We start from the raw sequence: 51,737 nt of genomic DNA, 5'->3' as shown, positions 1-51,737 counted from the left end.
GCTCAAACGCCGCGCGGGCTGGATTCATCCAGCCTCGCCGGCGTTTGAGGCGCGGGGTCCGGGGGCGGAGCCCCCGATCTTTGACGGGTCCGGGCGGAGCCCGGTTTCGGGAAGGGGCGGGGAGGGGAACGGCTCCGCGCAGCGGGACCCGGCGGGCGGGGCAGGGCCCGGCGGTGGGGCCTGAGAGGATGGGGCGGTACGCAGAGACCAACCTGAGGGGCCCACGCCAGTGACCCGCGCTTCCCTGGACAAGCAGCCGCACGAAGTCGCCTCCATGTTCGACGGCGTGGCGGCGAACTACGACCTCACCAACGACGTGCTCTCCCTCGGCCAGGCCCGCCTGTGGCGCAAGGAGGTCGCGAAGGCGGTCGCCGCCCGCCCGGGGCACAAGGTGCTGGACCTGGCCGCGGGGACCGCGACCTCCTCGCTGCCGTTCGCCGCGACGGGCGCGTACGTCGTGCCGTGCGACTTCTCCCTCGGCATGCTCCGCGAGGGCAAGAAGCGGCACGCCTGGCTCCCCCTGACCGCCGGCGACGCGACGAGGCTGCCGTTCAAGGACGACGTCTTCGACACCGTGACGATCTCCTTCGGCCTGCGCAACGTGCAGGACACCGACGCCGCGCTGCGCGAGCTGTACCGGGTGACCAAGCCCGGCGGCCAAGTCGTCATCTGCGAGTTCTCGCAGCCCACGTGGGGCCCGTTCCGGACGGTGTACATGGAGTACCTGATGCGCGCCCTGCCGCCGGTGGCCCGCGCGGTGTCCTCCAACCCGGAGGCGTACGTGTACCTCGCCGAGTCGATCCGGGAGTGGCCCGAGCAGCCGGCGCTGGCGGCGCTGCTGCAGAAGGCCGGCTGGTCGAAGGTCGCCTGGCGCAACCTCAGCGGCGGGATCGTCGCGCTGCACCGCGGCGTCAAGGCCTGACCCGCCGTGGCGGTGCACACCGGGCCGCTCGTCCACGCGGGGCTGCTGGAGCGGATCGCGGCGGACGTGGCCCCGCTGGTCGGCAGCGGTACGCCCGCCGAGTACATCCCGGCCCTGGCGACGGTGGACCCGCGCCGGTTCGGGATGGCGGTGGCCGACCTCGACGGGAACGTCTTCGGCGTCGGGGACTGGCAGGTGCCGTTCTCGGCGCAGTCCATCACCAAGGTCTTCGCGCTGGCGCTGGCGCTCGCCGAGGGCGGTGACAGCCTGTGGGAGCGGGTGGGCCGCGAGCCGTCGGGCAACCCGTTCAACTCGCTGGTGCAGCTGGAGTACGAGAACGGCATCCCGCGCAATCCGTTCATCAACGCGGGCGCCCTCGTCGTCACCGACCGGCTGCAGACGCTGACCGGCGACGCGAGCAGCGAGCTGCTGGAGTTCCTGCGCAAGGAGAGCGGCAACCCGGACATCGGCTTCGACGCCGAGGTCGCCGCCTCCGAGCACGAGCACGGCGACCGCAACGCGGCCCTGGCCCACTTCATGGCCTCGTACGGGAACATGGACAACCCGGTGCCTGCCCTGCTCGACCACTACTTCTGGCAGTGCTCGATCGAGATGAGCTGCGCCGACCTGGCCCGCGCCGGGCTGTTCCTGGCCCGGCACGGGCTGCGCGCCGACGGCTCGCGGCTGCTGACGCGCAGCGAGGCCAAGCAGATCAACGCGGTGATGATGACCTGCGGGACGTACGACGCGGCGGGCGAGTTCGCCTACCGCGTCGGCCTGCCCGGCAAGAGCGGGGTCGGCGGCGGCATCGTCGCCGTCGTCCCGGGCCTGTGCTCCCTCGCGGTGTGGAGCCCGGGGCTGGACAGCCGCGGCAACTCCGTGGCGGGCGTGGCGGCGCTGGACCGGTTCACGACCCTGACGGGTCTGTCGGTCTTCTGACCGCGGCCCGCCCCCTTACGCGTCCTCCAGGGAGAGCTCGTAGCGGCGGCCCGGGTTGCCGCCCGGCGAGGTGAACTCCTCCGCCAGGTGCATCCCGAGCCGCTCGGCGACCGCCAGCGACCGGGTGTTGCGGGCGTCGATCATCGCCACCACCTTCGGGACACCGGCCGCCCGCACCTGTTCGAGGGTGGCCAGCGCCGCTGCGTACGCATAGCCCTTGCCCCAGGCCGTACGGGCGAGCCGCCAGCCGATCTCGATCTCGCCGACGGGGCCCCACGCCTTCTCGGCGGGCCACGGCTGCGCGCCGGTGAAGCCGAGGACCTCGCCGCCGTCGTCCAGCAGCGTCCACAGGCAGTAGCCGAGCTGGGCGTCGTGCATCCGCTGGCGCGCCGTGAACTCCTCGTACGCGGACAGCTCGGCCGGCCCGCCGAGGAACTCCATCACGGCGGGGTCGGCGAAGACGCGGTGCCAGGCGTGCGCGTCCTCGTCGGTGGGCACCCGCAGCTGCACCGCGGGGAGCGGCCGGGTCGACGACGTCGGCGAGGTTGTCATCAGGTAACCCTTCGGATTCGCGATCTCTCTTGCTGCATAGACTGCACATGTCCTGTGCCGCCCGGCACCCTTATTCGAGCCTTCGGGAGACCCCGCAGTGACCGAGCACCTCTCCGAACACTCCGCGGACGTGATCGTCGTCGGGGCCGGGCCCGCCGGCTCGACCACCGCCTACTACCTCGCCAAGGCCGGACTGGACGTCCTGCTGCTGGAGAAGACGGCGTTCCCGCGCGAGAAGGTCTGCGGTGACGGCCTGACGCCGCGGGCGACGAAGCAGCTGGTGGCGATGGGCATCGACATCTCCGAAGAGGCCGGCTGGCTGCGCAACAAGGGCCTGCGGATCATCGGCGGCGGGCAGCGGCTGCAGCTGGACTGGCCGGAACTCGCCTCCTTCCCGGACTACGGACTCGTGCGCAAGCGCGACGACTTCGACGAGACGCTGGCCCGGCAGGCGCAGAAGGCGGGCGCCCGGCTGTACGAGCGGTGCAACGTGGGCGAGCCGGTGCGCGACGCCCGGACCGGGCACATCACCGGCGTCCACGCCAAGCTGGGCGAGGAGAAGACCCCGGTCACCTTCCACGCCCCGCTGGTCGTCGCGGCCGACGGCAACTCCTCGCGCCTGTCGCTGGCGATGGGCCTGCACCGGCGCGAGGACCGGCCGATGGGCGTCGCGGTGCGTACGTACTTCACCTCGCCGCGGCACGACGACGACTACCTGGAGTCCTGGCTGGAGCTGTGGGACCGGCGCGGCCCGCAGGACCGGCTGCTGCCCGGCTACGGCTGGATCTTCGGCATGGGCGACGGCACGTCGAACGTCGGCCTCGGCATCCTGAACTCCTCCTCCGCCTTCCGGGAGCTGGACTGGCGCGAGGTGCTCAAGGCGTGGTGCGCGTCCATGCCGGAGGACTGGGGCTACACCCCGGAGAACATGACGCAGCCGATCCGCGGTGCGGCGCTGCCGATGGCGTTCAACCGGCAGCCGCACTACACCAAGGGGCTGCTGCTCGTCGGTGACGCGGGCGGGCTCGTCAACCCGTTCAACGGCGAGGGCATCGCCTACGCGATGGAGTCCGGGAAGATCGCGGCCGACGTGATCGTGCAGGCCGTGGCCCGGGCGACGCCGGCGCAGCGGGAGCTGGCGCTGCACAACTACCCGAAGGTGCTCAAGGAGACCTACGGCGGCTACTACTCGCTGGGCCGCGCCTTCGTGAAGCTGATCGGGAACCCGAAGGTCATGAAGGTCGCCACGCAGCGCGGCCTGACGCACCCGGTGCTGATGCGGTTCACGCTGAAGATGCTGGCCAACCTGACCGATCCGGCGGGCGGCGACGCGATGGACCGCATCATCAACGGCCTGTCGAAGGTGGCCCCGAGGGCCTGACCCCGGGCCGCGCTGCCCCGGCCCGCTGCCGCTGCTCCGCGCAGCGGCGGTCAGGCGGGCCGGGTCGGGAAATCCCCGGGGCGGGGCGGCTCGTCCAGTGCGGCGGGGTCCTGCGGCGGGGCGGTGGGACCGTGGGTCGCGCGGATGGAGCGGGTGAGGAGGGTCGCGCCCCACAGGAGCATGGCCAGGGCCACGGTCCAGGTGAGGCCGAGCAGGGCCGGGTGGCCCGGCTTGTGCCAGGGGCGGGTGGTGTTCAGCAGCAAGCCGCCGGCGGCGAGGAGGAAGAGGCCGGCCGCGGCGGGGGCCGCGGTGGGGTCGCCCCCGGGAGCGGCGCTGCCGTGGTCCTCGTACGGTCCGGTGTCCACGGGACCACCACCTCCACGGATCCGTACGCTCGACTGCACCCGGCTATCTTCGCAGGGCCTCGGCCGGTTCGACACGGGCCGCCCGCAACGCGGGGTGAACACCGGCGAGCAGGCCGGTGAGCAGTCCGGCGAGCGGGGCGGCGGCGACCGTCAGCGGGTGGATCACGGGGGTCCAGGCGCGGGCCAAGGACACGGCGACCACGGTGAGTTCGCCCAGCGAGGTGCCGACCAGCCCGCCCAGCGCGCCCAAGGTGGCCGATTCGAGGAGGAATTGCGCCGATATGTGGCGGCCGCGGGCCCCCAGCGCCCGCCGCAGCCCGATCTCCCCGGTCCGCTCCAGCACGGCGACGAGCGTGGTGTTCGCGATCCCGACCGCGCCGATGACCAGGCAGATCCCGGCGAGCAGCAGGAACAGCGCGCTGAGGTCGGAGGTCACGGCCGAGCGCAGCATCCGCGGGTCGGGCGGCGGTACGGCCTTCAGGTGCTCGGGGTGGTCCGGGCGCAGGGCGAGCGGGGCGAGCTCGGCGACCTGCCGGGCGGCGCCGAGCTCGGTGTCGATGAGCAGGGTCGCCTGCGCGGGCCCCGGCGGGCCCCACAGCTCCTCGGCGGTGGCCCGGGGCACCAGGACCGACATCAGGTGCTCCGGCTTGCGGCCGACGTCGGCCAGGATGCCCGCCACGGTGAAAGGCTCCTGGCCGACGTACACGACGGGCCGGGTGGCCAGGGTGGTGATGCCGAGGCGGTCGGCGACGCCGCTGCCGATGACGGCGACGCGCTGGCGGGTCCGCTCGGCGAAGTCGTCGTAGAGCCGGCCTTGGCCGAGGACCGGGGCGAGGGCGGCGACGGCCCCCGGGGAGGCGGCCACGACCGACATCCCGCCGGTGCCGGTTGCGGTGCCTGCGGCGGGGCCCGCGGACGGCGGCAGGGCCGCGATCGGGGTCTTCGCGTCCAGGCGTACGGTCCACAGCACCCCGGCGTGCGCGATGCCCGCCACCTGCCGCAGGCGGCCCTCGGCGTCCGCGGGGAAGGCGGGGGCCGCGAACTCGTCGTGCTGCCCGGCCACGTCCTCGACGGTGACCTCCGTGGCGGTCAGGACGGTGAACCGGCCGTCTATCTGGGAGGAGATGGTGGCGGTCAGGCCGAGCACCGCCACGAAGCTGCCGACGCCGAGGACGGTGCCGAGGGCGGTCAGCACCGCCCGGCCGGGGCGGCGCAGCATGCCGGCGACGGCCTCGGACACCGCGTCGCGGACCGAAAGCCGGGTCAGGGGGACGGCGCTGCCCGACGGCGCGGGCGGCGTACGGGCCCTCATCCGGACACCCGCCCGTCGCGGATGGCCAGGGTGCGGCGGCCGCGGGCGGCGACCGCCGGATCGTGGGTGATGACCAGGACGGTCATGCCGGCGGCGTGCAGTTCGTCCAGCAGGGCCAGGACCGAGCCGGCGTTGGCCGAGTCGAGGTTGCCGGTGGGCTCGTCGCACAGCAGCAGCGAGGGCTCGGAGACCAGGGCGCGGGCGATGGCCACGCGCTGGCGCTCACCGCCGGACAGCCGGCCCGGGACGGCGTCCGCGCGGTGGCCGAGCCCGACCCGGTCGAGGGCGTCGCGGGCCCGTACGAGGCGTTCGGCGCGGGGCACTTCGGTGTACAGCATGGCGAGGGTGACGTTCTCCAGGGCCGAGCGGTGGGGCAGCAGGTGGAAGGACTGGAAGACGAACCCGATCCGCCGCCCGCGCAGGGCGGTGCGCTCCCGGTCGGGCAGGGCGGCGGTGTCGATCCCGTCGAGGAGGTAGCGGCCGGCGGTGGGCGCGTCGAGCAGCCCGGCGACGTTGAGGAAGGTGGACTTCCCGGAGCCGGAGGGTCCGACGACGGTGATGAACTCCCCTCGCTCCACCGTCAGCTCGCACGGCTGCAGCGCCGCCACGGGGGGCGTCCCGGGGTAGGTGAGCCCGACCCCCCGGAACTCGATCACGGGCGGCCGCGTCACCGGCGGGCATCCTTGCGGGGGCCCGCGGCGGTCCCGACGATCACCCGGGTGCCGGGGGTGAGGGCGCCCTGCCGGGTCGGGGTCACCGAGACGAAGCCGTCGCCCGTGGTGCCGGTGCGGACCTCCACCCGGTGCCGCGCGCTGCCGTCGGGGGCGACGGCGGTGACGACGGTGCGGCCGTCGGCCCCCGCGGAGACGGCGGTGACCGGCACCACCAGGGCCGCGCCGTCGGTGGCGGCGGACTCCACGGTCAGCCGTACGTCCTGCCCGGCCAGGGCCGCCGGCAGCGCCCCCTCGGCGCGGACGACCATCCGGTGGCCGAGGTCCGCCGCGCCGCTCCCGCCGCCGGGACCGGCTCCGCCGCCCTTGGCGTCCTGGCCGCCGCCCTGGCCCTGCTGCGCGCCCCCGGGCCGGCCGGAGGAGCGCTCGGCGGCCACCAGGGCCACCTTGCCCCGGAGGTCGGTGCCGACGGCCTCGGAGGAGATCACCACCGGCATCCCGGCGCGCAGCAGCTGCTTCTTGTCGTCCTTCAGGTACGCCTCCACCACCAGCTCCCCGGCCGACACGGTCAGGACCGCCCCGGTCGCCGGGGCGCCGATCTGCGCCCCGATCGAGTCGACGCGGGCGGGGAAGCCCGAGAGGAACACCGCCTCGGAGGCGGGCAGCATCGGCCCGTCGGCGGCCTCCGCGGCCCGGAGCGCGGCCCGGGCCTCGACGAGGGCCTGGCGGGCCCGGGCCAGGTCCCTCGCGCCTGCGCCCGCCGGCGCCTTGGAGCCGGCCGCGGCCTCGGCGGTGGGGGCGGCAGTGGCCGTCGGCGCCGCCGTGGCCCCGGCGGCCGGCTTGCCGGTGGCGGTCCCGGTGGCTGCGCCGTCGCCCTGGGCCCCGCCGCCCCGGCCCTCGGCGTCCTCCACGGCCCATTCAGCCGAGCGGACCGCCTCGCGCGCCGCCTTGAGCGCCGCCCCGCCGTCGGCGACCGCGGGCAGCGGCTCGTAGCCGATGGCCTTGTACTGGGCCGCCAGCGCCGCCTTCGTACCCGGCCCGAAGACGCCCTTGGCGTCCCCGCCCGGGTCGTGGCCGAGGGAGCGCAGCGCCTTCTGCAGCTGTGCGACGTCGTCGCCGGTGGCCCCCGGCCGCAGGTCCCGGTACATCGGCAGGCCGCCGTGCAGGGCGAACACCGGCCGCCCGGACACCTCGGCGAGCAGCTGCCCGGCCGTGACGGCGTCCCCGGCCTTCAGCGGCAGCTTGGTCACCACGGCCGCTCCCGCGCCCTCGCCGGAGCGCATGCCCTGCGGGGAGACGGCGACGCTCTGGTCGGCGGTGACGGTGCCGCGCATGACGACCCTGGTGGCGAGGACGCGCTGCTCGACCTCGGCGGTCAGCGGGCGCTGTACGGGCGGCCCGGTCTCGGCGGCGACCTGCGCGGGTGATTTCACCAGCGTGGTGGCCACCAGCCCGCCGACGGCCATCAGCGCGGCCGCGCCGACCACCGCGAGAACGGCCCGGCGCCCCCGGTCGAGTGCGCTCACCTGGCCGGACGGCACTTCGCCAGGGCCGCGGTGTGCTGGGTCTTGAGGGCGGCCCACTGCTCGGGGGTGGCCTTGGTCTGGTCGATCTCGCCGGTGGCCGGGTCGGGGTCCGGGTACCAGGTGACACCCTCGGCGCGCAGGCATTCCGACTGCTTGCGGGCGGCGGCCAGTTCCTCCGCGGTGGGCGGGGCCGGCGTCTTCGGTGCCGGGTTCAGCGCGGCGCAGGCGGTGTGCGCGGCTTCGTTCCAGGGTTTGGTCTTGTCCTCGCGCGGGACCCCGGAATCGGTGTGGACGACGGCGACGCCCTGCTTTTCCAGGCAGTCGAAGTAGGCGATTTCCGCGGCGCTCGGCGCCGGGCTGTCACTCGCCTTCGGTTCTTTGTCTCCGCTGCATGCAGTCAGGGAAAAAGTCAGCAGGAGCAGGGCGGCGGCGATATTGCGTGCGTGCACGACGGTGATTCCCCAGACCGAGAGAGATGAGAAAGTGCGCGACCGCGTCCGGAGGATGCCCGGCGGCGTGCGTCGGCCGATAGTAGGGACTTGTCCTGATCAGCACAAGTTACCGATCAGGCAACAGAAATGACTGTCCATCAGGTGAGAAACGCTCTTTCCTGATGCAGGTTTCGCCTGTTGAATCCCTGGCCGGGCACGCACCGTCATGAATCCGTTGCGGCCCGCCATCAACAGCACCGAGGAATGAGGAGCGAAAAATGGACAAGGGAATGCGGAGAATCACCGTCGGCTGCGCGGCCGTCCTTTCGGCCTGCGCGACCGTTCTGGCCGTCGCGGGCCCGTCGGCCGCCTACGGAAAGGACGGGAACCTGGAGGTCAATGAGTTCGGCCTGTTCTGGACGACGTACCAGAGCGGCTGCGTTTTCGACCTGTACGGCGAGGACCTCAACTTCAGCGACAACTACTTCAAGTCCGGCTGCTCCGGCGCCGGCCAGAACGTGAACGACAACACCGAGTCCTACTGGAACCGGGACGTGTACGCCTGGAAGGTCGGCACCGACGCGGGCCTCGACGGCAACGTCGGCGAGATCCCCAGCAACTACAAGGGCAACGCATCCAGCACCTTCAAGAACGAGATCAGCTCCGCCACCTACACCCTCCACGCCTGATCCGGGCGGAGGAACCCGATCCGATGCGCACTGTCCACCGTCCCCGCCCTTCCCGCCGGCCCCGTGCCGGCCGACCGGGCCCGCGCGTGCGCCGACCCCTCGCACCGACCGCCGTCCTGCTGGCGGCCGCCCTCCTGGCCGGCTGCTCCGGCGGGGACGGCGGCGGGGCGCAGGGCGAGCCCGAGCTCGGTCCCGTCGCCGTGTCCCCGGCCACCGCCTCGATCGCGTTGCCGATGGACGCGTACACGGACACCGAGGCCGAGTCGGCCCGCATGGGCCGGGTCCAGGAGGGGTTCGTCGCGCGGTGCATGGCCCGCTACGGGTTCACCTACGAGGGGGTCACGGCCGCCGCGCCGACCGGCGGCGGCACCCCCGAGGACCGGCACCGCTACCTCTACGGCCTGGCCGATCCGGAGTACGCGGCGGCCCACGGGTACGACAAGACCGCGGGCGCCGGGCGTCCGGCCAAGCCGCCGCCGCCGCAGCTGAGCGACGCCGCGTACACGGTGCTGCACGGCGAGGCCCCGGGCGGTGCGCAGGGCGCGAAGGCCCCCGATGCCAAGAGCGAGGAGGAGGCCGCCGCGGTGGACAGCGGGATCGAGGTCGGCGGGATCAAGGTCCCGGCCGGCGGCTGCGGCCGGGAGGGCTACCGCAAGCTGTACGCGCCGACGAAGGACAGCGTGGACCTGCTGTTCGCGTTCGGCCTGGCCTCGGAGGCGCACGAACGCGCCAAGGGGGACTCCCGGGTCGCGGAAGTCCTCGCCAAGTGGTCGGCCTGTATGGGTTCGTCCGGATACGGCGGTATCCCGACGCCCTACGAGGTCGTGGAGAAGCTCGGGCTGGAGGACGAGCTCTCCGGGCCGAAGGCCGTAGCGGCGGCCAAGGCCGACGTGGCGTGCAAGCGCGAGGTGAACCTGGTCGGCATCTGGGCCGCGGTCGAGAAGGCCTACCAGGAGCGGCTCGTGGAGCAGCACGCCGAGACGCTCGCGCTGTACGAGCGGCAGCGCGAGGCCCGCTTCAAGCTGGCGGCGCAGCTCGGCTGAGCCGCCGCTGAGCCGCCGCGGGCCACCGGCTCGGTTGAGCCGCCGCGGGGCCGCAGCACGGCGAAGGGCCGGTACTCCACCCCCGAGCGGGGGAGTACCGGCCCTTCGCCGTGTGCCGTGCCGTGGTGCCCCGCCGGAGCGGGCTCAGAGGGCTCAGAGGGCTCAGAGGATGCGGACGGCGCCCGTCGGACGGTCGTAGCTCAGGTTGCGCTCGACGATGCCCGTGCTGGGGTTCTGCGCGCCGACGAACTTGCCGCCGCCGACGTAGATGGCGACGTGGTAGGCGCTGCCGCGGGAGCCCCAGTACAGGACGTCGCCCGGCTGCAGGGCGCTCAGGGAGACCGAGGTGCCCTCCGCGGACTGGTCCTGGGAGACGCGCGGCAGGGAGATGCCGGCCTTGCGGTAGGCGGCCTGGACGAGGCCGGAGCAGTCGTACGCGGAGGGGCCGGTGGCGCCGCTGATGTAGGCCTTGCCGACCTGCGCGCGGACGAAGTTCACGATGGCGGCGGCGGAGCCGGTCGCCGGGGCGGTCACGGTGCCTTCGCCCATCTCGCCCGAGGCGGAGGCGTTCTGCAGCGTGGTGCGGGCGGCGTTGCGGGTGGCGCGCTCGGCCTCGGCCTTGCGGTCCGCCTCCTCCTTCGCCTTCTTCTCGGCCGCTTCCTTGGCCTGCTTCGCCTCGGCGGCGGCGCCGGTGCGGGCGCTCTCCTCCTCGGCCTGCAGCTCCCCGTTGACGGCGGCCGCACGGGTGTTGTCGGCGGCGGTGGTGACGGCGGAGGACACCTCGGCGGCCAGGTCCAGGTTGAGGACCGGCATCTCGAGCGTCTCGGTCACGGGCTCGGCGGGGGACGCGCTCGCCGTGCCGGCCATCGCCAGGGTGCTGAGGACGCCACCGGCAACTCCGGCGCGCACCGCGAGCTTCGAGGCGCTGCGACGGGGCTTCCGGTGGCTGGGTATGTGAGCGGTGTGGGACATGAGAACAACCGCTATCAGGGGGCCTGGGTTCCCTTCAAGAAACGTGGTCTGCGCCACAGTTGCGCGCCAGGCGGCGCGAACCGGACACCCGGCGCGTCTTATTGACGCCGTAACGGACGTATCGGACACCCCTTCACAAGGCTGTGATCATGGGGTTTCAGTAATAAGTCCGAATTGACCCGGGGCCTACCATCCCGGCGCACTGTTGGCCAAGCCCGCTTTCGGAGTCACGGATTCGGTGTGGTGCAGGTCACAGGAGAGTCTCGCCGTGCGGGCCCTGTGGCCCGCTCGTGATCTCGTCGTGAGCATGCCGTGAGCGTGAGGGGTCCGGAGGACGCCTCGGAGGGGTTGCGGGGGCGGGGTCGGCCCGCCCGGAAGATCGTTCCGGCACCGGCCGGAGATCGTGAACGGATGCACGCGTCCACTCCCGTCCCCGGGGCCTCCCCCGACCGGGCGACGCGGATCCCTTTACAGCCATTGGCGCGATCTTGCAAATTTGCCTGCCACCCACATCGTTTGATAGGGCAGGGCTCCTTCTACCTGGGGTAACGGGCTCGGATGTCACCTTTGGTGATCACATGGATGCTTCGCGTGCGTAGATCACCACTCATCGGACTTCATGATCGTTCGTCAGGTGGTGGAGATCACAAACTCGGTGTTGTCACCCGTGTCGCAGATCACAGATCGGCGGGCATAGGATGCGCAGCAGTCCGGCTTGTGAACTGCCTCACATGTACGTGATCTTCCACCGGCCGGCGCAGCGGTCCAACGGTCAAGGACGACTGGAAGGAGCGAGGAGCGTGAATGCCTACGCGCCCATCCTCGTGCTCGGCGCCCTCGGCGCAGGGTTTGCGATCTTCTCCGTGGTCATGGCCACGCTGATCGGTCCCAAACGGTACAACCGGGCGAAGCTCGAGGCGTACGAATGCGGTATCGAGCCCACGCCCACACCGGCCGGCGGCGGTCGCTTCCCGATCAAGTACTACCTGACGGCGATGCTCTTCATCGTCTTCGACATCGAAGTTGTCTTCCTCTACCCCTGGGCGGTCACCTTCGACTCCCTGGGGATCTTCGGGCTCGTCGAGATGCTGCTCTTCGTGCTCACGGTCTTCGTCGCCTACGCCTACGTCTGGCGTCGCGGCGGCCTGGAATGGGACTGAGGGGCTGAATTCCCATGGGACTGGAAGAAAAGCTGCCGAGCGGCTTCCTGCTGACCACCGTCGAACAGGCCGCGGGCTGGGTGCGCAAGGCGTCCGTCTTCCCCGCGACCTTCGGCCTGGCCTGCTGCGCGATCGAGATGATGACCACCGGGGCGGGCCGGTACGACCTGGCCCGCTTCGGCATGGAGGTCTTCCGCGGCTCGCCGCGCCAGGCCGATCTGATGATCGTGGCCGGCCGGGTCAGCCAGAAGATGGCGCCGGTGCTGCGGCAGGTGTACGACCAGATGCCCGCTCCCAAATGGGTCATCTCCATGGGGGTTTGTGCATCTTCGGGCGGAATGTTCAACAACTACGCCATCGTGCAGGGCGTCGACCACATCGTCCCGGTGGACATCTACCTCCCCGGCTGCCCGCCCCGCCCCGAGATGCTGGTGGACGCGATCCTCAAGCTCCACCAGAAGATCCAGTCCTCCAAGCTCGGCGTGAACCGGGAAGAGGCGGCCCGCGAGGCGGAGGCGGCGGCCCTCAAGGCCCTGCCCACCATCGAGATGAAGGGGCTGCTCCGGTGAGCGAGACCACCCCGAACCACGGCAACGGCAACGGCGAGCCCGAACCGGGCGGGAACAACGTTCCTGCCCCCCGCGACTCCGGCGCCGGCCCCGAGGTCATCGGCGTCCGCAAGGGCATGTTCGGCGCCGCCGGCGGCGGCGACACCAGCGGCTACGGCGGCCTGGTCCGCACCGTCGCCCTCCCCGGCGCCAGCCACCGCCCGTACGGCTCGTACTTTGACGAGGTCGCCGACGAACTCGAAGGCGCGCTGGAGGAGCAGGACCTGCTCCCGCAGAACGCGATCGAGAAGACCGTCGTCGACCGCGGCGAGCTCACCTTCCACATCGCCCGCGAACACCTGGTCCGCGTGGCCCGCACCCTGCGCGACGACCCCGCCCTGCGCTTCGAGCTGTGCACCGGCGTCAGCGGCGTGCACTTCCCCGGGGACAAGGGCCGCGAGCTGCACGCCGTCTACCACCTGCGCTCGCTCACCCACGGCCGGATGATCCGCCTGGAGGTGTCCGCGCCGGACAGCGACCCGCACATCCCGTCGCTCGTCGCCGTCTACCCCACCAACGACTGGCACGAGCGCGAGACGTACGACTTCTTCGGCCTGGTCTTCGACGGACACCCGGCCCTCACCCGGATCATGATGCCGGACGACTGGCAGGGCTTCCCGCAGCGCAAGGACTACCCGCTCGGCGGCATCCCCATCGAGTACAAGGGCGCCCAGATCCCGGCTCCCGACCAGCGGAGGTCGTACAGCTGATGTCCACGTCACACCACGCAGAGTCGCGCGAGACCACCGAGGGCACCGTCTACACGGTCACCGGCGGCGACTGGGACGAGGTCGTCCGCTCGGCGGCCAAGGCGGACGACGAGCGCATCGTCGTCAACATGGGCCCCCAGCACCCGTCCACCCACGGGGTGCTCCGCCTGATCCTGGAGATCGACGGCGAGACCGTCACCGAGGCCCGCTGCGGCATCGGCTACCTCCACACCGGCATCGAGAAGAACCTCGAATTCCGGAACTGGACGCAGGGCACCACCTTCGTCACGCGCATGGACTACCTCACGCCCTTCTTCAACGAGACGGCGTACTGCCTCGGCGTCGAGAAGCTCCTCGGCATCACCGACCAGGTCCCCGACCGGGCCACCGTGATCCGCGTCCTGCTGATGGAGCTCAACCGGCTCTCCTCCCACCTGGTGTGCATCGCCACCGGCGGCATGGAGCTGGGCGCGACCACGATCATGATCTACGGCTTCCGCGACCGCGAGCTGATCCTCGACATCTACGAGCTGATCACCGGCCTGCGCATGAACCACGCGTTCATCCGCCCCGGCGGCCTCGCGCAGGACCTGCCCCCGGGCGCCATGGACCAGCTGCGCGACTTCCTCAAGACCATGAAGAAGAACCTGCCCGAGTACGACAAGCTCGCCACCGGCAACCCCATCTTCAAGGCCCGCATGCAGGACGTCGGCTACCTCGACCTCGCCGGCTGCATGGCCCTCGGCGCCACCGGCCCGATCCTGCGCTCGGCCGGCCTGCCGCACGACCTGCGCAAGTCCGACCCGTACTGCGGCTACGAGACCTACGAGTTCGACGTGCCGACGACGGAGACCTGCGACTCCTACGGGCGGTTCCTGATCCGCCTCGAGGAGATGCGCCAGTCGCTGCGGATCATCGAGCAGTGCCTGGACCGCCTGGAACCCGGCCCGGTCATGGTCGCCGACAAGAAGATCGCCTGGCCGGCGCAGCTCGCGATGGGCCCCGACGGCCTCGGCAACTCGCTCGACCACATCAAGAACATCATGGGCACCTCCATGGAGGCCCTCATCCACCACTTCAAGCTGGTGACCGAGGGCTTCCGGGTGCCGGCCGGGCAGGCGTACGCGGCCGTGGAGTCCCCCAAGGGCGAGCTCGGCGTCCACGTCGTCTCCGACGGCGGCACCCGCCCCTACCGGGTCCACTTCCGCGACCCGTCCTTCACCAACCTCCAGGCCATGGCCGCGATGTGCGAGGGCGGCCAGGTCGCCGACGTCATCGTCGCCGTCGCCTCCATCGACCCCGTGATGGGAGGCGTCGACCGATGACAGAGATCTCGCTCGGCATGCCGCAGCTCCCGGCCCCGGACTACCCGGCGGACGTACGCGCCCGGCTCGAAGCGGATGCGAAGGAGGTCATCGCCCGCTACCCCGACAGCCGCTCCGCGCTCCTGCCGCTGCTGCACCTGACCCAGTCCGAGGAGGGCTACGTCTCGCGCACCGGCATCCGCTTCTGCGCCGAGGTGCTGGGCCTGACCACCGCCGAGGTCACCGCCGTCGCCACCTTCTACACGATGTACCGGCGCCGGCCCTCGGGCGACTACCAGGTCGGCGTCTGCACCAACACCCTGTGCGCGGTCATGGGCGGCGACGCCATCTTCGAGGAGCTCAAGGAGCACCTCGGCGTCGAGAACAACGGCACCACCCCCGACGGCAAGGTCACCCTCGAGCACATCGAGTGCAACGCGGCCTGCGACTACGCCCCCGTGGTGATGGTCAACTGGGAGTTCTTCGACAACCAGACCCCCGCCTCCGCCAAGGACCTCGTCGACGACCTGCGCGCCGGCCGGCCCGTGGCGCCGACCCGGGGCGCCCGGCTGTGCACGTACAAGGAGACCGCGCGGATCCTGGCGGGCTTCCCCGACGAGCGCGAGGGCGCGGTCGAGGAGAGCGGAGGCGCCGGCCCCGCCTCCCTGATCGGACTGCGCATCGCCCGCGGCGAGTCCGCGCACCACGGCAAGGTCGTGCACCCGCGCGCCGAGGCGAGCGGCGAGGAGGGGGAGTGATGTCGGTGACTGCTGCCATGCACGAGAACGGCACCAGCCCGGAGAAGCTGCTGGCACCGGTGCTCTCGGCCTTCTGGGACGAGCCCCGGTCCTGGACGCTGGAGACCTACCGGCGCCACGAGGGCTACGAGGGGCTGCGCAAGGCGCTCGCGATGACCCCGGACGAGGTCATCGCGTACGTGAAGGACTCGGGCCTGCGCGGCCGCGGCGGCGCGGGCTTCCCCACCGGGATGAAGTGGCAGTTCATCCCGCAGGGCGACGGCAAGCCGCACTACCTCGTCGTGAACGCGGACGAGTCGGAGCCGGGCACCTGCAAGGACATCCCCCTGCTCTTCGCCAACCCGCACTCCCTCATCGAGGGAATGATCATCGCCTGCTATGCGATCCGCTCGGAGCACGCCTTCATCTACCTGCGCGGCGAGGTCGTGCCGGTGCTGCGCCGCCTGCACGAGGCGGTGCGCGAGGCGTACGAGGCCGGCTACCTCGGCGAGGACATCCTCGGCAGCGGCCTGAAGCTCGACATCACCGTGCACGCGGGCGCGGGCGCCTACATCTGCGGCGAGGAGACGGCCCTCCTCGACTCCCTCGAAGGCCGGCGCGGTCAGCCCCGGCTGCGCCCCCCCTTCCCCGCCGTCGAGGGGCTCTACGCCTGCCCCACTGTGGTGAACAACGTCGAGTCCATCGCGTCGGTTCCCGCGATCCTGAACAAGGGCAAGGACTGGTTCAAGGCGATGGGGACGGAGAAGTCCCCCGGGTTCACCCTGTACTCCCTCTCCGGGCACGTCGCCGGCCCCGGCCAGTACGAGGCCCCCCTCGGCATCACCCTGCGCCAGCTCCTCGACATGAGCGGCGGGATGCGCCCCGGCCACAAGCTGAAGTTCTGGACCCCGGGCGGCTCCTCCACCCCGATGTTCACCGCCGAGCACCTCGACGTGCCGCTCGACTACGAGGGCGTCGGCGCGGCCGGGTCCATGCTCGGCACCAAGGCCCTGCAGTGCTTCGACGAGACCACCTGCGTGGTGCGGGCCGTCACCCGGTGGACGGAGTTCTACGCCCACGAGTCCTGCGGCAAGTGCACGCCCTGCCGCGAAGGCACGTACTGGCTCGTCCAGTTGCTGCGCGACATCGAGGCCGGCAAGGGCGTCATGTCCGACCTCGACAAGCTGAACGACATCGCCGACAACATCAACGGCAAGTCGTTCTGCGCGCTCGGCGACGGCGCCGCCAGCCCGATCTTCTCCTCGCTGAAGTACTTCCGCGAGGAGTACGAGCAGCACATCACGGGCAGGGGCTGCCCCTTCGACCCCAGGAAGTCGACCCTCTGGGCCGACACGGAGGTGAACGCATGACCGTCACCACGAACGCGACCGGCGGTGGCGGAGCGGTGGCGCAGCCGCCCGAGGGCACGGTCTCCCTGACCATCGACGGCATCGAGCTGTCGGTCCCCAAGGGGACCCTCGTCATCCGGGCCGCCGAGCAGATCGGCATCGAGATCCCCCGGTTCTGCGACCACCCGCTCCTCGACCCGGTCGGCGCCTGCCGCCAGTGCATCGTCGAGGTCGAGGGCCAGCGCAAGCCGATGGCCTCCTGCACCATCACCTGCACCGACGGCATGGTCGTCAAGACGCAGCTCACCTCCGAGGTAGCCGAGAAGTCCCAGCGCGGCGTGATGGAGCTGCTGCTGATCAACCACCCGCTGGACTGCCCGGTCTGCGACAAGGGCGGCGAGTGCCCCCTGCAGAACCAGGCCATGTCGCACGGCAACGCCGACTCCCGCTTCGAGGGTAAGAAGCGCACCTACGAGAAGCCGGTGCCGATCTCCACGCAGGTGCTGCTGGACCGGGAGCGGTGCGTGCTGTGCGCGCGCTGCACCCGCTTCTCCACGCAGGTCGCCGGCGACCCGATGATCGAGCTGCTCGAACGCGGCGCGCTGCAGCAGGTCGGCACCGGCGAGGGCGACCCCTTCGAGTCGTACTTCTCCGGCAACACCATCCAGATCTGCCCGGTCGGCGCCCTCACCTCGGCCGCGTACCGCTTCCGCTCCCGCCCCTTCGACCTCGTCTCCTCCCCGAGCGTGTGCGAGCACTGCGCGGGCGGCTGTGCGACCCGCACCGACCACCGCCGCGGCAAGGTGCTGCGCCGGATGGCAGCGGAGGACCCCGAGGTCAACGAGGAGTGGATCTGCGACAAGGGCCGCTTCGCGTTCCGCTACGCGCAGCGCCCCGACCGGCTGACGACCCCGCTGGTCAGGAGCGCCGCGGGCGTCCTGGAGCCGGCGAGCTGGCCCGAGGCCCTTCAGGCCGCGGCCGCAGGCCTCGCCGCCGGGCGCGGCCGGGCCGGCGTCCTGACGGGCGGGCGGCTCACCGTCGAGGACGCCTACGCGTACGCCAAGTTCGCCCGCGTGGTCCTGGACACCAACGACATCGACTTCCGGGCCCGGGTGCACAGCCCGGAGGAGGCCGAGTTCCTCGCCGCAACCGTGGCCGGCACGGGGGCGGACCTCGACGGCGGCGGCGTCACCTACCGCGAGCTGGAGGCAGCCCCGGCGGTGCTGCTCGTCGGCATCGAGGCGGAGGAGGAGGCCCCCGGGGTCTTCCTGCGGCTGCGCAAGGCGTTCCGCAAGCGGGGGCAGCGCACCTTCGCCCTCGCCCCGTTCGCCACCCGCGGCCTGCAGAAGGCGGGCGGCACCCTGCTGGCCGCCGCCCCCGGCACCGAGCCGGAGTGGCTGGAGGCGCTGGCCTCGCGGACCGGCCTGGAGGCGGGCGGCGAGGCGGCCGCCGAGGCGCTGCGCGCGCCCGGTGCGGTCCTGGTGGTCGGGGAGCGCCTCGCCGGGGTGCCCGGCGGGCTGACCGCCGCCGTAAGGGCGGCCGCCGCGACCGGGGCCCGCCTGGTGTGGATCCCGCGCCGGGCCGGGGAGCGGGCCGCGGTCGAGGCGGGCGCGCTGCCGTCGCTGCTGCCCGGGGCGCGCCCGGCCACCGACCCGCGGGCCCGCGACGAGGTCGCGGCCGCCTGGGGGCTGCAGGAGCTGCCGCACCGCTACGGCCGCGACACCGGCCAGATCGTGGAGGCCGCGGCCGGCGGCGAGCTGAGGGCGCTGCTGGTCGCGGGCGTCGAGGTCGCGGACCTGCCGGATCCGCAGCGGGCGCGCGTCGCCCTGGAGGAGGCCTTCGTGGTCAGCCTGGAGCTGCGGCCCGGGGAGGTCACCGACCACGCCGACGTGGTGTTCCCGGTCGCGGCCGTCGCCGAGAAGGCGGGCACGTTCATCAACTGGGAGGGCCGGGTCCGGCCGTTCGAGGCGGCGCTCAAGCCCGACCAGATGACCCGCCCGCTCGCCCCGGCCGACGCCCGCGTGCTGCACATGCTGGCGGACGCCGCCGACCGGCCGCTGGGCCTGCCCGACGTGCACGCCGTACGCCGGGAGATCGACCGGCTCGGCCCGTGGGCCGGGGAGCGGGCCGCGGAGCAGTCGGCGCCGACCGCGGCGCTGCCCCGCCCCGGTGCGGGCGAGGCGGTCCTCGCGGGCCACCGGCTGCTGCTGGACCTGGGCCTGCTCCAGGAGGGCGACGAGGCGCTGGCGGGCACCCGGCACGAGGCCTCGGCCCGGCTGTCGGCCGCCACGGCCGCGGAGACGGGCGTCAAGGACGGCGACGTCCTCGCCGTGTCCGGCCCGGCCGGCAGCATGGAACTCCCGCTGCGGATCACCGAGATGCCCGACCGGGTGGTCTGGCTCCCGCTGAACTCCACCGGCTCCGGAGTGTGCGCCGACACCGGCGCCCACCCGGGCACCCTCGTACGGATCGGCCCGGCGACCCGGGCCGGCGCAGGCGGCACCACTGCGGAGGTGGACGCGTGAACGCGGTACAGCTCGCTGCCGAGGACCTGTCCCTGTTCGGGACGGACCCCTGGTGGCTGGTCGTGGTGAAGGCGGTGTTCTGCTTCGCCTTCCTGATGGTGACCGTGCTCTTCTCCATCGTGTGGGAGCGCAAGGTCGTCGCCTGGATGCAGCTGCGCATCGGCCCGAACCGGCACGGCCCCTGGGGCATGCTGCAGTCGCTCGCCGACGGCGTGAAGCTGATGCTCAAGGAAGACATCATCGTCAAGCGCGCCGACAAGGTCGTCTACGTGCTCGCCCCGATCGTCGCGGCGATCCCGGCGTTCATGGCGATCGCGGTGATCCCGTTCGGGCCGGCCGGCAACGAGGTGTCGATCTTCGGGCAGCGCACCGCGATGCAGCTGACCGACCTGCCGATCGCGATGCTGTACATCCTCGCGGTGGCCTCGGTCGGGATCTACGGGATCGTGCTCGCGGGCTGGTCCTCGGGCTCGACGTACCCGCTGCTGGGCGGCCTGCGCTCCTGTGCGCAGATGATCAGCTACGAGATCGCGATGGGCGCGGCGTTCGCCTCGGTCTTCCTCTACTCCGGCTCGATGTCGACCTCGGCGATCGTGGAGGCGCAGGCCGACCGCTGGTACATCGTGCTGCTGCCGGTGTCGTTCCTGATCTACGTGGTGACGATGGTCGGCGAGACGAACCGCGCCCCCTTCGACATGCCGGAGTCCGAGGGCGACCTCGTCGGCGGCTTCAACACCGAGTACTCGTCGATCAAGTTCGCGATGTTCATGCTGGCGGAGTACGTCAACATGGTCACCGTCTCGGCGGTGTCGGTGACCCTCTTCCTCGGCGGCTGGCGGGCCCCCGCGCCGATCTCGACGTACTGGGAGGGCGCCAACCACGGCTGGTGGCCGCTGCTCTGGTTCACCCTCAAGGTGCAGCTGCTGCTGTTCTTCTTCATCTGGCTGCGCGGCACGCTGCCCCGCGTCCGCTACGACCAGCTGATGAAGCTCGGCTGGAAGGTCCTGATCCCGGTCTCGGTGCTGTGGCTGATGCTCGTGGCCACCGTGCGGGCCCTGCGCAACGAGCGCTACGACTTCAGCGAGATCGTCCTGTACGTGGGCGGCGGCGTCGTGGCCGTCCTGCTGCTGTCCTTCGTCGCCGACTTCTTCCGCGACCGGCGGGAGAAGACCGCCGCCGAGGAGGCCGGGGCGGCCGCCGCGGCCGAGCCCTTCGACCCGTTCGCGGGCGGGTTCCCCGTACCGCCCAAGCCCGGCCAGCGGCCGGAACCCGTACCGCGCAGGCGGCCCCGCGAGGAGCGGGAGCTGATGGTCAGTGGCGGCGCGAACACCGACAACGACCGAGAGGAGGGTTGAGACGTGTCTGACGAGAAGTGGCAGAACCCGGTGGCCGGCTTCGGCGTGACCTTCAAGGCCATGTTCAAGAAGCGCCTCACCGAGCAGTACCCGGAGCAGCAGAAGACCACCGCGCCGCGCTTCCACGGACGGCACCAGCTCAACCGGCACCCGGACGGTCTGGAGAAGTGCATCGGGTGCGAGCTGTGCGCCTGGGCCTGCCCCGCGGACGCCATCTACGTGGAGGGCGCGGACAACACGGAGGAGGAGCGCTACTCCCCGGGTGAGCGCTACGGCCGCGTCTACCAGATCAACTACGCCCGCTGCATCCTGTGCGGGCTGTGCATCGAGGCGTGCCCGACGCGGGCGCTGACGATGACGAACGAGTTCGAGCTGGCCGACTCCAGCCGCGAGTCGCTGATCTACACCAAGGAGCAGCTGCTCGCCGGGCTGACCGAGGGCATGGTCGAGGCCCCGCACGCGATGTACCCGGGCACGGACGAGCAGGACTACTACCGCGGTCTGGTGACGGGCGCCGCCCCGGGCACCGAGCGGCAGGCGGCGGTGTCCAAGGGCGAGTCCGCGCAGGAGAAGGACCAGGAGAAGGACAAGGCCGAGGGGGTGGGGGCGTGAGCGCGATCGCCGCGGGCGCGGCCACCCTCACCTCCACGGGCGAGGCGGTGCAGTTCTGGATCCTGGGCACGGTCGCCGTGATCGGCGCGCTGGCCACGATCCTGATGAAGAAGGCCGTGCACAGCGCCCTCAGCCTCGCCGGGACGATGATCGTCCTGGCGGTGTTCTACCTCGCCAACGGGGCGTACTTCCTGGGCGTGGTCCAGGTGATCGTCTACACCGGCGCGATCATGATGCTGTTCCTCTTCGTGGTCATGCTCGTCGGCGTCACCGCCGCGGACTCGCTGAAGGAGACCATCAAGGGCCAGCGCTGGCTGGCCGCCCTGTGCGGGCTCGGCTTCGGCGTCCTGCTGATCGCCGGGATCGCCAACGCCTCCCTGAAGCACTTCAACGGGCTGGGGCGGGTCAACTCCGCCGGGCACGTGGAGGGCCTCGCGGAGCTGATCTTCACCAAGTACGTCTTCGCCTTCGAGATCACCGGCGCGCTGCTGATCACCGCCGCCGTCGGCGCGATGGTGCTGACCCACCGCGAGCGCACCGAGCGGGCCGCCACCCAGCGCGAGCTCGCCGAGCGGCGCGTGCGCGAGGGGGTCCAGGTCCCGCCGCTGCCCGCGCCCGGCGTGTACGCCCGGCACAACGCGGTGGACGTCGCCGGCCTGCTGCCGGACGGCACCCCGTCCGAGCTGACCGTCAGCAAGACGCTGCGCGCCCGCGGCCAGATCCGCGACGTCTCGCCCGAGGCGCTGTCGGACCTGAAGGCCCTGGAGCGGCGGTCGGCGGAGCGCCTCGGCCGTGAGGAGGCCTCGAAGTGAACCCGGTCAACTACCTGTACCTGGCGGCCCTGCTGTTCACCATCGGCGCCGCGGGCGTGCTGATCCGGCGCAACACCATCGTGCTGTTCATGTGCGTGGAGCTGATGCTCAACGCCTGCAACCTCGCGTTCGTGGCGTTCTCCCGGATGCACGGCAACCTCGACGGCCAGATCATCGCGTTCTTCACGATGGTCGTCGCCGCCGCGGAGGTCGTGGTGGGCCTCGCGATCATCGTGTCGCTGTTCCGTACCCGCCACTCGGCCTCGGTCGACGACGCCAGCCTGATGAAGCTGTAAGGGGCGTACACAGTGGAGAATCTGATTGCGCTGCTGGTGGCGGCGCCCCTGCTCGGAGCGGCGGTGCTGCTGTGCGGCGGCCGGCGCCTCGACGGGGCCGGCCACTGGATCGGCACCCTGCTCGCCGCCGTCTCCTTCGGCATCGGCGTCGCCCTGTTCGCGGACATGCTGGGGCGCAGCGCCGACGAGCGGACCCTGCACCAGTTCCTGTACCGCTGGATCCCGGTCGAGGGCTTCCAGGCGGACGTCGCCTTCCGGCTGGACCAGCTGTCGATGACGTTCGTCCTGCTGATCTCCGGGGTGGGCACGCTCATCCACCTGTACTCGATCGGGTACATGGAGCACGACGAGCGCCGCCGCCGCTTCTTCGGCTACCTGAACCTCTTCCTCGCGGCGATGCTGCTGCTGGTCCTCGCCGACAACTACCTGCTGCTGTACGTCGGCTGGGAGGGCGTGGGCCTGGCCTCGTACCTGCTCATCGGCTTCTGGCAGCACAAGCCCAGCGCGGCGACCGCCGCGAAGAAGGCCTTCCTGGTCAACCGGGTCGGCGACATGGGGCTCTCCATCGCGATCATGGTCATGTTCACCACCTTCGGGACCTTCGCGTTCACGCCGGTGCTGGCCTCGGCGGGCAAGGCGTCCGAGGGGACGCTGACCGCGATCGCGCTGATGCTGCTGCTCGCCGCCTGCGGCAAGTCGGCGCAGGTGCCGCTGCAGTCCTGGCTCGGCGACGCGATGGAGGGCCCGACCCCGGTCTCGGCCCTCATCCACGCCGCGACCATGGTCACCGCCGGCGTCTACCTGATCGTCCGCTCCGGGGCGATCTTCAACGGGGCGCCCGACGCACAGCTCGCCGTCACCGTCGTGGGCGCGGTCACGCTGCTCTTCGGTGCGATCGTCGGTTGCGCGAAGGACGACATCAAGAAGGCCCTCGCCGGGTCGACGATGTCGCAGATCGGCTACATGGTCCTCGCCGCCGGCCTCGGCCCCGTCGGCTACGTCTTCGCGATCATGCACCTGGTGACGCACGGCTTCTTCAAGGCGGGCCTCTTCCTCGGCGCCGGCTCCGTGATGCACGGGATGAACGACGAGGTCGACATGCGCAAGTACGGCGGCCTGCGCCGGTACATGCCGATCACCTTCGTGACCTTCGGCCTCGGCTACCTCGCCATCATCGGCTTCCCCGGCCTGTCCGGCTTCTTCTCCAAGGACAAGATCATCGAGGCGGCCTTCGCCAAGGGCGGCACCGAGGGCTGGATCCTCGGCGGCGCGGCCCTCCTCGGCGCGGCCGTCACCGCCTTCTACATGACCCGGGTCATGCTGATGACCTTCTTCGGCGAGAAGCGCTGGCAGCCCGCCCCCGACGCCGACGCGGTGCCGAGCGCCGAGCCTGCCGCGGAGCACCACGCCGGCGAGCTGCCGCACCCGCACGAGTCCCCGAAGTCCATGACGATCCCGATGATCCTGCTGGCCTTCGGCTCGGTCTTCGCCGGCGCCTTCTTCGCCATCGGCGACCGGTTCCTGAAGTGGCTGGAGCCCGTCACCGGGTACGAGCACGGGAACCCGCCGGTCGGCGCCATGACCGTGACCCTCGCGACGATGGCCTGCCTCGTCGTCGGCGTCGCGATCGCCTGGGCCATGTACGGGCGCCGGCCGGTCCCCGTCACCGCCCCGCGCGGCAGCCTGCTCACCCGGGCAGCCCGCCGCGACCTGCTCCAGGACGACTTCAACCACATCGTGCTGGTGCGCGGCGGGGAGCACCTGACCCGCTCCCTGGTGTACGTCGACCACAGCCTGGTCGACGGGGTCGTCAACGGGACCGCCGCCTCGGTCGGCGGCCTGTCGGGCCGGCTGCGCAAGCTCCAGAACGGCTACGCCCGCAGCTACGCGGTCTCGATGTTCGGGGGCACGGCGATCCTCATCGCCGCGACCCTGCTGATGAGGGCGGTGTGAGTATGTCCTTTCCGTTGTTGACGGTGACGGCCGCGGTCCCCGCGGCCGGCGCGGTCCTCACGGCGGCCGTCCCGGCCGCCCGGCGGACCGCCGCCAAGTGGCTCGCGCTGCTCTTCTCGCTGGCCACGCTGGTGCTGGCCGTGCTCGTCGCGGTCCGCTTCGAGCCCGGCGGCGCGCGCTACCAGCTCACCGAGTCCCACAGCTGGATCGCCGACTTCGGCGTCCGGTACGAACTCGGCGTCGACGGCATCGGGGTGGCGCTGATCGGGCTGACCGCGCTGCTGATCCCCTTCGTCATCGCCGCCGGCTGGCACGACGCCGACCCCCTGGAGACGAGCTCGAGCCGCTGGCGGCCGACCCAGGGCTTCTTCGCCCTGATCCTCATGGTCGAGGCGATGGTGGTCATCTCCTTCGAGGCCACCGACGTCTTCCTCTTCTACATCTTCTTCGAAGCCATGCTCATCCCGATGTACTTCCTCATCGGCGGCTTCGGGGACCGGGCCCATGCGGGCACGGACGAGAACGCGGCCGCGCAGCGGTCGTATGCGGCGGTCAAGTTCCTCCTCTACAACCTGGTCGGCGGCCTGATCATGCTGGCCGCGGTCATCGGGCTGTACGTCGTCGCCGGGAACTTCTCGCTCCAGGAGATCACGGCCGCCCGCGCCGCGGGCACCCTGGACATGGCGACCAACACCGAGCGGCTGCTGTTCCTCGGCTTCTTCTTCGCCTTCGCGGTGAAGGCCCCGCTGTGGCCGCTGCACACCTGGCTGCCGAACGCGATGGGCGAGGCCACCGCCCCGGTCGCCGTGCTGATCACCGCGGTCGTCGACAAGGTCGGCACCTTCGCGATGCTCCGCTTCTGCCTCGGGCTCTTCCCCGACGCCAGCAAGTGGGCCACTCCGGTGATCCTCGTCCTGGCCCTGGTCAGCATCGTCTACGGCGCGCTGCTCGCGGTCGGGCAGCGCGACATCAAGCGGCTGGTCGCGTACGCCTCGATCTCCCACTTCGGCTTCATCATCATGGGCATCTTCGCGATGACCTCCCAGGGGCAGTCCGGGGCGACGCTCTACATGGTCAACCACGGCCTGTCGACGGCGGCGCTGATGCTCGTCGCCGGCTTCCTGATCTCCCGGCGCGGCTCCCGGCTCATCGCCGACTACGGCGGCGTGCAGAAGGTGGCCCCGGTGCTCGCCGGCACCTTCCTGATCGGCGGCCTCGCCACCCTCTCGCTGCCCGGCCTCGCGCCGTTCGTCAGCGAATTCCTGGTGCTGGTCGGCACGTTCTCCCGGTACCCGGCCATCGGTGTCATCGCCACCATCGGCATCGTCCTGGCCGCCCTGTACACGCTGGTGCTCTACCAGCGCACCATGACCGGCCCCGTGAAGGAGCAGGTCCGCACCATGCCGGACCTGCGCCTGCGCGAGCTGCTCGTGGTCGCCCCGCTGATCGCGCTGCTGATCGGCCTGGGCGTGTACCCCAAGCCGCTGACCGACATCGTCAACCCGGCGGTGCAGCACACCCTGTCGGACGTGAAGCAGAAGGACCCGAAGCCCGAGGTGGCTGTCGAGGCCAGGAACGGGGAGGCGGCGAAGTGAGCACCGCAACTGCTGCCCAGGGGGTGTGGGCTCTCGCCGCCCAGGCGCCCGCCGAGCGGATCCCCGCCCCGCACATCGAGTACGCGCAGCTCGCGCCCACGCTCATCGTGGTGGGCGCGGCGGTCCTCGGGATCCTCGTGGAGGCCTTCGTCCCGCGCAGGTCCCGCTACTACGTGCAGGTGTTCCTCGCCGTCGCCGCGCTCGCCTCGGCGTTCGCGGCGGTCGTCGGGCTCGCCGCCGGCGGGTACGCGGGGGACAAGGCGCACATCGCGGCGATGGGCGCCGTCGCCGTCGACGGGCCCGCCCTGTTCCTGCAGGGCACCATCCTGCTGGCCTCGATCGTGGCCGTCTTCACCTTCGCCGAACGGCGCCTGGACCCCCGGGCGCACGGCAAGCGGGTGGACTCCTTCGCCGCCCAGGCGGCCTCCGTACCGGGCAGCGACAGCGAGCAGGCAGCCGTCAAGGCCGGGTTCACCACCACCGAGGTCTTCCCCCTCGCCCTGTTCGCGATCTCCGGCATGCTGATCTTCCCGGCGGCCGCCGACCTGCTGACGCTGTTCGTGGCCCTGGAGGTCTTCTCCCTCCCGCTGTACCTGCTCTGCGCCCTCGCCCGCCGCCAGCGGCTGATGTCGCAGGAGGCCGCGGTGAAGTACTTCCTGCTGGGCGCCTTCTCCTCGGCGTTCCTGCTGTTCGGGATCGCCCTGATCTACGGCTACGCGGGCTCCGTCTCGTACGCGGCGATCGCCGACGTCGTCGACGGCACGGTGGCCAACATCGACCCGGCGCTCGCCGACACCATGGGCAACGACGCGCTGCTGCTGATCGGCGGGGCGCTGGTGCTGATGGGCCTGCTGTTCAAGGTCGGCGCGGTCCCGTTCCACATGTGGACCCCCGACGTGTACCAGGGCGCCCCGACCCCGGTCACCGGCTTCATGGCGGCGGCGACGAAGGTCGCGGCCTTCGGCGCGCTGCTGCGGCTGCTGTACGTGGTCCTGCCGGGGCTGCGGTGGGACTGGCGGCCGGTGATGTGGGCCGTGGCCATCGTGACGATGCTGGCCGGCGCGGTCATCGCGGTCACGCAGACCGACGTCAAGCGCCTGCTGGCCTACTCCTCGATCGCGCACGCCGGCTTCATCCTGGCCGGTGTGATCGCCACCTCGGCCCAGGGCGTGCAGTCCGTCCTCTTCTACCTCGGCGCGTACTCCTTCGTGACGATCGGCGCGTTCGCGGTGGTCACGCTGGTGCGCGACGCGGGCGGCGAGGCGACGCACCTGTCGAAGTGGGCCGGGCTCGGGCGGCGTTCGCCGCTGACGGCGGCCGTCTTCGCGGTGTTCCTGCTGGCCTTCGCGGGCATCCCGCTGACCTCCGGCTTCGCCGGCAAGTTCGCCGTGTTCAAGGCGGCGGCGGAGGGCGGCGCCGGGGCGCTGGTCGTGGTGGGTGTCATCTCCTCCGCGATCGCCGCGTTCTTCTACATCCGGGTCATCGTCCTGATGTTCTTCAGCGAGCCGAAGGCGGACGGGCCGACGGTGGCCGTGCCGTCGCCGCTGACGATGACGACGATCGCGGTCGGCGTGGCGGTCACCCTGGTCCTGGGCCTGGCCCCGCAGTACTTCCTGGACCTGGCGGGGCAGGCGAGCACCTTCGTGCGGTAGCCGGCGGCGCTTTCGCGACAGGGCCCGGCCCCCCGACGGGGGGCCGGGCCCTGCCATGTCGACCCTTATTCGGCGCTGAGACGCTCCGACGCCCGTGAGGCATAGGCGCGGACGTCGGCGTCCGGGTCCGCGGTGGCTTCGGACAGGGCCGTGGCGGCGGACGGGTGGGTGCGGTGGGGGAGGAGGGACAGGACGGCGGCCTTGCGGACGTCCGCGTTCGGGTCGGACAGGGCCCCCGCCAGGGCCGGTACGGCTCCCGCCGGGTCGGCGGCGCGCAGGGCCGTCGCCGCGCCCGCCCGGACCTGCCAGGCCGGGTCGGCCAGGGCGGCCGCCGCGGCCGCCGCGTACGGGGGCGGGCAGCCGGTGGCGGCCAGTGCGGCCAGCGCCGCACCCCGCACCAGCGGGTCCGGGTCGGCGAGCAGCGGCGCGAGCGGCTCCGGGCGGGGCGCCCGGACCGCGGCCAGCCCCTTCGCCGCGGCCACCCGGACCTCGCGGGCCGGGTCCCCGGTGGCCCGGACGAGCTCCCCGACGGCGTCCACCGAGACCAGGGCGCGGACGGCGTGGATGCGGACCTCCGGGTCGGCGTCGTCCAGCAGCCCCGCGTACAGCCCGGCCTCCCCGAGCCGCAGCGCCCGCAGGGCCTCCAGGGCCGCGGCGCGCACTGCCGGGTCCGCCACGGCGAGTGCCGCGCGCAGGGCGGACCCGAGCTCCGGATCCGGCTCCAGCACCTCCAGCAGCTCCCGCAGCGAGGCGGCGGCCGCCGCCCGTACCGCCGGTGCCGGATCGGCCAGTCGGGCGGCGAGGACCGGGCCTGCGCCGGCCGGGGCGGTCTCGGTGAGGACGGCGACCGCGGCGGCCCGCACCGCCGGGTCGGGGTCGCCGAGATGGGGCAGCAGGGCGTCGAGGGAGGGGGCCTCCTCGGCGAGCGCGAGCAGCGCGAGCAGCCGCGGCGAGGCGGAGGCCGGGGCGGCGGTGCCGGTGGCGGCGGTTCCGGTCGCAGCGGCCGGCTCCGGGCCGGCAGCCGGCGCCGGGCCCCCGGTCGGGCGCGGGGCCGCCTCGCGGTGGCCCGCCGTGGCCACCGGGGTCAGCGAGGCCTGGCCCAGGGGGCGGGACGGGCCGCCCGTCGGGGTGAACTCCGGGACCGGGACCAGGTACGGCTCCACCGGCCGGGCCGTGAACTCCATCGCCCCCGAGGGCGACTTGTGCAGGTCCAGGTGGTGCAGCCAGGCCCCGTCGTCCCGTACCGGGTGGTCGAGCCGCTCGTGGTACAGGCCCCAGCGGGACTCCGTCCGGGCCAGCGAGGACCGGGCCGCCATCTCCGCGCAGTCCCGGATGAACGACACCTCCGCGCACCGCATCAGCTCGTGCGGGGTGCGCGCCCCCATCCCGCCGATCTCCGCCTCCATGCGGGTGAACGCCTCCACCGCCAGCGAGAGCCGCGCCCCCGTCTTCGGCGGGGCCACGTAGTCGTTCACGAAGCGCCGCAGCTTGTACTCCACCTGCGGCTGCGGCGGCCCGTCCGGATGCCGCAGCGGCCGGTAGACCAGCTCGTGCGCCGCCGCCACCTGGTCCGCCGGCAGCGGGCCCTCGTACGCCGTGTACTGCGCCGCGTCCTCGCCCGCCAGGTCGCCGAAGACGAAGGCCCCGATCATGTAGTTGTGCGGTACGGAGGCCAGGTCCCCGGCCGCGTACAACCGCGGGACGGTGGTCCGGGCGTGGTCGTCGACCCGGACGCCCGAGGCCGAATGGCCCCCGCACAGGCCGATCTCCGAGATGTGCATCTCGATGTCGTGCGTGCGGTAGTCGTGGCCGCGGTTCGCGTGGAACGTGCCGCGCGTCGGCCGCTCCGTGGTGTGCAGGATCGACTCCAGGGAAGCCACCGACTCCTCCGGCAGGTGGCTGAGCTTGAGGTACACCGGCCCCCGGTCGGAGGCGAGTTCGGCGGCGAACTCCGCCATCATCTGCCCCGACCAGTAGTCGCAGTCCACGAACCGCTCGCCGTGCCGGTTGACCTGGTAGCCGCCGAAGGGGTTCGCGACGTACGCGCACGCCGGGCCGTTGTAGTCCTTGATCAGCGGGTTGATCTGGAAGCACTCGATGCCGGTCAGCTCGGCGCCCGCGTGGTACGCCATCGCGTAGCCGTCGCCCGCGTTGGTCGGGTTCTCGTACGTTCCGTACAGGTATCCGGACGCGGGCAGTCCGAGCCGACCGCAGGCGCCGGTCGCCAGGATCACCGCGCCGGCGCGGACGGTGACGAAGGCCCCGGTACGGGTGTTGAAGGCGGCCGCGCCGACGGCCCGGCCGTCCTCCGGCGAGGTCAGGACCCGCACCGGCATCACCCGGTTCTCGATCCGGATCCGCTCGCGCATCTCGCGGCGGCGCAGCTGCCGGTACAGGACCTTCTTGACGTCCTTGCCCTCCGGCATCGGCAGCACGTACGAGCCGGAGCGGTGCACCTGGCGCACCGCGTACTCGCCGTGCTCGTCCTTCTCGAACTTCACCCCGTACGACTCCAGGCGCTGGACCATCGCGAAGCCGCGGGTGGCGGTCTGGCGGACCGTGGACTGGTCGACGATGCCGTCGTTGGCGCGGGTGATCTCGGCGACGTAGTCGTCGGGCTCGGCGCGGCCGGGGACCACCGCGTTGTTGACGCCGTCCATGCCCATGGCGAGGGCGCCGGAGTGGCGTACGTGCGCCTTCTCCAGGAGGAGGACCCGCGCGCCGCGGCCGGCGGCCGTCAGCGCCGCCATCGTGCCGGCGGTGCCGCCGCCGATGACGAGGACGTCGCAGGAGAGCTCCTCGGCGTCGGCGATCGCGGGGATGTCCATGGTGGGGCTGCCCTTCGGGGGTCGGGGGCCGGGGGCCGGGGGTGGCTCGGGGGTGGTCAGAGGGAGTCGACGATCCGCCGGCGCAGCGCGGTGCGCTCGGGGTGGTCGGTGGCGGCCCGGTCGCGGGGGCCGGGTACGTCGAGCACGCGTACGCCGCCGCTGCCGCGGCCCGTGCCGGTGCCGGTGCCGAGGAGGGCGACGCGGTCGCCGAGGAACAGGGCCTCGTCCACGTCGTGGGTGACGAAGACGACGGTGGCGCCGGTGCCGGCGAGGACGTCGACGAGGAGGTCCTGCATCCCGGCGCGGGTCTGCACGTCGAGCGCGCCGAACGGCTCGTCCATGAGGACGGCGCGGGGGCGCGCGGCGAGGGCGCGGGCCAGCTGCACGCGCTGGCGCTGGCCGCCGGAGAGGCGGTGCGGGAGCCTGTGCGCGTGGTCGGCGAGGCCGACGCGGGCCAGCCAGTCCTCGGCGGTGCGGCGGCGCTCGGCCCTGGGCGTGCCGCGGATGGCGAGCGGGAGCTCGACGTTGGCGCGGGCGGTCCGCCAGGGCAGCAGGGCGTCGTCCTGGAAGACGAGGGCGCGGTCGGCGCCGGGGCGGGTGACGGGCGCACCGTCCTGCGTGACCGTGCCGGCCAGCGGCGGGAGCAGGCCGGCCAGGGTGCGGAGCAGCGTCGACTTGCCGCAGCCGGAGGGTCCGACGACGGCCAGCACCTCGCCGGCCCGGACGTCGAGGTCGACCCCGTCGAGGACGGCGGTCCCGCCCCGGCCGAGCCGGGCCCCGCGCAGGGCGAGGGCGGCGCCGTCCCTCCGGGTGGTGAGGGTCGGGGTGGTCAGGGTGGTCACTTCTGCGTCCCTCCGGTGGTCGTGCCCTGCGGGGCGGTTCCCCCACCCGCCCTTTCACCGTTTCCCGGAGCTCCGCCCCGGCCCCCGTCCCGGCGCTCCGCACCGGGTGCGCTCAAACGCCGCGCGGGCTGGAGGTCCCCGCGCTCCGGATCGGGTGGGCTCGAAGGCCGCGTGGGGTGGGAGTCCCGGCGCTCCGCACCGGGTGCGCTCAAACGCCGCGCGGGCTGGATATCCCGGCGCTCCGGATCGGGTGGGCTCGAAGGCCGCGTGGGGTGGGAGTCCCGGCGCTCCGGATCGGGTGGGCTTGAAGGCCGCGTGGGGTGGGAGTCTTGGCGCTCCGGATCGGGTGGGCTTGAACGCCGTGCGGGGTGGGAGTCTCGGCGCTCCGGATCGGGTGGGCTCGAACGTCGCGCGGGCTGGGAATCCCGGGTGGCCGGCGGCGGGGTCGTGGCGGGGCGGGGGAGCCATGCGGTGAGGCGGCGGCCGGCGCGTTCCACCGCCGTGGAGGTCAGCCAGCCCAGGGCGCCGATGGTGGCCATGCCGACGAAGACGCCCGGGTAGTCGACCACCGTGTAGTCCTGCCAGGTCCGGTAGCCCACCCCGTACTCCCCGGAGATCATCTCGGCGGAGATCACGCAGATCCACGCGACCCCGATCCCCACCGACAGCCCGGAGAAGATGCCCGGCAGGGCGCCGGGGAGGACGACCGACAGCAGGATCCGCGCCCGGCCGCCGCCCATCGTCAGGACGGCCTCCTCCCACACCGGGGACAGCGCGGCCACCGCGTGCCGGGTCGAGACCAGCACCGGGAAGAACGCCGCCGCGAAGGTGATGGAGACGATGCCCTGCTCGTTGGACGGGAAGAGCAGGATCGCCACCGGGACCAGGGCGATCGCCGGGATCGGGCGCAGGACCTCCAGGACCGGGCCCAGCAGGTCCGAGGCCGTCCGCGAGCGGGCCAGCGCCGTGCCCAGCGCCACGCCCAGCACCGCGGCCAGTGCGAAGCCGGAGACGATGCGGCGCAGGCTGTCCGCCAGGTCCTGCCAGTACGGGCCGGTCGCGGCCCGTTCGGCGAGCCGGGCCGCGACCTCCCCGACGGTCGGGAACTGCTCGAAGCGGAGCCACAGGTTTACGTCGAGGGAGGTCAGGGCCTGCCAGAGCGCCAGGGCCGCCCCCAGCGAAGCCACCCGCAGCAGCCTGCGCCGCGCCGTCATGACGCGATGCCTTCGGCTTCGGCGAAGCCGACGACCCGCGCCCCGGACCCGCTGTGCTGCTCGACGTACGACTTCGCGCCCGAGGGCGTGACGAAGGCCCGCAGCTCGGCGCCCTCCGCCACCCACACGGCCTTGTCCGCGAACCACAGGGTGCCGGTCACCGCGTCCGGCACGTACGCCGCCCGTACGTCCGCCCCCGCCGCCTTGACCGCCTTGAGGAGCTCGCGCGGCGAGTCGAAGCCGCGGGTGGTGTCCTGCCCCTTCAGCCACAGCTCGGGCCGGGCCGGCGCGGCCGCCGGGTAGTCGGCTGCGCCGCCCGCCGAGCCGGCCCGCTCCAGCGGCTCCGGGTCCACGAACGCGTCCACGTCCACGTCGCCGACCAGCTTGGCGTCCTTCAGCACCGGCACGTTCTGCTTCAGCGCCGCGATCAGCTCGGGCCGCAGCGCCGGGTCGAAGGTCGCGATGCCGTTCGCGCCGTTGTACAGGTACACGACCTCCGCCGGGAGCCCGGTCTCCTTCGCCACCGCCTCGGCGGCGGCGACCGGCTTCGTGCGCAGGTGGTCGGTGGCCCGGCGCTGCGCCCGCAGGAAGTCGTCCAGCACGCCCGGCCGTTCGGCGGCGAACTTCTCCCGCACCGTGACCCCGTGGAAGGTCGGCAGGTTCAGCTCGGCGCCGTCGTACAGGGCCTTGGCCTTCCCCTCGTACGCCAGCTGCCCCGGCCACGCCACGAACTGCGACAGCGCGTCGGCGCTGCCCGCCTGGAGGGACGAAGCGCCCACGCTCGGCTGCTGGTTGAGCTTCTGGATGCCCTTCTCCGGGTCGATCCCGGCGCGTTGCAGGGCCCGTACGAGGGTGCCGTCGGCGGCGGATCCGACCGAGGTGGACACCTTCTTGCCGCGCAGGTCCGCGAGGGACTCCAGCTTCGAGTCGGGGGCGGTGACGACCGTGTTGAGACCGCCGCGCAGGTTGTAGCCGGTCACCGACACCAGGTGGGTGGGCTGCTTCAGCTCCTTGCCGCGGGCGGCGTTGATGAGCAGCGGGAAATCGCCCATCGAGCCGATGTCGATCTTCCCGGCGGTCATCTGGGCGGTGATGGGTGCGCCGGTGGCGTAGTCCTGCCACTCGACCTTGTACGTGACGTGGTCCTTCCTGCCGCGTGCCGCGAGCTCCTCCTCGAAGTAGCCGAGGGAGCGCAGGAGGGTGCCGGCAGTGACGGTGTTGATGGTCTTGGACTGGTAGCCGACCGTCACCGTGACGGTCTTGCCGGCGCCGTCGGGGCCATGGGGGCCATCGGCGCCGTTCGCGCTGCCGCAGGCGGTGGCCGATGCGGCCAGGAGCAGGGCGAGGGCGAGGGGCGGGGCGAGCGGGGCTCTGGGCTTGCGCTTGCGCATCGGAGGAGGGCCTTTCACCGCAGGAGGTAGGGCATGTTGACGGCCACCGCGCCGGTGGGACAGCGGGCGGCGCAGGGGCCGCAGTACCAGCACTCGTCGACGTGCATGTACGCCTTGCCGCTGTCCTGGTGGATCGCGAGCGAGTCGAGCGGACACATGTCGACGCAGAGGGTGCAGCCGTCGATGCACAGGGAGGCGTCGATGGTGACGGGCACGTCGCCGCGCTGGGGGACCAGAGGCATGGCTGTCTCCAGGGAGGGGGTGGGGAATGCCCGGGCCGGGGGCCGGGTGCCGGGTGCCGGGTGCCGGGGCGCTAGAGGGAGCGGCGGAGCAGGCCGCTCATGGTGATCCGGTCGCCGCGGAAGCGGATGAACTCCAGGTCGACGGGGCGGCCGTCGTCCAGGTGGGTGAGGCGTTCCAGCATCAGGACGGCGGCCCCGCGCGGGGCCTGCAGGACGGCGGCGGAGTGCGCGTCGGCGTTGACGGCCTCCAGGGTGATCTCGGCGTGGCCGAGGGACCGGCCGGTCAGGGACTCCAGCAGCCGGAAGACGTCGGTGTTCTCCAGGTCGCAGCCGAGGAGTTCGGCTCCGATGTCCATGGGGACGTAGGTGAGGTCGAGGGAGAGCGGCAGGCCGTTCAGGCGGCGCAGCCGCTCTATGTACAGCACGTCGCAGTGCTCGGGCAGCCGCAGCCGGCCGGCGACGGGGGCGGGGGCGCGCACCGGGCCGACGGTGCGGACCTCGTTGGACACCTGCCCGTGCTCGTGCAGGGTCTCGGCCAGGCCCTGGAGGCGGTCGAGGCCGTGGGGGTACTTCTCGCAGACGACGACGGTGCCGACGCCGGGCCGGCGTTCGACGAGCCGCTCGCCGCGCAGCAGGTCCAGGGCCTGGCGGACGGTGTTGCGGCCGGCGCCGTAGTCGGCGGCGAGTGCGTCCTCCAGGGGGAGGACCCCGCCGGGGAAGCCGCCCGCCAGGATCTGGTGGCGCAGCAGGTCGGCGAGCTGCCGCGCCTGGTCCGCGCGCAGCCGCCGCCGGCGCGCGGCGGCGACCGGTACGGCGTGCTCACGGGTGCGTTCGGCTGGCATGCGGGGGAACATACCGACGGCTCGCACCCGGTGGTGTTGCCGCAGTATTGCGCCACTACGGGCCCCGGGCGGGACCCGTGTGACCTGTGCTTTCGCAGGGCGGCGAAAAAGATCCGCCACCCCGCGGGCGGCTGTCGTCCCACGGAGTGGGCGGAGCGCGTCCCGCGGACCGGAACGGCCGGGTCCGGCGGGCGCGCGCGGCGCCCGCCGGGGTGGTCAGCGGGACGGGGCCGTCAGTGGGACGGCGTGATGCGGCCCGTGACCTCGCCGAGGCCGACGCGGGTGCCGGCCGGCCCGGGGGCCCAGGCGGTGAGGGTGACCGTGTCGCCGTCCTCGAGGAAGGTGCGCTTGCCGTCGGTCAGCTCGATGGCGTCGCGGCCGTTCCAGGTGAGCTCCAGCAGGGAGCCGCGCTGGGCCACCTCGGGGCCGCTGACCGTGCCGGAGCCGAAGACGTCGCCGGTGCGCAGGGAGGCGCCGTTGACGGTCATGTGGGCGAGCTGCTGGGCGGCGGTCCAGTACATCGTCGCGAACGGCGGCTGCGCGACCTCCTGCCCGTTGATGGAGACGGTGATGTGCAGGTCGAAGCCGCCGGGCCGCTCGGCCTCGGCGTCGTCGAGGTAGGGCAGCAGCGGGAAGTCGCGGGCCGGCGGGGCGACGCGGGCGGCGTCCAGGGCCTCCAGCGGGGTCACCCAGGCGGAGACGGAGGTGGCGAAGGACTTGCCGAGGAAGGGGCCGAGCGGGACGTACTCCCAGGCCTGGATGTCGCGCGCGGACCAGTCGTTGAGGAGGAACAGGCCGAAGACGTGGTCCTCGAAGTCGCCGAGGGCGACCGGGCTGCCCATCCGGGAGGGGGTGCCGACGACGAAGCCGACCTCGGCCTCGATGTCGAGCTTGACCGACGGGCCGAAGACCGGCGCGGCGTCGGCGGGGGTCTTGCGCTGCCCCGAGGGGCGCACGACGTCGGTGCCGGAGACGACGATGGTGCCGGAGCGGCCGTGGTAACCGATCGGCAGGTGCTTCCAGTTGGGGGTGAGCGGCTCGCCGTCGGGGCGGAACATGCGGCCCACGTTGGTGGCGTGGTGCTCGCTGGCGTAGAAGTCGACGTAGTCGGCGACCTCGTACGGCAGGTGCAGGGTGACCGCGTCCAGCGGGAGGACGTGCGGTTCCACGGTCGCGCGGTGGCCGGGGTCGGTGACCCAGGCGGTCAGGGCGCGGCGCACGTCGCGCCAGGCGGTGCGGCCCGCGGCCAGCAGCGGGTTGAGCGAGGACTGCCCGAGCAGTTCGGCGTACGGGGAGCCGAGCGCGTCCGCGGCGGCCCCCGCGTCGAGCACGTGTCCGCCGATCCGCACGCCGATGCGGCGGCGGGCGTCGCCGTCGGTGGAGAAGACGCCGTACGGGAGGTTGTGCGGCCCGAACGGGTCGCCCTCGGGGACATCGAGGGGGCTCTGCTGGGGCATGGGGTACTGCCTCGCTTTCGACGCGGTCCGGGGGGTGTCCCGGGGGCTGGTTGATACGTTACGTGGCTGGTGGGGCCTGCGGGAGGCCGGATTCGGGCGCTATTTGTAGGACTTGTCCACTGGGGTCCGTATCCTTGCGCCGTGACTTCCGCCCCGCTTTCGGCCCTCCCTTTCTCTTTGATCGCCACTGACCTGGACGGGACCCTGCTGCGCGCCGGAGACACCGTCTCCGCCCGCTCGTACGCGGCGCTCGCGACGGCGCGCGCCGCGGGCGCGCAGCACATCATCGTCACCGGGCGCCCCGTTCCGCAGGTCCGCCATGTCCTCGACAGCCTTGGGTACACGGGGCTCGCGGTGTGCGGGCAGGGCGCGCAGGTGTATGACGCGGCGCGCGGGAGCCTGTTGCACTCCGTGGAGATGGACCGCGAGCTGGCGGAAGTCGCGCTCGGCAAGATCGAGGCGGAGATCGGCGAGGTCTACGCGGCGGTCGACCAGGAGGGGGTCCACGCCGCGATGCTGATGGGGCCCGGCTACCGGATGCCGCACCCGCACCTGCCGACCGTGCGGGTGCCGGGGCGGGCCGATCTGTGGGCGGCGCCCATCAACAAGGTGCTGCTGCAGCACCCCGAGCTCGACGACGACGAGCTGACGCGGGTGGCGCGGGGGGTGGTCGGGCACCTGGTCAACGTGACGATGGCCGGGGAGCACACCGTGGAGCTCCAGCCGACGGGTGTGAGCAAGGCGAGCGGGCTGGCGCTGGCCGCGGGGCTGCTGGGGGTCGGGCCGGCGCAGACCATCGCCTTCGGCGACATGCCGAATGACGTCCCCATGTTTGCGTGGGCGGCGTATGGCGTGGCCATGGCCAATGCCCATCGGGAGCTGGTCGCGGTCGCCGACGAGGTGACGCTGTCCAACGAGCAGGACGGGATCGCGGTGGTACTGGAGCGACTGTTCGGCTGACCGCAGCCGTGGCCCCCGGGGCTCCGCCCCGGACCCCGCGCCTCAAACGCCGGCGGGGCTGGATTGCGCCCACCCGCCGCTTCGAAGGCGGGCCGCGTCGGCCGGGCCGTCGCCATGCGAAGCCGGGTCCGGCCCATCCAGCCCCGCCGGCGATTGAGGCGCGGGGGCCGGGGCAGAGCCCCAGAAGCCCGGCTGGCTTCCGCCGATGCCTAAGGCGGGAGTCCGGCAAGTCCAGCCTCGCCGGTTTCGCCGACGCCTAAGCCGGGAGTCCGGCAAACCCAGCCCCGCCGGCGTTTGAGGCGCGGGTCCGGGCGGAGCCCGGGGCCCGGCGGAGCCGGGTTGCTCCCCCGGCTACCGCTGGGTGGTGCCCCTCCGCCCCAGAACCCGAGGCTCGAACACCGGCGGAGCCGAACGGCTCAGCCCGCCGCGCGGGGGAGGCGGCGTTGCCAGGTGCGGTGGAAGACGATTTCACCGCCCTCCCGGCACACCAGTTCGTCCGAGGTCAGGAAGGCGCCCTCCTCGCAGGTGATGTCCGAGTGGGTCTCGATCCGGACGTCCCATGCCGGTTCGGGGCGGTGCAGGCGGATCCGCCAGTCGGCGCGGGTCCGGGCCGACAGCGGGTCCGCCTCCTGGATCTCGTACACCTCGGTGGCCTCCTCGCCGTACTCCAGGCCGTCCGGGTGGAGCCGGGTCCCGCCGCGGCGCGGGTCCACCTCCAGCCGCCACGCGCCGCGCGCCACGTCCCGTACGACCAGCCGCTCCGGGCGCGGCTCGTCCAGCGTGGCCGGGACGGCCGCCCCGAGCGGCTCGGCCTGCTCGGGCGGCTCGAACACGATGCCCGGCTCCGAGGGCGACGCCCCCCGCACCGGCAGGACCAGCGCGCTGCCCGCCGGGTCCAGGGTCCAGCCGGCCCCGGAGCCGGCCCGCGGCCAGAGCCACGGCCAGTAGGCGGAGGAGAGGGCGAGCCGGATGCGGTGGCCCGGGGCGAAGGCGTGCCCGGTGGCGCCCAGCTCGACGACCACGTCCTCGTACGCGCCCACCGGCCACGGCACCGCCTTGTCCCGGCCGAGGCGGGCCGAGAGGTTCAGCGCGCCCCGGGTGACCAGGGTGGAGGAGCCGTCCGGGGCCACGTCGCACAGGCGGGCCGCCACCTGCCCGTACGGGACGTCCATCCGCAGCCGGAGCACGGCCCGCGGCCGGCCCAGGACCTCCACGGGCGCGGCGCCCGCCACCGGGAACTCGAAGCAGGCGGACCGCGCGTCCTCCGCGCGCTGGTCCGGCGGCAGGTCGGCGGAGCCCCCGACCGGCAGGGACCGGCCCGCGTCCACCCCGGTCTGCTGCGGCGAGGCCACGGCCACCGGCACGCCCTGGAACCCGTACGTGACCGGGGTGACGGCCGGCGAGGGCCAGGCGGCCTCCCCGACCCAGCGCCCCGGCAGCGCCTCGTACGCGGGAGCCGGCGGGTGCGACGGTGCGATCCAGGACCGCAGCAGCGGGGTGTCCATGGCCCCGTTGGCCGCGCCCCGCAGCCAGTGGTCCCACCAGCGCAGCGTCTCCTGGAGGAAGCCGATCGCGGGTCCCGGCGCCGCGGCGCGGTCCGGGTAGTCGTGCGGCCAGGGCCCGAGCAGCCCGCGGACCCGGTCGGCGGGCAGGTGGGTGACGAGGCGCAGCACCGTGTCCCGGTGCGGGTCGTACAGGCCGCCGACGGCGAGGACGGCCGCGCCGATGGCCCCGTAGTCCTCGCAGACGCTGCCGTGGCGCCAGTAGTCGTCGCGGGTGCCGTGCGCCAGCCAGGCGTGGACGGCCGGCTCCACGGCCTCCAGCCGGGCCAGCCACTGCTCGCGCCAGCCGTCGCCGGCGTACAGCGGGTCGGGCGGGCGGGCGGTGAGGGCCAGCAGGGCCGCCGACCGTGCGGCCACGGCCTCGGCCGGTACGCAGCCGCCCGCGCCGTGGCCGTCGTTGTCGAAGCGGTCGTCGGTGGAGCCGACCGTCACCACCGCCTTGAGGGCCTCGGGGGAGAACGCCGCGATCTGGAGGGCGGCGGTGCCTCCCCATCCGATCCCGAACATCCCCACGGACCCCGTGCACCACGGCTGCGCCGCCAGCCACTCCACCACCGCGACCCCGTCGGCGAGTTCCCGCGGGGCGTACCGGTCGCCGGGGCGGCCGCCGCTGCAGCCGTGGCCGCGTACGTCAACCCGCACGGAAGCGTAGCCGTGGCCCGCGTACCAGGGGTGGCGCTGGGCGTCGCGCGGGGCGGTGGCGTCCGTCAGCCGGTGCGGCAGGTACTCCAGCAGGGCCGGGACGGGCGCGTCCGTCACGGGGCGCCAGATCCGCGCGTACAGCCGTACGCCGTCGGGCATCGGGATCCGGACGTCCTCGCGGGTGGTCCCGTACGGGAACTCGGTACGGATGAGCATGCCCGCCTCCGGCTCGGACGCCACGGCCGGTCAGAGTCCCGGCACCCGGCAAACTACTTCAGAAAGGTATCTCCGGTTGTTTCGGGATGACACGAACATACCGGGACGTGTCGGACCGCGCTCCGGCGGCGGCGTGACGGGTGCTCTCGGTGATCGAAAACAGACCGGATACGCTGGCTTGAGTGATGGCAGCGACACATCGACAATCCAGGTGATCGTCAGCGTGATCGTCAGCAGACAGGAGTACCCCTCGTGACCGTCGTCGGGCCGTTCGGACTGAGCGTGCGGGACCAGGCTCTTGAGACCGATGTCCAGGCCGGACTGGCCGCCGTCGAGGCGGGTCTGCTGGAGGCCACCAAGAGCGAAGTCCCCTTCATCACCGAGGCCGCACAGCACCTGGTCAAGGCCGGCGGCAAGCGGTTCCGGCCGCTGCTGGTCATGCTCGCGTCCCGCTTCGGCGACCCCTACGCGCCGGGCATCGTCCCCTCCGCGGTCGTCGTGGAGCTCACCCATCTGGCGACGCTCTACCACGACGACGTCATGGACGAGGCGGAGGTCCGCCGCGGCGTGGCCAGCGCCAACACCCGCTGGGGCAACTCGGTGGCCGTCCTGACGGGTGACTTCCTGTTCGCCCGTGCCTCGCACATCCTGGCGGACCTCGGCCCGGAGGCCGTCCGCGTCCAGGCCGAGGCCTTCGAGCGGCTCGTGACCGGCCAGATCCTGGAGACGGCCGGCCCGCGCGACGGCCGCGACCCGGTAGCGCACTACCTCGACGTCATCGCCGGCAAGACCGGCTCGCTGATCGCGGTCTCCGGCCGGTTCGGCGCGATGATGTCCGGCGCGGACGAGTCGGTCGTCGACATCCTCACCCAGTACGGCGAACGCCTCGGCACCGCCTTCCAGCTCGCCGACGACGTCCTCGACATCGCCTCCGACTCCCACGAGTCCGGCAAGACCCCGGGCACCGACCTGCGCGAGGGCATCCCGACGCTGCCCGTGCTGCGCCTGCGCGAGATGGCGGCCCAGGGCGGCGACCCCGCCGACCTGGAGCTCGTACGCCTCCTGGACGGCGACCTCGGCGACGACGCCCGCCACGCCGAGGTGCTCTCCCGGCTGCGCGTGCACCCCGCGCTGGAGCGGGCCCGCCGCGACACCATCCAGTACGCGCAGGACGCCCGCGACATGCTCGCGCCGCTGCCCGACTGCTTCGCCAAGTCGGCGCTGGAGGAGCTGTGCGACGCGGTGGTGCACCGCGCCGGCTAGGCCGTCTCTTCCGCGCGAGGACCACGGCGGCAGGTACTGCCACAGGGCTCCGCATCCCCTACGGGTAGGGGGTGCGGGGCCCTCGTCGTGTCATCCCTTGGGCGTACGCGGAGTTGATTCCGCGGAGTGACGCCCCGACCCCTGCCGTTTTGGTCAGATGGAGACACATCCCCACCAGATCGGGTGAGAGTGGCGGCGCGGGGTGGACACGTACAGGCATGAAGGAAGGCCGCCGCCGTACACAAAGAGGTAGGGCAGACATGGCAACGAACGCAAAGACCCGCAAGGCCGCCCGGTACGCCGTACCGGTGGCGGTGGCGGGCGTGGCCGCGGCGACGGTCGCGATGGTCCCGGCCTTCGCCAACGCCGGCAGCCCGGACCTGCCGAAGGTGACGGCCCAGCAGCTGATCGAGAAGATCGCCGCCTCGGACGTGCAGCAGCTGTCCGGCAGCGCCAAGATCAGCACGGACCTGGGGCTGCCGACCTTCGCGAGCGGCCTGCTCGGCGGCGCGGGGGGCGGCGGTGTCTCCGGGGGCTCGGCCGACCCGCAGGACAAGATCGCCCAGCTGGCGAGCGGCACCCACACCGTGCGCGTCGCGGCCGACGGGCCGGACCGCCAGAAGCTGACGTTCGTCGACGGCAAGGACGAGTACAGCATCGTCCACAACGGCGCGGACGTCTGGGGCTACGACAGCAAGGCCAACGAGGTCTGGCACGAGAAGGACCCCGAGGCGGCCAAGTCCCCCGGCGAGGACCACAAGAAGACCGCCGACCGGCTCGCGGCCTCGCCGCAGCAGATCGCCCAGGAGGTCATCGAGTCCGCCGGGCCGACCACCGACATCAGCGTCGGCGAGACCGCCCAGGTGGCCGGCCGGGACGCTTACCAGCTGGTGCTGAAGCCCAAGCACGGCGGCTCCACCGTCGGCTCGGTCAAGATCGCGGTGGACGCGAAGAACGGCGTGCCGCTGCGCGTGCAGCTGCTCGCGGCCGAGGGCGGCAAGCCCGTCGTGGACGCCGGCTTCACCAAGGTGGACTTCGCCAAGCCCGCAGCCGACACCTTCGCCTTCACCCCGCCCAAGGGCGCCAAGGTGACCGAGGGCGGGGCCGGCGAGGTCAAGGGCGATGCGGCCAAGGGCGGACCCGGTCACCACGGCAAGGAGTTCAAGGGCCTGGACGCCTTCCCGGGCCTCGGGGCCATCACCGGCGGCGCGGGCGGCCCGGGCGGGGCCGGCGGCGAGCACGGCGGCGCGAAGGTCCTCGGCGAGGGCTGGTCGGCCATCGCCCGCATCGACACCGGCGCGGGCCGCAGCCTGAAGGACATCGAGAACGACAAGAACGCCCCCAAGGAGGCCAAGCAGTTCCTGAACTCCCTCGGGGACAAGGTCAAGGGGTCCTTCGGCGAGGGACGGCTCTTCAAGACCCGCCTGGTCAACGCACTGATCACGGACGACGGCAAGGTCTATGTCGGCGCCGTCACCAAGGACGCGCTGGTGCAGGCGGCCAACGCGAACAAGTAGCCGCCGCGCGGCCGCCGGACGGCCGCCGCGACCGGCAACGGGTGGGCGGGGACTGTGTCCCTGCCCACCCTTCGGCCGTTCCCGCCCTGCGTACAGCGGCCCCGCTGTACCGTGACAGGCATGTCGAGACACGTCACCATCCGCCTGGACGAGGAGTTCCACGACCGCCTCAAGGCGCGCGCGGCGGCACTGGGCACGACGGTCACCGCGCTGATCACCGAGGTCACGGAGCGCGAGCTCGACGAGGACCGGAAGAACTTCCTGTCCGGCATAGAGGAGTTCGCCGACCACTGGGGCTACTTCCAGGAGCGGTTCGGCAATTGAAGATCACCATGGAGTGGGCCTGGACTGCCCTGGCCCACCATCTCCCGTCCGATCCCGCCGTGTGGGATCCCTCCGGGGTGGCCGCCGCGGTCGCCCGGCACCAGAACGACCTGGTCATGGTCCCCGAACAGCCCGCCCCCGACACCGCGTGGCGGGCCGCCGCGTTCCTGCACACCCTCGCCGTGTGCCCGGCGCTGGAATCGCCGATGAACGAGTTCTACGCGGCCGCCGCCACCCGCTCGTACCTGCGGGTGGCGGGAGCCGAGCAGCTGCCCTCGCCCGAGCAGCTCGGCGACCTGGTCGAGGCGGCGAAGCTGGGCCGCGCCGACGTGTCCGCCGTGGCCGAGGAGCTGCGCGCCCTGATCCGGGAGCCGCAGGACGCCTCGGCCGCGCCGAAGGCGACCGGCCCCGACGGCGCGTAGCACCGCCGGGGCCGGGTGGGCCGCTGCTCAGAAGGTGATCTTCCAGCTGTTGATGTAGCCGGTGTCCTGCGCCGCCACGTCCTTGACCTGGAGCTTCCAGACACCGTTGGCCACCTCGCTGGAGGCGTTGACCGTGTACGAGGCCACGACGTTGTCCGCGGAGTCCGAGCTCGAGGAGTTCTTCAGCCGGTACGCCGTGCCGTCCGGGGCGATCAGGTCGATCACCAGGTCGCCGCGGTAGGTGTGGACGATGTTCACGTCCACCTTGGTGGTGGCCGGGGCGTTGCCCGTGACGCCGGAGACCGTGACCGGCGAGGTCACCGCGGCGCCGGGGGAGTCCGGTATGTTCACGTCCGCCGTGTTCTCGAACGACGGGCCGGGCGGGACCGGCGTGGCCGCGCCCAGGTTCCAGACCGCGTAGGCGATCGCGTCCGCGTTGCGGTCCAGGGCGGTGTCGTCGATGTTCGCCGATGTGTCGCAGGACGAGTGGTAGCAGCGGTCGAAGGCCTGGCCGGCGGTGCCGCCCCACTTCTGCGCCTGCGCGGCCGTCTTGGTGTAGTCGGCACCGGAGAACAGCCCGCCGACCGGGATGCCCGCGTTCTTGAACGGGGCGTGGTCGGAGCGGCCGTCGCCCTCGGTCTCGATCTCGGTGGGGATGTTCAGGCCCGCGAAGTACGTCTTGAAGGTCTGCTCGATGGTCGGGTCGTCGTCGTAGACGAAGTAGCCCGGGTTCGGCGAGCCGATCATGTCGAAGTTCAGGTAGCCGGAGATCTTCGCCTTCTCCGTGGCCGAGAGGCTGTTGACGTAGTACTTGGACCCGACCAGGCCCAGTTCCTCCGCGCCCCACCAGCCGAACCGCAGGTGCTTGGTCGGCTGGAGCTGCGCGCGCGAGACGGCCAGCGCCGTCTCCAGCACGGCGGCCGAGCCCGAGCCGTTGTCGTTGATGCCGGGGCCGGCGGTGACCGAGTCCAGGTGCGAGCCGGTCATCAGCACCGAGTTCGGGTCACCGCCGGGCCAGTCGGCGATCAGGTTGTAGCCGGTGGCGCCGCTGCTGGTGAAGGTCTGCAGCGTGGTGGTGAACCCCGCCGCGTCCAGCTTGGCCTTCACGTAGTCGATCGAGGCCTTGTAGCCCGTCTTGCCGTGGGCGCGGTTGCCGCCGTTGTTGGTGGCGATGGTCTGGAACTGGCTCAGGTGGGCTTTGACGTTGGCCAGCGGGATGTCGGGCGGCGTCGGGGCCGCGGCCGCCGTGGGGGAGGCCAGTGCGGCGGGGGCGGCTGGGGCGAACAGGCCGGCGACCGCGAGCGCGGTCACGGCGGCGAGGCGCCGGGAGACGGACAGGCTCATGTGGGGGCTCCGGAAATTCCGTTGGGGATTGAACGGAACGTGCGGGTGGCGCGGGTGAGCAGTCGTGCGTCAGTGCGAGCCCTGATGTTCAGTGAGGGTGTGACGGTCCGTCAAGACCGAGTTTCGGTCAGAGTCGTTCGGAAAACGGACGATCCCCGTCACGGGAGTTCCGTGACGGGGATCGAGGGGGTAGTGGGGCGCCGCGGCGTGCGGCGCCCTGGAGTCTTACGCGCGTTCCGGCGCCGGGGCGGCGGGGGCGGCCGGGGCGGCCGGGGCCTCCGCGGAGGCCGGGGCGTCCGCAGCGGCGGGGGCGGCCTCCGTGGCGGAGGCGGCTCCCATCTCCTCCAGGCGGGCCCGGTTCTTCCGCGCCGTGTGCAGGGCGTCCCAGGTCAGCAGGGTCAGGGCGGCCCAGACCAGGGAGAAGCCGGCCCACCGCTCGGGCGGCATGGCCTCGTGGAAGTAGACGACGCCGAGCGCGAACTGGAACACCGGGGCCAGGTACTGCAGCAGACCCAGCGTGGACAGCGGCACCCGGATCGCGGCCGCACCGAAGAAGACCAGCGGCACGGCGGTGATCAGGCCCGTCGAGGCGAGCAGCGCGGAGTGCCCGAAGCTGCCGGTGGCGAAGCTGGAGCGGCCCTGCGAGCCCAGCCACAGCAGGTAGCCGAGGGCGGGCAGGAAGAGCAGGGCCGTCTCGGCGGCCAGGGACTCCACGCCGCCCATGTTGAGCTTCTTCTTGATCAGCCCGTACGTCGCGAAGGAGAAGGCCAGCACCAGGGAGATCCACGGCGGCCGCCCGTAGCCGATGGCGAGCACCAGCACCGCGAGGAAGCCGATGCCGACCGCCGCCCACTGGGCGCGGCGCAGCCGCTCGCCGAGGAGCAGCACGCCGATGGCGATGGTGACCAGCGGGTTGATGAAGTAGCCGAGGCTGGACTCGACGACCGCGCCGTGGTTGACGGCCCAGATGTACAGGCCCCAGTTCACGGAGATCACCGTGGCGGCCAGCGCGGTCAGGCCCAGCTTGCGCGGCTGGCGCAGCAGCTCGCGTATCCAGCCCCAGCGGCGCATGCCCAGCAGCAGCACGCCGACGACGGCCAGGGACCACACCATGCGGTGGGCGAGGATCTCGACGGCCCCGGCGGGCTTCAGGAGCGGCCAGAAGAGGGGGACCAGGCCCCACATCCCGTATGCGCCGAATCCGTAGAGCAGACCCGTGCGCTGCTCACTGTCCGCCTTCACTCCGGCCTCCCGTCGCAATTCAGCCAACCTCACACCAGAAGCTAGCGCTGTTCGCCTCCGATGTCATGCCCATAAGCAGGAGATACTCATGACACGGGTGAGGTCTTGCGTGGCGCCGACCGGGCGGACTCACGCGTTCCGCCCGGCCGGTTCCGTATGGCGCCGGCGCTGGTGTCGGCGCGGGCGCCGGCGCCTCAGGCCAGGGCCGAGGCGATCGCGTCCGCGACCGGGGTGGTCGGGCGGCCGATGAGCCGGGACAGGTCGCCGCCGGTGTGGGCGAGGCGGCCGCGGGAGATCGCCGCGTCCACGTCGACCAGCAGGGCCGCGAAGCCCTCGGGGACGCCCGCGCCGGTCAGGATCGACAGGTGCGCGTCGGCCGGGACCTCGGCGTACGAGACCTCCTTGCCGGACTGGGCCGCGACCTCGGCCGCGTACTCCGCGAGGCTCCAGGCGGTGTCGCCGGAGAGCTCGTAGACCCGGTTCAGGTGGCCCTCGCCGGTCAGCACCTCCGCCGCCGCGGCCGCGTAGTCCGCCCGCGCGGCGGAGGCGACCCGGCCCTCGCCGGCGCTGCCGACGACCGCACCGTGCTCCAGGACGGTGGCGAGGTGGTGCGTGTAGTTCTCGTGGTACCAGCCGTTGCGCAGGAAGGTGTGGGGCAGGCCGGAGTCGAGGATGGCCTGCTCGGTGACCTTGTGCTCGGCGGCCAGGTCGAAGTCGGCCTCGGGGCCGCCGAGGATGCCGGTGTACGCGAGCTGGGCGACGCCCGCGGCCTTCGCGGCCTCGATCACGGCGGTGTGCTGCGGCACGCGGCGGCCGACCTCGTTGCCGGAGATCAGCAGGACGCGGTCGCCCGCGCGGAAGGCGGCGGCGAGGGTCTGGGGGGCGTCGTAGTCGGCGATGCGCACCTCGACCCCGCGCTCGGCCAAGTCGGCGGCCTTGGCCTTGTCGCGGACGACGACGGCGACGGACTCGGCGGGGACCTTGCCGAGGAGCTCCTCGACGACGAGGCGGCCGAGGGCTCCGGTGGCTCCGGTGACGACGATGCTCATGGTGTGCGCTCCCTGCTTGCGGTTCGTTGCTGTTCGCGGGTGTTTCGCGGTGTGACACCACCCTAGGGAGCGCGCTAACTATTCGTAAGTACCCACTTTGAAGTAAGGTACTGGTATGGGAGTAAGCAACCAGGTCAGCCCCGCCGGCCGGGTCGCCGCGCCGCCGCAGACCTCCGTGAAAGCACCGATGTGCCCCTCCCGCGGGGTCCTGGAGCACGTCACCAGCCGCTGGGGCGTGCTCGTCCTGGCCGCCCTCAACGAGCGCTCCTACCGCTTCAGCGAGCTGCGCCGTGAGGTCGGGGGCGTCAGCGAGAAGATGCTGGCGCAGACCCTGCAGACCCTGGAGCGCGACGGCTTCCTGCTGCGCGACGCCAAGCCGGTGATCCCGCCGCGCGTGGACTACTCGCTGACCGCGCTCGGGCGCGAGGCCGCCGAGCAGGTGTGGGCGCTGGCCCGCTGGACCGAGCGGCGCACCGCCGACGTGCAGGCGGCGCGCGCCGCGTATGACGAAGCCCGGGGCTCCTGAAGGAGGAACCCCGGGCTCGCGGGCTGCGGGCGGACGGACTAGCCGACGACCGTCCAGGTGTCGTTGCCGGCCATCAGGGTGGCCAGGTCGCCCTTGCCCTTGGCGTCGACGGCCGTCTCCAGCTGCTCCGCCATGAGCGTGTCGTACACCGGCCGCTCCACGCTGCGGAACACCCCGATCGGCGTCTGGTCCAGGGTGTCGGGGTCGGCCAGCCGCGACAGGGCGAACGCCGTGGTGGGACTGGCGGCGCGCGCGTCGTGCACCAGGATCCGGGAGGCGTTCTCCGCGGTCACGTCGACGACCTCCAGGTCCCCGGTCTGCGGGTTGCGCACGACGCCCTTGTGGCCGTCGGCGCCGAAGCGGATCGGCTGCCCGTGCTCCAGGCGGATCACCGCCTCCTCGGCCCGGTCCTTGTCCTTCAGGACCTCGAAGGCGCCGTCGTTGAAGATGTTGCAGTTCTGGTAGATCTCCACCAGCGCCGTGCCCGGGTGGTCCGCGGCCGCCCGCAGCACCTCGGTCAGGTGCTTGCGGTCGGAGTCGACCGTGCGGGCCACGAAGGACGCCTCGGCGCCCAAGGCCAGCGACACCGGGTTGAACGGGGCGTCCAGCGAGCCCATCGGCGTCGACTTGGTGATCTTGCCGAGCTCGGAGGTCGGCGAGTACTGGCCCTTGGTCAGACCGTAGATCCGGTTGTTGAACAGCAGGATCTTCAGGTTGACGTTCCGCCGCAGAGCGTGGATCAGGTGGTTGCCGCCGATGGACAGGGCGTCGCCGTCACCGGTGACCACCCATACCGACAGGTCGCGCCGGGAGGTGGCCAGCCCGGTCGCGATCGCGGGGGCGCGGCCGTGGATGGAGTGCATCCCGTACGTGTTCATGTAGTACGGGAAACGCGAGGAGCAGCCGATGCCGGAGACGAAGACGATGTTCTCCCGGGCCAGCCCCAGCTCGGGCATGAAGCCCTGCACCGCGGCCAGCACCGCGTAGTCGCCGCATCCCGGACACCAGCGGACCTCCTGGTCCGATTTGTAGTCCTTCATGGACTGCTTGGCCTCTGCCTTGGGGACCAGGGAGAGCGGGCTCGGCCGGGTCGGGGCGTCGGTCACCTCAGTCATGCTGCACGGCCTCCTCGAGAGCCTTCGCGAGCTGCTCCGCCTTGAACGGCATTCCGTTGACCTGGTTGTACGACCTGGCGTCCACCAGGTACTTCGCCCGGATCAGGCCGGCCAGCTGCCCGAGGTTCATCTCCGGAACCACTACCTTCTCGTAACGCCGAAGGACCTCGCCGAGATTCCTCGGGAAGGGGTTCAGGTGGCGCAGGTGGGCCTGGGCGATCGGCACGCCGGCGGCCCGCAGCCGGCGCACGGCGGCCGTGATCGGGCCGTACGTGGAGCCCCAGCCGATCACCAGGGTCCGCGCCTGGTCCGGGTCGTCGACCTCCACGTCCGGGACCTCGATCCCGTCGACCTTGGCCTGCCGGGTGCGGACCATGAGGTCGTGGTTGGCCGGGTCGTAGCTGATGTTGCCCGTGCCGTCCTGCTTCTCGATGCCGCCGATCCGGTGCTCCAGGCCGGGCGTGCCCGGGACCGCCCAGGGACGGGCCAGGGTCTGCGGGTCGCGCTTGTAGGGCCAGAAGACCTCGGTGCCGTCCGCCAGCTCGTGGTTGGGTGCGGTGGCGAACCGGACCGTCAGGTCGGGCAGGTCCGACACGTCCGGGATCCGCCAAGGCTCGGAGCCGTTGGCGAGGTACCCGTCGGAGAGCAGGAAGACCGGGGTCCGGTACGTCAGCGCGATCCGGGCGGCCTCCATGGCCGCGTCGAAGCAGTCCGCCGGGGTGCGCGGGGCGACGATCGGCACCGGGGCCTCGCCGTTGCGCCCGTACATGGCCTGGAGCAGGTCCGCCTGCTCGGTCTTGGTCGGCAGGCCCGTGGAGGGGCCGCCGCGCTGGATGTCCACGATCAGCAGCGGCAGCTCCAGCGAGACCGCGAGCCCGATGGTCTCGGACTTCAGCGCCACACCGGGCCCGGAGGTCGTGGTCACGCCGAGCGCGCCGCCGAAGGCCGCGCCGAGCGCCGCGCCGATGCCGGCGATCTCGTCCTCCGCCTGGAAGGTCCGCACGCCGAAGTTCTTGTGCTTGCTCAGCTCGTGCAGGATGTCCGAGGCCGGCGTGATCGGGTACGAGCCCAGGTAGAGCGGCAGGTCGGCCTGGCGGCTCGCCGCGATCAGCCCGTAGGACAGGGCCAGGTTCCCGGAGATGTTGCGGTAGGTGCCGGTCGGGAAGGCCCGCGTGGCCGGGGCGACCTCGTAGGAGACCGCGAAGTCCTCGGTCGTCTCGCCGAAGTTCCAGCCGGCCCGGAAGGCGGCGACGTTCGCCTCGGCGATCTCGGGCTTCTTGGCGAACTTCTGCCGCAGGAACGTCTCGGTTCCCTCGGTCGGCCGGTGGTACATCCAGCTCAGCAGGCCCAGCGCGAACATGTTCTTGCTGCGCTCGGCCTCCTTGCGGGAGAGCCCGAAGTCCTTCAGCGCCTCGACGGTGAGGGTCGTCAGGGGCACCGGGTGGATGTTGTAGGCGCCCAGCGAGCCGTCCTCGAGCGGCGAGGTCTCGTAGCCGACCTTCGCCATCGGGCGCTTGGTGAATTCATCGGTATTGATGATGATCTCGGCGCCGCGCGGGACGTCCCCGATGTTCGCCTTCAATGCGGCGGGATTCATCGCCACCAGGACGTTCGGGGCGTCGCCCGGCGTCAGGATGTCGTGATCGGCGAAATGCAGCTGGAACGAGGAGACGCCCGGCAGGGTGCCGGCGGGTGCCCGGATCTCGGCCGGGAAGTTCGGCAGGGTGGAGAGGTCGTTCCCGAAGGACGCCGTCTCCGAGGTGAACCGGTCACCCGTGAGCTGCATCCCGTCGCCCGAGTCACCCGCGAAGCGGATGATCACCCGGTCGAGGCGGCGTACTTCCTTGGCGCCGGGGGGTGCGGCAGGGGCCGACCGCTGCTCGCCGACGACGGCTCCTTCGGCGGCTCCCTCGGCCCCACCGGCCCCGTCGGCCTGCTCGGCTGGACTACTGACCTGGCTGGTCACTGAACTGGACCTCCTTCGAGGCGTGGCGTTCGCGCTCCCAAGGTCAACCCTACGTCGGCACGAGTGGTCCGCTCGGGGGCGCTCATATTCTGGACCGCTTTCTCGGGCGGTCGATCGACAGAATTTCGGGAGAATCCGCGGTAAGAGCGGGGTTCCGAAGTTTTTCTTGCCGTGCAGGAAATAGTGCGAGCCCGGTGCGGCCGGGAGCGGTAACGCCGTACCTGACAGGGTGTCAGTTGATCAAGGATTCGAACAAGCCCTCGATCACGAGCGCAGGTAGGTCAGGACGGCCAGGACCCGGCGGTGGTCCCCCTCGCTGGGGGAGAGGCCCAGCTTCATGAAGATGTTGCTGACGTGCTTCTCCACCGCCCCGTCGCTGACCACGAGCTGCTTGGCCACGGCCGAATTCGTCCGACCCTCGGCCATCAGGCCCAGCACCTCGCGCTCGCGCGGGGTCAGCCCCGCCAGGACGTCCTGCTTGCGGCTGCGGCCGAGCAGCTGGGCGACCACCTCGGGGTCCAGGGCCGTGCCGCCGCGTGCCACGCGGACCACGGCGTCCAGGAACTCCCGGACGTCTGCGACGCGGTCCTTGAGGAGATACCCCACCCCGGTACTGGAACCGGCCAGCAGTTCGGTGGCGTACTGCTCCTCCACGTACTGCGACAGCACGAGCACGCCGATCCCGGGGTACTCGCGGCGCAGCCGTACGGCGGCCCGGACGCCCTCGTCGGTGTGCGTCGGGGGCATGCGGACGTCGGCCACCACCACGTCCGGCAGCGCGTCCTCGGCCGCGAGGTCCGCCACCGTCTTGACCAGGGCCTCCGCGTCGCCGACGCCGGCGACGACGTCGTGCCCCCGGTCGGTCAGCAGCCGGGTCAGGCCCTCCCGCAGCAGCACCGAGTCCTCGGCGATGACCACCCGCACCCTGTCTTCCACGATTCCCCTGCCCCCGCATGCCGTTCCCGAATACCTGTCCCGCCCAAGCATCCCAGGCCGGGGGCCGATCCGGGCGGGCATTCGCAGCCCCGCTGCCACACGTCCGAAGCGGGAGCTGCCCCAGGGATCCCGGCTTCGCCGGGTACCGGGCTCCGCCCGGACCCGCGCCTCAAACGCCGGCGGGGCTGGATTGGCCGGGCTCTCGTTTCCGGTGGCGGCGCGTTGCCTGGTGCCGAAGCGGGAGGCCTTCCGTATCCAGGCCGGGGGTGGGCAAACTCAGCCTCGCCGGCGTTTGAGGCGCGGGGTTTGGGGCGGCGCCCCAAGGGTCCCGGCTTCGCCGGGTACCGGGCTCTGCCCGGACCAGAA

The 51,737-nt window shown here is 72.4% G+C and carries 45 protein-coding genes and 1 pseudogene; 25 read left to right on the top strand and 21 right to left on the bottom strand.

What is annotated here, in order from left to right; all coding sequences use genetic code 11:
* The first annotated feature begins 229 nt into the window (after nt 1-229).
* Together ABZ924_RS23135 and ABZ924_RS23130 are read left to right on the top strand one after the other, a co-directional pair.
* The gene (locus tag ABZ924_RS23135; protein WP_361912851.1) at nt 230-922 is read left to right on the top strand and encodes a demethylmenaquinone methyltransferase; all 693 of its coding nucleotides are present in this window, start codon (nt 230-232) and stop codon (nt 920-922) included.
* A 6-nt stretch (nt 923-928) separates the two neighbouring features.
* On the top strand, nt 929-1,861 hold the full coding sequence (locus ABZ924_RS23130; RefSeq protein ID WP_361912848.1) for a glutaminase: 933 nt from the start codon (nt 929-931) through the stop codon (nt 1,859-1,861).
* Nucleotides 1,862-1,876: 15 nt separating this feature from the next.
* Here ABZ924_RS23130 and ABZ924_RS23125 read toward each other — a convergent pair whose 3' ends face one another.
* Entirely contained in the window at nt 1,877-2,413 is a 537-nt protein-coding gene (locus tag ABZ924_RS23125; protein WP_361912845.1) for a GNAT family N-acetyltransferase, read from the bottom strand.
* Nucleotides 2,414-2,510: 97 nt separating this feature from the next.
* Here ABZ924_RS23125 and ABZ924_RS23120 point away from each other — a divergent pair, with 97 nt between their 5' ends.
* The gene (locus tag ABZ924_RS23120) at nt 2,511-3,794 is read left to right on the top strand and encodes a geranylgeranyl reductase family protein (RefSeq protein ID WP_361912842.1); all 1,284 of its coding nucleotides are present in this window, start codon (nt 2,511-2,513) and stop codon (nt 3,792-3,794) included.
* 50 nt (nt 3,795-3,844) lie between these two features.
* Here the strand turns inward: ABZ924_RS23120 and ABZ924_RS23115 are convergent, their stop codons facing one another.
* The 5 genes from ABZ924_RS23115 to ABZ924_RS23095 are packed head-to-tail and all read right to left on the bottom strand — an operon-like array spanning nt 3,845 to nt 8,117.
* Entirely contained in the window at nt 3,845-4,159 is a 315-nt protein-coding gene (locus ABZ924_RS23115) for a hypothetical protein (protein ID WP_361912838.1), read from the bottom strand.
* A 43-nt stretch (nt 4,160-4,202) separates the two neighbouring features.
* Nucleotides 4,203-5,471: an ABC transporter permease gene (locus tag ABZ924_RS23110; protein WP_361912835.1), complete on the bottom strand. Its 1,269-nt coding sequence runs from the start codon at nt 5,469-5,471 to the stop codon at nt 4,203-4,205.
* Nucleotides 5,468-6,142 carry an ABC transporter ATP-binding protein gene (locus tag ABZ924_RS23105; RefSeq protein ID WP_361912832.1) on the bottom strand — a complete coding sequence of 225 codons (675 nt, stop codon included), beginning with the start codon at nt 6,140-6,142 and terminating at the stop codon, nt 5,468-5,470. The genes ABZ924_RS23110 and ABZ924_RS23105 overlap by 4 nt, the downstream gene beginning before the upstream one ends.
* Nucleotides 6,139-7,668 (bottom strand): peptidoglycan-binding domain-containing protein, encoded by a 1,530-nt coding sequence (locus ABZ924_RS23100; protein WP_361912829.1) that lies wholly within the window; start codon nt 7,666-7,668, stop codon nt 6,139-6,141. Before ABZ924_RS23100 ends, ABZ924_RS23105 begins: the two co-directional genes overlap by 4 nt.
* A complete protein-coding gene (locus ABZ924_RS23095) occupies nt 7,665-8,117 on the bottom strand; it encodes a hypothetical protein (RefSeq protein ID WP_361912827.1) in 453 nt (150 codons plus the stop codon). Before ABZ924_RS23095 ends, ABZ924_RS23100 begins: the two co-directional genes overlap by 4 nt.
* 260 nt (nt 8,118-8,377) lie before the next feature.
* On the opposite strand from ABZ924_RS23095, the gene ABZ924_RS23090 reads away from it, so the two are divergent.
* Nucleotides 8,378-8,788, top strand: coding sequence for a hypothetical protein (locus tag ABZ924_RS23090; RefSeq protein ID WP_361912824.1), 411 nt, complete (start codon nt 8,378-8,380; stop codon nt 8,786-8,788).
* An 86-nt stretch (nt 8,789-8,874) separates the two neighbouring features.
* Nucleotides 8,875-9,831 (top strand): hypothetical protein, encoded by a 957-nt coding sequence (locus ABZ924_RS23085; protein ID WP_361912822.1) that lies wholly within the window; start codon nt 8,875-8,877, stop codon nt 9,829-9,831.
* A 162-nt stretch (nt 9,832-9,993) separates the two neighbouring features.
* Here the strand turns inward: ABZ924_RS23085 and ABZ924_RS23080 are convergent, their stop codons facing one another.
* Entirely contained in the window at nt 9,994-10,803 is an 810-nt protein-coding gene (locus ABZ924_RS23080) for an NlpC/P60 family protein (RefSeq protein ID WP_361912819.1), read from the bottom strand.
* Nucleotides 10,804-11,603: 800 nt separating this feature from the next.
* On the opposite strand from ABZ924_RS23080, the gene ABZ924_RS23075 reads away from it, so the two are divergent.
* Genes ABZ924_RS23075 through nuoN form a run of 14 tightly spaced genes read left to right on the top strand, consistent with a single transcriptional unit; the run spans nt 11,604 to nt 27,471 of the window.
* Nucleotides 11,604-11,963, top strand: coding sequence for an NADH-quinone oxidoreductase subunit A (locus ABZ924_RS23075; RefSeq protein WP_030028256.1), 360 nt, complete (start codon nt 11,604-11,606; stop codon nt 11,961-11,963).
* 14 nt (nt 11,964-11,977) lie between these two features.
* The gene (locus tag ABZ924_RS23070) at nt 11,978-12,532 is read left to right on the top strand and encodes an NADH-quinone oxidoreductase subunit B (RefSeq protein ID WP_114053664.1); all 555 of its coding nucleotides are present in this window, start codon (nt 11,978-11,980) and stop codon (nt 12,530-12,532) included.
* Nucleotides 12,529-13,281, top strand: coding sequence for an NADH-quinone oxidoreductase subunit C (locus ABZ924_RS23065; RefSeq protein ID WP_361912816.1), 753 nt, complete (start codon nt 12,529-12,531; stop codon nt 13,279-13,281). Before ABZ924_RS23070 ends, ABZ924_RS23065 begins: the two co-directional genes overlap by 4 nt.
* A complete protein-coding gene (locus tag ABZ924_RS23060) occupies nt 13,281-14,606 on the top strand; it encodes an NADH-quinone oxidoreductase subunit D (RefSeq protein ID WP_361912813.1) in 1,326 nt (441 codons plus the stop codon). The genes ABZ924_RS23065 and ABZ924_RS23060 overlap by 1 nt, the downstream gene beginning before the upstream one ends.
* On the top strand, nt 14,603-15,343 hold the full coding sequence (gene nuoE / locus ABZ924_RS23055) for an NADH-quinone oxidoreductase subunit NuoE (protein WP_361912810.1): 741 nt from the start codon (nt 14,603-14,605) through the stop codon (nt 15,341-15,343). Before ABZ924_RS23060 ends, nuoE begins: the two co-directional genes overlap by 4 nt.
* Nucleotides 15,343-16,692, top strand: coding sequence for an NADH-quinone oxidoreductase subunit NuoF (gene nuoF / locus ABZ924_RS23050; RefSeq protein WP_361912807.1), 1,350 nt, complete (start codon nt 15,343-15,345; stop codon nt 16,690-16,692). Before nuoE ends, nuoF begins: the two co-directional genes overlap by 1 nt.
* Nucleotides 16,689-19,196, top strand: a complete 2,508-nt coding sequence (locus ABZ924_RS23045; RefSeq protein WP_361912804.1) for an NADH-quinone oxidoreductase subunit G — start codon at nt 16,689-16,691, stop codon at nt 19,194-19,196. The genes nuoF and ABZ924_RS23045 overlap by 4 nt, the downstream gene beginning before the upstream one ends.
* The gene (gene nuoH / locus ABZ924_RS23040) at nt 19,193-20,551 is read left to right on the top strand and encodes an NADH-quinone oxidoreductase subunit NuoH (RefSeq protein ID WP_361912801.1); all 1,359 of its coding nucleotides are present in this window, start codon (nt 19,193-19,195) and stop codon (nt 20,549-20,551) included. Before ABZ924_RS23045 ends, nuoH begins: the two co-directional genes overlap by 4 nt.
* A gap of 3 nt (nt 20,552-20,554) precedes the next feature.
* Nucleotides 20,555-21,163 carry an NADH-quinone oxidoreductase subunit NuoI gene (gene nuoI / locus ABZ924_RS23035; RefSeq protein WP_361912798.1) on the top strand — a complete coding sequence of 203 codons (609 nt, stop codon included), beginning with the start codon at nt 20,555-20,557 and terminating at the stop codon, nt 21,161-21,163.
* Nucleotides 21,160-21,975 carry an NADH-quinone oxidoreductase subunit J gene (locus tag ABZ924_RS23030; RefSeq protein ID WP_361912795.1) on the top strand — a complete coding sequence of 272 codons (816 nt, stop codon included), beginning with the start codon at nt 21,160-21,162 and terminating at the stop codon, nt 21,973-21,975. Before nuoI ends, ABZ924_RS23030 begins: the two co-directional genes overlap by 4 nt.
* On the top strand, nt 21,972-22,271 hold the full coding sequence (nuoK, locus tag ABZ924_RS23025; RefSeq protein ID WP_189807950.1) for an NADH-quinone oxidoreductase subunit NuoK: 300 nt from the start codon (nt 21,972-21,974) through the stop codon (nt 22,269-22,271). Before ABZ924_RS23030 ends, nuoK begins: the two co-directional genes overlap by 4 nt.
* Before the next feature lie 12 nt (nt 22,272-22,283).
* Nucleotides 22,284-24,224, top strand: coding sequence for an NADH-quinone oxidoreductase subunit L (gene nuoL, locus ABZ924_RS23020; protein WP_361912792.1), 1,941 nt, complete (start codon nt 22,284-22,286; stop codon nt 24,222-24,224).
* A gap of 2 nt (nt 24,225-24,226) precedes the next feature.
* Nucleotides 24,227-25,819, top strand: coding sequence for an NADH-quinone oxidoreductase subunit M (locus ABZ924_RS23015; RefSeq protein ID WP_361912862.1), 1,593 nt, complete (start codon nt 24,227-24,229; stop codon nt 25,817-25,819).
* Nucleotides 25,816-27,471 (top strand): NADH-quinone oxidoreductase subunit NuoN, encoded by a 1,656-nt coding sequence (gene nuoN, locus ABZ924_RS23010; protein ID WP_361912789.1) that lies wholly within the window; start codon nt 25,816-25,818, stop codon nt 27,469-27,471. Before ABZ924_RS23015 ends, nuoN begins: the two co-directional genes overlap by 4 nt.
* 65 nt (nt 27,472-27,536) lie before the next feature.
* On the opposite strand, the gene ABZ924_RS23005 is transcribed toward nuoN, so the two are convergent.
* From ABZ924_RS23005 to fahA, 7 genes and pseudogenes are all read right to left on the bottom strand, one after another.
* Nucleotides 27,537-30,299 carry a fumarate reductase/succinate dehydrogenase flavoprotein subunit gene (locus ABZ924_RS23005; RefSeq protein WP_361912786.1) on the bottom strand — a complete coding sequence of 921 codons (2,763 nt, stop codon included), beginning with the start codon at nt 30,297-30,299 and terminating at the stop codon, nt 27,537-27,539.
* A 56-nt stretch (nt 30,300-30,355) separates the two neighbouring features.
* Nucleotides 30,356-31,132: an ABC transporter ATP-binding protein gene (locus ABZ924_RS23000; RefSeq protein ID WP_361912860.1), complete on the bottom strand. Its 777-nt coding sequence runs from the start codon at nt 31,130-31,132 to the stop codon at nt 30,356-30,358.
* Between the two features lie 464 nt (nt 31,133-31,596).
* Nucleotides 31,597-32,355: pseudogene (locus ABZ924_RS22995) on the bottom strand (ABC transporter permease); the annotation flags it as partial.
* A complete protein-coding gene (locus ABZ924_RS22990; RefSeq protein ID WP_361912783.1) occupies nt 32,352-33,746 on the bottom strand; it encodes an ABC transporter substrate-binding protein in 1,395 nt (464 codons plus the stop codon). The gene ABZ924_RS22990 and the pseudogene ABZ924_RS22995, both read right to left, overlap by 4 nt.
* A 14-nt stretch (nt 33,747-33,760) precedes the next feature.
* Nucleotides 33,761-33,988, bottom strand: a complete 228-nt coding sequence (locus tag ABZ924_RS22985) for a ferredoxin family protein (RefSeq protein WP_361912780.1) — start codon at nt 33,986-33,988, stop codon at nt 33,761-33,763.
* Between the two features lie 71 nt (nt 33,989-34,059).
* Nucleotides 34,060-34,830, bottom strand: a complete 771-nt coding sequence (locus ABZ924_RS22980) for a GntR family transcriptional regulator (protein ID WP_361912777.1) — start codon at nt 34,828-34,830, stop codon at nt 34,060-34,062.
* A 233-nt stretch (nt 34,831-35,063) separates the two neighbouring features.
* Nucleotides 35,064-36,287, bottom strand: coding sequence for a fumarylacetoacetase (gene fahA / locus ABZ924_RS22975; RefSeq protein WP_361912774.1), 1,224 nt, complete (start codon nt 36,285-36,287; stop codon nt 35,064-35,066).
* Between the two features lie 141 nt (nt 36,288-36,428).
* On the opposite strand from fahA, the gene ABZ924_RS22970 reads away from it, so the two are divergent.
* Nucleotides 36,429-37,247, top strand: coding sequence for an HAD family hydrolase (locus ABZ924_RS22970; protein WP_361912771.1), 819 nt, complete (start codon nt 36,429-36,431; stop codon nt 37,245-37,247).
* 416 nt (nt 37,248-37,663) lie between these two features.
* Here ABZ924_RS22970 and ABZ924_RS22965 read toward each other — a convergent pair whose 3' ends face one another.
* Nucleotides 37,664-39,667, bottom strand: a complete 2,004-nt coding sequence (locus ABZ924_RS22965; RefSeq protein ID WP_361912768.1) for a CocE/NonD family hydrolase — start codon at nt 39,665-39,667, stop codon at nt 37,664-37,666.
* A 252-nt stretch (nt 39,668-39,919) separates the two neighbouring features.
* Here ABZ924_RS22965 and ABZ924_RS22960 point away from each other — a divergent pair, with 252 nt between their 5' ends.
* The 4 genes from ABZ924_RS22960 to ABZ924_RS22945 all read left to right on the top strand — a co-directional run bounded on the left by ABZ924_RS22960 (nt 39,920) and on the right by ABZ924_RS22945 (nt 43,193).
* Nucleotides 39,920-40,930 (top strand): polyprenyl synthetase family protein, encoded by a 1,011-nt coding sequence (locus ABZ924_RS22960; protein WP_361912765.1) that lies wholly within the window; start codon nt 39,920-39,922, stop codon nt 40,928-40,930.
* A 260-nt stretch (nt 40,931-41,190) separates the two neighbouring features.
* Entirely contained in the window at nt 41,191-42,447 is a 1,257-nt protein-coding gene (locus ABZ924_RS22955; protein ID WP_361912762.1) for a DUF2092 domain-containing protein, read from the top strand.
* 120 nt (nt 42,448-42,567) lie between these two features.
* Entirely contained in the window at nt 42,568-42,771 is a 204-nt protein-coding gene (locus ABZ924_RS22950; RefSeq protein WP_344163314.1) for a ribbon-helix-helix domain-containing protein, read from the top strand.
* Complete coding sequence (locus tag ABZ924_RS22945; protein ID WP_361912759.1) at nt 42,768-43,193, top strand: hypothetical protein; 426 nt, start codon at nt 42,768-42,770, stop codon at nt 43,191-43,193. The genes ABZ924_RS22950 and ABZ924_RS22945 overlap by 4 nt, the downstream gene beginning before the upstream one ends.
* 27 nt (nt 43,194-43,220) lie before the next feature.
* On the opposite strand, the gene ABZ924_RS22940 is transcribed toward ABZ924_RS22945, so the two are convergent.
* From ABZ924_RS22940 to ABZ924_RS22930, 3 genes are all read right to left on the bottom strand, one after another.
* Entirely contained in the window at nt 43,221-44,537 is a 1,317-nt protein-coding gene (locus ABZ924_RS22940) for a M28 family metallopeptidase (RefSeq protein WP_361912756.1), read from the bottom strand.
* Nucleotides 44,538-44,762: 225 nt separating this feature from the next.
* Nucleotides 44,763-45,779, bottom strand: a complete 1,017-nt coding sequence (gene rarD / locus ABZ924_RS22935) for an EamA family transporter RarD (protein WP_361912753.1) — start codon at nt 45,777-45,779, stop codon at nt 44,763-44,765.
* A 194-nt stretch (nt 45,780-45,973) separates the two neighbouring features.
* On the bottom strand, nt 45,974-46,828 hold the full coding sequence (locus ABZ924_RS22930; RefSeq protein WP_361912750.1) for an SDR family oxidoreductase: 855 nt from the start codon (nt 46,826-46,828) through the stop codon (nt 45,974-45,976).
* 187 nt (nt 46,829-47,015) lie between these two features.
* Between ABZ924_RS22930 and ABZ924_RS22925 the strand changes: the two genes are divergently transcribed.
* Entirely contained in the window at nt 47,016-47,354 is a 339-nt protein-coding gene (locus tag ABZ924_RS22925) for a helix-turn-helix domain-containing protein (RefSeq protein ID WP_361912857.1), read from the top strand.
* Nucleotides 47,355-47,392: 38 nt separating this feature from the next.
* On the opposite strand, the gene ABZ924_RS22920 is transcribed toward ABZ924_RS22925, so the two are convergent.
* From ABZ924_RS22920 to ABZ924_RS22910, 3 genes are all read right to left on the bottom strand, one after another.
* Nucleotides 47,393-48,469 (bottom strand): 2-oxoacid:ferredoxin oxidoreductase subunit beta, encoded by a 1,077-nt coding sequence (locus tag ABZ924_RS22920; protein ID WP_361912747.1) that lies wholly within the window; start codon nt 48,467-48,469, stop codon nt 47,393-47,395.
* The gene (locus ABZ924_RS22915) at nt 48,462-50,435 is read right to left on the bottom strand and encodes a 2-oxoacid:acceptor oxidoreductase subunit alpha (RefSeq protein ID WP_361912744.1); all 1,974 of its coding nucleotides are present in this window, start codon (nt 50,433-50,435) and stop codon (nt 48,462-48,464) included. Before ABZ924_RS22915 ends, ABZ924_RS22920 begins: the two co-directional genes overlap by 8 nt.
* Before the next feature lie 264 nt (nt 50,436-50,699).
* Nucleotides 50,700-51,359 carry a response regulator transcription factor gene (locus ABZ924_RS22910; RefSeq protein ID WP_361912854.1) on the bottom strand — a complete coding sequence of 220 codons (660 nt, stop codon included), beginning with the start codon at nt 51,357-51,359 and terminating at the stop codon, nt 50,700-50,702.
* Nucleotides 51,360-51,737: the final 378 nt, after the last annotated feature.

Source organism: Streptomyces sp. NPDC046876, from assembly GCF_040645035.1.
Taxonomy (GTDB): Bacteria; Actinomycetota; Actinomycetes; order Streptomycetales; family Streptomycetaceae; genus Streptomyces.
This window is presented reverse-complemented; position numbering and strand designations above follow the sequence as displayed.

Bases quoted from the DNA above. Each gene is read 5' to 3' on its own strand.
- ABZ924_RS23110 (WP_361912835.1), bottom strand. From the start codon at position 5,471: ATGAGGGCCCGTACGCCGCCCGCGCCGTCGGGCAGCGCCGTCCCCCTG.
- ABZ924_RS22930 (WP_361912750.1), bottom strand. From the start codon at position 46,828: ATGAGCATCGTCGTCACCGGAGCCACCGGAGCCCTCGGCCGCCTCGTC.
- ABZ924_RS22965 (WP_361912768.1), bottom strand. From the start codon at position 39,667: ATGCTCATCCGTACCGAGTTCCCGTACGGGACCACCCGCGAGGACGTC.
- ABZ924_RS23060 (WP_361912813.1), top strand. From the start codon at position 13,281: ATGTCCACGTCACACCACGCAGAGTCGCGCGAGACCACCGAGGGCACC.
- ABZ924_RS23090 (WP_361912824.1), top strand. From the start codon at position 8,378: ATGGACAAGGGAATGCGGAGAATCACCGTCGGCTGCGCGGCCGTCCTT.
- ABZ924_RS23070 (WP_114053664.1), top strand. From the start codon at position 11,978: ATGGGACTGGAAGAAAAGCTGCCGAGCGGCTTCCTGCTGACCACCGTC.
- fahA (WP_361912774.1), bottom strand. From the start codon at position 36,287: ATGCCCCAGCAGAGCCCCCTCGATGTCCCCGAGGGCGACCCGTTCGGG.
- nuoE (WP_361912810.1), top strand. From the start codon at position 14,603: ATGACAGAGATCTCGCTCGGCATGCCGCAGCTCCCGGCCCCGGACTAC.
- ABZ924_RS22990 (WP_361912783.1), bottom strand. From the start codon at position 33,746: ATGCGCAAGCGCAAGCCCAGAGCCCCGCTCGCCCCGCCCCTCGCCCTC.
- ABZ924_RS22980 (WP_361912777.1), bottom strand. From the start codon at position 34,830: ATGCCAGCCGAACGCACCCGTGAGCACGCCGTACCGGTCGCCGCCGCG.
- ABZ924_RS22985 (WP_361912780.1), bottom strand. From the start codon at position 33,988: ATGCCTCTGGTCCCCCAGCGCGGCGACGTGCCCGTCACCATCGACGCC.
- ABZ924_RS22950 (WP_344163314.1), top strand. From the start codon at position 42,568: ATGTCGAGACACGTCACCATCCGCCTGGACGAGGAGTTCCACGACCGC.
- ABZ924_RS23005 (WP_361912786.1), bottom strand. From the start codon at position 30,299: ATGGACATCCCCGCGATCGCCGACGCCGAGGAGCTCTCCTGCGACGTC.
- ABZ924_RS23080 (WP_361912819.1), bottom strand. From the start codon at position 10,803: ATGTCCCACACCGCTCACATACCCAGCCACCGGAAGCCCCGTCGCAGC.
- nuoF (WP_361912807.1), top strand. From the start codon at position 15,343: ATGTCGGTGACTGCTGCCATGCACGAGAACGGCACCAGCCCGGAGAAG.
- ABZ924_RS22925 (WP_361912857.1), top strand. From the start codon at position 47,016: ATGTGCCCCTCCCGCGGGGTCCTGGAGCACGTCACCAGCCGCTGGGGC.
- ABZ924_RS22920 (WP_361912747.1), bottom strand. From the start codon at position 48,469: ATGACTGAGGTGACCGACGCCCCGACCCGGCCGAGCCCGCTCTCCCTG.
- ABZ924_RS23045 (WP_361912804.1), top strand. From the start codon at position 16,689: ATGACCGTCACCACGAACGCGACCGGCGGTGGCGGAGCGGTGGCGCAG.
- ABZ924_RS23125 (WP_361912845.1), bottom strand. From the start codon at position 2,413: ATGACAACCTCGCCGACGTCGTCGACCCGGCCGCTCCCCGCGGTGCAG.
- ABZ924_RS22940 (WP_361912756.1), bottom strand. From the start codon at position 44,537: ATGAGCCTGTCCGTCTCCCGGCGCCTCGCCGCCGTGACCGCGCTCGCG.
- ABZ924_RS22955 (WP_361912762.1), top strand. From the start codon at position 41,191: ATGGCAACGAACGCAAAGACCCGCAAGGCCGCCCGGTACGCCGTACCG.
- ABZ924_RS23015 (WP_361912862.1), top strand. From the start codon at position 24,227: ATGTCCTTTCCGTTGTTGACGGTGACGGCCGCGGTCCCCGCGGCCGGC.